Genomic DNA, 57,671 nt, shown 5'->3' on the forward strand with positions numbered 1-57,671 from the left:
CTCCGTCGTATTGGTCGAACGGCTTGACCATGCACCAGAAGCATCCGCCTGCGAAAGTTGCGAGTTGTGTTGTCATAGTAATTGCCCCCTTAGTTTTTCGGTATCAATACTTCCAATATAATCTCATCTTGTGCTAAATTCACTTCTTTTGCCTTCACTTGGACGTCTCCCGAGATCGGCAAGTCTTTTAAATCGATGAAAATTTCTTCTTCTTTCGGTCGAACGACCATCCATTTTGGCAGCTCAACTGAACTCTTCAATAATTTCAATACCGTAGAAGGAGGTACATTCAATTGTCCTAATTCCATGGACGATTGTTTGAGAATTAAGTTTCCATCTTTTCGTACGATGGGATCAAAATGCATGGCAAGCGGTAATGTATGCGAGAACACCGTAAGTTCAGACGTTAACAATACATCGTCGCGCATTTCTAATTCCACTGGCAACTTGCCTTTTACCGCTTTTCTAATATATGTGTTTGCTATTCCTTCAAAATTCACTTTGGTTGTATTGAGTGCCAAAGTATAGCCTTCCCCTTTTGCCTCTTTATCTTCCGGTAGGGGGGGAGAAGCGGTAGCACCACTGATGAGGATAATTACTCCCACGAGCGCCGCTGCCACTATTCCTGCCAGGCTGAAAAACGCTACTTTCCAAATATTCATATTGTACTTCACTCCACTTCCAGGTCAACCGCTGAACAGCTTTTAATTTCTCTTACAAAACGCTTTTCCATCAAATCATATCCTTTACTATTAGGATGGAAGAAGTCTGTGTGATAAACCAGGTTTTCATTCGAATTAAATAAATCTTTTACCGGAACAAAGCAAGCCATGCCGTCTTGTTCCACTTGTTCTTCAATTGAGCGGTTCCAGTCAGCGATAATGTCTTCGAACTCCTGTACCTCGTCCGTTACGACGGAGAACGGATTGTAAAGACCCGCCACGATAATCGGTGCATCGGGGTTATACAGACGCAAAATCTCGAACAACTCTTCAATTCTATTTTCGAATTTACCGAGCGCCTTATAGAAATCAGACATTTTCATCTGCATGAAGTTCCCTTTGACGACTTTCATGATATCATTGCCACCGATCGTAAAGACGATATAATCTGCCTGAATGATCGCTTCTTGTACGTCTTCATCTTGCAATTGCTTTAAAAACTGGTCGCTGCGCCGTCCGCGTTTCGCTAAATTCACGGCGTCCACTTCCATAATGCCTTTCCATTGTTCCATGTCCGACGTCAAACGGCCGAAATATCCGCCTTCTTTACGTTCATCGCCGACTCCTTGTGTCAATGAATCACCTAGCCCTAAGACGTTCACACGTTTCGGGATAAAAGTTTCTGGCACAATAAACGGATCGAACGCAACGGTATCACGTTCCGCAAGCGTCGTCTCTTTTTTGCTGAATGGGGCCTGGCACCCTGCTAAGAACAATGAAAAGACGAGACCTAGCACTAGCATTCTTCTCATAATGTCATATCCTTTGTAGTTAGTATCACTCGGTGTAATACATGAATCCGATCGCGCCTTCTCCTGTATGGGTACTGACGATCGGTGTTGTAAATGTCAGCATCACGTGAATCCCCATCTCTTCTATCTTGCTTTTGAGCGGTTCCGCCATCGCCAGACCGTTTGCATGGGCAATCCCAACACTACGAATTACTTTCCCTGCTGTTTCTTTCTTAAACTCATCAAATAAATACGAGACTACTTGTTTATGGCTGCGCACTTTTGCGACGGGCGAATAGACCCCGTCTTTAAGCGACGCAATAGGTTTGATATTCATAAGGGAACCGAACATTGCTTTCCCTTTGCCGATACGTCCGCCTTTTACCATGTTATCTAGGACATCCAGTACGACGAATAAAGAGGAACTTTTACGTACATGATCAATTGCCTCCACAATCTCCGCTACTGTTTTGCCTTCTTCAGCCAGTCGGCATGCTTCAAGCACTTGGAACGACAATGCGTGCGAAATATACATCGAGTCGATGACGGTAACATCTGCGTCTGAAGCACGAGCTGCCGTTTCTGCGGATTTCACTGTACCGCTCATGCCACCGGTCATATGAATCGAGATGATTTGCGAGCCATCCGCTCCCAGTTCATCATAGAGAGTCTGGAATACACCCACTGCCGGCTGTGAACTTTTTGGTAATTCTTTTGCGTCGCGCATCAAGTTGAGAAATTCTTCCGGTTGGAGTTCTACGCCGTCAATATAAGACTTGTCATTGACGATTAGTGTTAAAGGTACAACATGGATATTGTATTGAGCAATCACTTCATCCGTTAAATCTGCAGTGGAATCCGTGACGATATGAATTTTTTTCATGATTTCTATCTCCTTCGCGTGTGGCTTTTGCGATTTTTATCGCTGTATTTGGTATAGTGTGTTGCAGGAGGTGCAATTATGGAAGAATCATTCGATTACAAGAATCTGCGGGAAGAACGCTGGAACGCAATTACGCATGCCATCGGGTTCTTACTCAGCATACCTGCACTAGTCTTGCTGATCTTAAAAGGTGTGAAACAAGGTACCGGAATCGCTATTACAAGTTACACGATCTTCGGCGTGTCCATGTTGTTACTATTTCTCGCGAGTACACTATTACATAGTATGCCGGTCAAGTTGAAATCTTTTTTCGCGATTCTCGACCATTCCGCCATTTATGTACTGATTGCCGGAACGTATACGCCATTTTTGCTTGTCACCTTAAAAGGGGCACTCGGCTGGACGTTATTTGGCATCATCTGGGGATTGACCTTGTTCGGTATCTTGTTCAAGGTCTTTTACATTCACCGCTTTGCCAAACTATCACTTGCACTCTATCTCATAATGGGCTGGCTCATCGTGTTAGCGATCAAACCATTATATAACGCACTGCCGCCAGAAGGCGTATGGTTGCTTGTGATCGGTGGGTTGCTCTATACAGCGGGTGCGTACTTCTTCATGTCACGCCGTGTACCGTATAATCACGCGATCTGGCACCTATTCGTTATGGCAGGCAGCGCATCTATGTTCTTTAGCGTTCTTCTCTATGTATAGAGAAGAGCGTTATTTTTTATCCCAAATTTGGTACGTGTACGCAGTGCCGTCTTTCGCATAATGTGGCTGAGACTTACTTGTTAACGCGTAGTCTTCTTCGTATTCCGGGAAAAATGTATCACCCGAATAATTTTTCTCGATGACCGTCACATACAACCTGTCAGCATTATCTGCCATCGACATCTTGAAAATCTCCGCGCCACCGATAACCATCACTTCGTCCGCATAGTCTTTCGCGAGTTTTACCGCGCTGTCCATATTATGAACGACCGTTACCCCGTCCGCTTCATAATCTTCATTTCGCGTAATGACGATATTTAATCGACCTTTTAACGGACGACCAATCGATTCAAACGTTTTGCGTCCCATAATCATCGCCTTGCCCATCGTCTTCTCTTTAAAGTATTGTAGCTCTTCCGGAATATACCACGGCATCTCATTGTCCTTGCCGATCACTCGGCCTAGGTCATGTGCCACTAATAATGAAATCATCGTATGTCCTCCTTATACTGCGATTGGTGCTTTAATTCTCGGATGCGGATCATAACCTTCGATCGAAATATCTTCCGTCGTCAAATCAAAGATCGAACGACCGTCGTAATTGACTTTCAATGTCGGTAATTCTTTCGGCTCTCTCGCTAATTGCTCGTGCACTTGATCAATATGGTTCTGATACAAGTGAGCGTCTCCTAATGTATGGACGAATTCGCCTACTTCTAAACCACATTCATGTGCAATTAAATGAATGAGTAATGCATACGACGCGATGTTAAACGGTACACCTAAGAAGACGTCCGCGCTGCGCTGATAGAGCTGGCATGATAACTTGCCGTCCGCCACGTAGAACTGGAACAGTAAGTGGCATGGTGGCAACGCCATATCATCCACTTCAGCTGGGTTCCATGCCGTGACGATGTGGCGGCGAGAGTCCGGATTGTTTTTGATGCTGTCAATCACTTGTGCAAGCTGATCGATGACACCGTTCGCACTATCCCACGCTCTCCATTGCTTACCGTAGACAGGACCTAGATCCCCGTGCTCGTTCGCAAATTCTTCGTCAGCTAAGATTTTCGCTTTAAATGATGCGAGCTCCGCTTTGTACGTAACCGCGAATTCTTCATCCTTCAGTACACGGCGACCAAAATCCGTCATATCCGGTCCTGTATACGCTTCACTTTTCACATACCGCTCAAATGCCCATTCATCCCAAATACCGTTACGTTCTTGAATCAACGTGCGGATATTCGTATCACCTTTTATAAACCATAGTAATTCCGAGACAATTAGACGAAACGCCGTCTTTTTTGTCGTTAATAAAGGAAATCCTTGCGCTAAATCAAAACGCATCTGATACCCGAAGACACTGTATGTCCCCGTACCCGTACGATCTCCCTTTTTTGTTCCTGTATCCAGAATATGTTGACATAGATTTAAATATTGCTTCATGCTTCAAGCTCCCTCTTCTGAAATTACACCTATTATAACATTGTTTGTGTTAGTACAAAGAGAAAGACATTGGAATACTGCACAAAAAAACATCCTACAAAACGGCTGATTGTAAAAGCTGTTTTCGCGGGGTGTTAATTATGTGCTTCGTGCATTTAATTTGTATTTTTCATTACAGCGGCATTTTTAAAGATGTATTACCTGTTCACTAACTTCAACTGCAATAATTCTACAACAAACTATGATTTATAAAATAGATTGGGTGGTGTATATAATTGAATATTAAAGAACGGAGTAAAATCTTTGCTTTTATTTTTGTGCTATTGTTTATTGTGACTTTCGTGGCTTCATTATATGCTTTTTGGGGGTTGGGGAATGAACGTGATTTCATAACCTGGATAGGAATCCTTTCAGGTGTTCTATCCTTAACATTGGCTTGTTACTTCTTTATTACAGAAAAACAAGAAAGCAAAAAACTAGCAGAATCTATTGATGGATTGAAAAGTACAATTGAAGAACTAAAAGTTTATCAAGAGAATCAAATAACCAAACAAGATGAACAAAATTTGAGATTGGAAAGTATTGAAAAGGAGCTGAACGTTTATCAAGAAAAACTCTCCTCAACAAATCTTCTCTCAATTTTTATTAATAGAAAGAAGTGGGAATAACATTGCCGATGTGTGTTTCGATAAACGTATCGGCTACATTTCATCAGTAATTACGTGTTAGGTCGTACACAATAAGAAACACCCGATTTTTATTAAGGTAGCAGGTACCTGCCTGACGATAGAAGCGAAACAAAAAACCGCATGAACCCCAATTCTACTAACTGGGCCTCACACGGTTTTTATTCAATTCAGTTTTCTCTAAACAAAACTTCAACATCTTACGAAAGCCACTTCGGCGGTGTGTTCTTCGACCAGTAAATATCCCCAACTGAATGGTGCGCCACAAATCCATCATCCGCTGTATGGTAATGGAAGTTATAGAAGTAGCCGTCAACCGGTCGCTTTTCCGTCCGAACGTGGAATTTGATCAGATCTTCATTCGCTGTCTTGTCATAGACGTGAAAAATCTTTTCCGCATAATCGCCTGAAGGCTGCTCAGTGATGGCGAGACGGCGATCCGCTGCATTATGTACGGTCGTTTGGATCACGGCTTCGATTCGTGGGAAAATCTCGTGATCGAATTCATTCTGGATTACGGGGCCGATACGCTGTCCGAATTTTTCATACGTTAATAGACGCGCGTGTGCGACCAATTGTTGTTCTCTAGTGTAGCTGTCTAGTGTCAGTAAGTCATCTCGGTTGTCTTGCAGTTCAAGGGAATACTCCATGCCTTCTGCGTGGGTTCCAGATTCATTTGGTTCATTCTTATCCGTAAAGTTTGTCCAAATTTCATGATTGGGTGTAATGACGCCCAGTGTCAACACGGCGACAGATGCGATCATCAGCCGCTGTAACCATTGCTTCATTTCCATCACTCCTTCAACATTCCGTCATACATCTACATAACTCATACGAAAAGCGTCACAAAAGGTTTCATCTTTTACTATTTCATTGTACAATAAAGTCAAACTTCAATCATCAATATTCACAAAATGTTCTCTGATTGCAAGTTAAGCGGATTTCAATTAACGCGCTACATATAAAGGAGGTCGCAACAATGGATGTTAACTTTCTACTAGGTATTGGTATGCTTGTATTGACTTTGTACTTGAGCTCCCTTAATTTCACGCACTAATTCAAAAGCGAAGAACGCCCTTTAGACGCAACAGACTGGCGTTATGTAAAAAACACAAAAAGACTGTATGGCTTAATAAAAAGCTATACAGTCTTTTTTCTATGTTAGTCGTTACGTAAAGAAATGAGAGCGCGCTAAAGCCCATTTCATTTCTCCAACACACCATAATGTACTTTCGTATATGGGCGAATTTGCTGAATAAAGCCGAAGCGTTCAAACATCGGTGACTGGTAGTGATCTTTCAGTACGACTCGTCGTCTACATACGCGCAAAGCTTCTGTAACCCATTGTTCAGTGACAGTATCCGTCACGCCAATTTCCCGTAGCACTTCAAAATTGGAAGACTCTTCAATCGGTGTCGTGAACATCGGGTCGAGGAATACGACGTCGCGTGAGTTCGCTTCGCAAGTTTTCAAGAACTCTACAGCTTCCGCATGAATGACTTGGATCCGTCTCATCGCTTCTTGTAGTAGTGGAAAGTCGATCGGAAAATTGTGCAATCCGACTTGGGTGAGAAACGCGATGATTGGGTCCGCTTCGATCCCTTCAACTGATCCTTGTTCTCCCACAGCACTCGCTGCAATAATCGCATCGGAGCCTAGACCGAGCGTACAGTCGAGGAAAGAGTCTCCTAGCTTTAGATCAGCCGCCACCACGAGTGGATCTGCTTCGCCTTTTAGAATACGTTTCAGGCGATAGGTGGCAGAGTTCGGATGAAAGAAGAACGGTTCGGTACCGTCTTTTTTGTAAAACGAATAGCGGTCCTTCCCCGCCACTAAGACATCCGCTTGATAGATGTCTTGGAGTGTAGGGATAGACCGCTTTTTCCGTTCGACGACAGGTGCCTGTAACGCGTCCGCTGCTTGATGCATCAGTACAGTGGACTGTTCATCTGGGCGTCCTGCTGTCGTAATAATCACGTTCACTGAGCAACAACTTTAGTTAAGACGTCGACGAGATGTTCTTTAATTTGATCTTTTTGGAAGTTTTCGATTTGTTCACGTGGAATAAAGTAAGCCACTTTGCCTTCATTCCAAATTGCGATGGATGGTGAACTTGGTGGGATTTCTGGGAAGTACGAACGGAATGTTTCCGTCGCTTCTTTATCTTGTCCAGCAAACACCGTAAATAGGTGATCCGGTTTTACTTCTTCTATTGCCTCGCGTACTGCTGGACGTGCTAAACCTGCTGCACATCCACATACCGAGTTGATCATGATGATCGCTGAACCTTCCAAGTCTTTAAGCGTATCGTTGACTTCATCAGCCGTTGTTAGTTCTGTAAATCCTGCAGTCGTTAGTTCTTCGCGCATCGGTGTAACGATTCCGCGCATGTACTCATCATAAGCGTTCATTTGAATATCTCCGCCTTTCGTGGGGTTAAGTGTTTTACGTCGTACTGACTTCAATAGTAAAGGATAGAAGGAATTATTTCACGTGATTGAGTTGGCGGATGCTAGATTATTGCATTTGCTAATATTCTCTAGGTGAATAATCGACTATATGAATCATCATTCATTTATGGTAAAGTAATCTTACTATTCTATAAAAATGATAAGGAGTGTGAAATATGGGGGAATTACTAGATAAGATCGCGGTCGTAACAGGTGCAGCACAAGGAATCGGTGAGAAGATAGCCGCACGTTTACTCAATGACGGGGCAACAGTAATCATTTTAGATGTCAATTTCGAAAAATTGGAACGAACAGCTTCGGCGTTGTATGCCTCAGGTGAGAACGTCTACCCTATGAAGTGCAACGTAGCCGATCCAGAAGATGTTTCGAAAACGTTCTCTACGATTTACGAGAAGTTCGGCAAGATCGATATATTGGTCAATAACGCAGGTATAACGAGGGATGCATTTTTCCATAAAATGACGCCCGAGCAGTGGCATTCTGTACTGGACGTTAATCTCAACAGCATGTTTTATACGTGCCAAGCGGTCATTCCGCAAATGCGTAAACAACAGTACGGTAAGATCGTCAATGTCTCCTCTTCTTCCAGCTGGGGCAACATGGGACAAGGAAATTACAGTGCATCAAAAGCAGGTGTACTTGGTTTGACTCGAACGCTAGCTAAAGAAAACGGTGCTAAGCAGATAACGGTCAATGCGGTTGCACCAGGACAGATCAATACCGATATGACGAAAGATTTGCCGGATGATGTAAAGAAAATGGCGACGATGTTAACGCCGGCGGGTCGTATGGGTGACCCTGCGGAAGTTGCTTCAGTGGTTGCATTTTTAGCTTCAGATGATTCGAGTTTTGTTAACGGAGAGTGTATTAGTGTCAGTGGCGGATTTTTGATGGTGTAAGTGAAAATATACCTGCGTGAGAACTTCTCGATTGTCCTCACACAGGTATATTTTTTATGTTAAACGCTTGCTTAGAGGCTTGAATCTAATAGCTTTTTGCAGTCTAGGAATCAATAGAATAGACAGAATCGTAACTCCGATATCCAGTGGTAAATACGCAACCATCCAAGACCAAGCAAGTGCATAACTGAAGCCAGCAGGCGCTTCTACCCAGTATACATACGCAAAATACATATAATTCGTACCGATTATGTAGTTCACTGCTATTGCGAGAAAACCTGCACCCGCATAACTAAACCACGATGGTTTACGCTCGAAAAACTTCCCTACGAAATAAGCTACAAAGATAAAGGAAATAATGTAACCAAACGTCGGGCTAATGAAACTACCGAGTCCCCCTTTAAATTGTGCAAAAATCGGAGCACCTGCCAACCCAATAAATAAATACGCAAACATAGACAAGGCCCCTAATCGGCTACCTAGTAATCCCCCTGCCAATATTGCAAATAGCAACTGAAGCGTGACGGGCACACCTCCAATCGTCAGTAGAGGCGCTATGTTCGCTCCCACCCCCATCAATGCCGCAAATAATGCGCAAAGTACAAGTTCTTTTGCTTTCATTTTCTAATCCTCCTACTTTCTATTGTTGTCTCACAATTTATATGTTAACATAATTTAGTATTTAGTTAACATATATTTTTAAAAGGAGTTTATAACGTGTCGATATTATTCATTACTGGAACAGATACTGATGCCGGAAAAACCGTAGCCACTGTGTTACTCAGTGAATTTTTATCTACGAACGGTCGGAATTTCGTCCCGTTTAAACCTATCCAAACAGGGGCGATTTTACGCAATGACAGCTTTGCGGCGCCGGATAGTATGACCTATGGTATGGCATCGGACAAAGAACAACTCTCCCCCGACTATTTATTCACTACACCTTGCTCGCCTCACTTGGCTGCCAGTTTGGAAGACGTACAAATCGATATTAATAGACTGACACAAACGGTGAAGAAGCATAGTGAAAGGTATGACGGCATCGTAGTAGAAGGAGCTGGGGGGCTATATGTTCCGCTAACCTCAGCAGGGTATTGCATGATTGATTGGCTGGCAGAATTGATGGCACCTGTGGTATTAGTGGCACGAGCGGGTGTTGGGACGATTAACCACACACTCCTTTCAATCGAAGCAATGAAAGCAAGAGGGATTCGAATCGCAGGACTTTTATTCAATGATATGGCGCAAGACTCCCCACATATCATCAAAGACAATGTGGAAATGATCTATAAGCTGAGCGGTATCCCAGTGATTGGGATCATTCCCTATCAGAAAGACATTCAAGAAACGCTGATGGATTCGGAAAAGAAAAAGACATGCTACGAAGAATGGGATTATACAATTTTAGAGGAGGCGTTACAGAGTGGAAGCAAATCAATTACTTAAGAAAAGCAAGCAATATATGTGGCTGCCATTTACACAGATGTCGGATTACGAGAAAGATCCGCTCATCATTGCAAGCGGAGAAGGCGTGACAGTGACGGATATACATGGCAAAACGTATTTGGATGGCTATTCCTCTTTGTGGCTAAATGTACATGGCCACCGAAAAAAGGAATTAGATGAAGCCATCCAAACTCAACTGCAGTCCATTGCGCATTCAACGTTACTCGGGGCTGCAAATATACCTTCAATTTTGCTGGCAGAGAAATTAGTGAAATTAGTTCCCGAAAGATTGACCCGCGTGTTTTACTCGGATAGTGGCGCGACATCTGTTGAGATAGCGGTGAAGATGTCGTATCAGTATTGGCAGAATAAAGGTCTCGAGAAAAAAACACGCTTTGTGACAGTTAGCAACGGATATCACGGTGATACGGTCGGGACGATGAGTGTCGGTTCGATTGAACTGTATCATAAAGTCTATACTTCCCTATTATTTGATGCACTCGTCATTCCATTCCCATCCGTTTACCGCCACCCTTCAGGTGATGAGAATATCGTGCGAGATGAAAGTCTACGGGAACTGCGTTTGTTATTTGAAGAACGCCATGAAGAAATTGCAGGAATGGTGCTTGAGCCGATGATTCAAGGAGCTGGCGGAATGAATACAATGCCAGCAGGTTATTTAAAAGGCGTTGAACAATTGTGCAATGAATTTAACGTTTTACTGATTGTCGATGAAGTAGCTACCGGTTTCGGACGCACTGGGAAAATGTTCGCTGTCGAGCATGAAGGAATCCAGCCCGATCTCATGACTGTAGCAAAAGGACTTACAGGGGGCTATTTGCCAGTCGCCGCAACATTTGCGACGGAAGAAATCTACGATGCGTTTTATGGAGAATATGAAGAAATGAAAACATTCTTCCATGGACATTCATACACAGGGAACCAGCTCGGATGTGCAGTAGCGCTAGCTAACTTGGAAATATTCGAGAAAGAGCAACTGGTAAAGCAGGCAGAGGAAAAGTCTATGTTGCTTAAGGAATTGCTAGTGGACGTCAAGCAACTTCCACATGTAGGAGATGTTAGACAATGTGGCTTGATGTGCGGAATTGAAATCGTGAAAGACAAGCACACAAAAGAGTCTTTCCCATTAGAAAGCCGTGTAGCTTACCGAGCTACACTGGAAATGAGAAAGCTCGGTTTGCTGACAAGGCCGCTCGGGGATGTCATTGTCCTGATGCCGCCTCTTGCTACATCAAATGAACAGTTAGCAGAAATGGTTGCTCTAATGACGGAAGGTATTCAAGCAGTGACAGAAGAATTGGTGGCTATGAGTAGTATTCAGCAATAACTACAAAATTTATAAAGACTGCACTAGAAACCATCATCGTTTCTAGCGCAGTCTTTCTTAAAACAGATATAAGTTAATTATCACTTCACAAACCGCTCCACCATTTCCCTAGTTACATTAAAACGTGGTTCCGTTACATCGCCATCTACTTCCTCTACTCCAATTAATACGGAAATCACCCGTTCTCCATTGAATACCCCACTGCCCGTAAAACACGAACCTGCCGCATCGGTATATCCAGTCTTTAATCCATCGATGCCAGCCATTTGCATACGCATACCAGGCAACAATAAATTCGTATTCCACATCTTCATTCCTTCATCAGACATGAAGTGCGTCATACTGGCGAATTCCAATACTTCAGGATGCGTGGCGATGAGTCGGTCAGCGATCACTGCCATATCATGAGCGGTTGCCAAATTGTTTTTATCGTCACCCCTGCCAAGATAATTGCCATCTAAGCCATGTGGATTATAGAAAACAGTTTTCTTTAGCTTAAACGCACGTGCTTGTTCATTCATGATCGCAACGAAATCCTCTTCTGTCCCTGCCACAATTTCAGCTAACGCAAGCGCTGCATCATTTGCTGAAATGACCGTCATCGCTGTAAATAGTTCACGTACTGTATAACTTTCATTCGCTTTCATGCCGAGCTTCGCAGCGCTAGCGAACTGTGCCATATCCATCACGGTGGGACTTGGTTGGTAGGTAGTTTCCCAGGAAATCGTGCCGTTTTTGATCGTATTCAAAACGATATATTGTGTCATTAATTTTGTCATGCTAGCAATCGGTAATGGTTTGTTACTATTTTTCTCATATAACACCTCACCTGTATGTGCATTCAAGAGAATCATGGCCTTCGACGAGGCACTCCAATTTTCATCAATCAATTGCACATCGTTCCATTGGGTAACAACCGCATAGATCCCCAAACAGATGAGTAACACCAGTAGTAATTTCTTCATGTATACACCCGCCTATACTATTCATTATGAAGGAGAAGTCTGAAGAATGGTAGCAGACGTTTCTTAAGATTGTATGAAGAATAACAAAATAAATTAACTGTAGAAAACATGCTCTACTTTTAGTGAAATGGTTTCATTTAGTTTCCCTAGTAGAAAATCGGCAGACCGCTAGTAGGTTATTTATTACTAGAAACTTCGTCGCTCGCTAACTACTTTAGAACTGAATTTCGAAATCCGAAATATAATCTACTTATATATGTAAGCGTTTGCTATAATCTAACTATTCAGGCTATCACGCTATTAGAATGTGATAATCTAACTTAATTGGAAAGGAGAGCGACTGCTAGGATAAAGTAAAAACATTTCTGAAAGGGTGAAGTGATTGAAGAAACGATTGAATTGGATTCTAGTGCTTCCATTGAGTTTTTTACTTTTATTCAGTACATTACCAGGAATTATACTTGCTAGTGATTGGGATACGGACTATTCAAATTATCGTCAAGTAGCAACTGGACTTGATGGTATGGTAACGACAGCGCATCCATTAGCATCGAAAGTCGGTGCCGATGTATTAGCGAATGGCGGGAATGCGATTGACGCCGCTGTTGCTATCCAATTTGCACTGAACGTGACAGAGCCTATGATGTCTGGTATTGGTGGCGGAGGATTCCTCATGTATTATGATGCCAACACGGATAAAACACAGATCATCAACAGCCGTGAACGCGCACCAGCAGGAGCTACTCCTACCATGTTTTTAGATGATAAAGGCGAACCCATCCCCTTCTCTAAACGAGTGGAAGGTGGAAATTCAGTCGGTGTCCCAGGAACGTTAAAAGGACTAGAGGAAGCACTTTCACGCTTTGGTACTCTTCCAATGTCTGAATTAATTGATCCTGCAATTGACTTGGCTCGAAACGGTTTCCCCATTGACTCGGTATTAGCGGAAGCTATTGAAGAAAATAAGTTGAAACTAGCTTTCAAAGAGTCTGGAAAAATATTCGTACCTGACGGCAAGCCTATGCGCGAAGGTGACCTATTAGTACAAAAAGACTTGGCGAAAACATTTGAATTAATTAAAAACCAAGGTACAGATGTATTCTATAAAGGAGAAATTGCACAAGCTATCGCGGGCGCAGTACAACAATATGGCGGCACTATGACACCTGAAGATTTACGTACATACGCGATTACGATGGACGATCCCATTTGGGGCGATTACAAAGGCTATCAAATTGCTAGCATGCCACCCCCTAGCTCTGGAGGCGTCTTCCTTCTTCAGATGCTTGGTATTCTGGATCACTTCAATCTTTCCCAATATAACGTAAAATCATGGCAGAAATATCACCTACTTGCGGAAACTATGCACCTCGCATATGCTGACCGTGCCATCTATGCTGGAGATCCTGATTTTGTCGATGTTCCACTAAAAGGACTATTGAATCCACAATATATCCAGGAACGCACGAACTTGATCAACTTGGATCACATGATGAAAGATCCAAAAGCTGGCGACCCATGGAAGTATGAAAATAAACCGAATGCAACTGTAGCTACAGTACAGCCTGCCCCAGACAAACTCGGTGAAACGACGCACTACTCTGTAACGGATCAATGGGGCAATGTTGTCTCTAACACGACAACTATTGAACAACTATTTGGTAGCGGAATCATGGTGCCAGGTTACGGAATTGTCCTAAATAACGAACTAACAGACTTTGACGCAGTACCAGGCGGAGCGAACCAAGTAGAACCGAATAAGCGTCCACTCAGTAGCATGACACCAACTATCGTATTTGAAGATGGCAAGCCGGTTCTCTCGGTTGGTTCCCCCGGTGGACCGACAATTATCACATCTGTTTTGCAAACGATTATTCACTCGATTGAATATGGTATGGAGCTAAAAGCCGCTGTAGAAGAGCCTAGAATCTATACGAACAGCACATCAACCTATCGTTATGAAAGCGAGATTCCACAACAAACAATGGATTACTTACGTGTACTCGGTCATCAATTTGGTGACAAGCCGACTACGATCGGGAATGTACAAAGTATTCTAATCGATCAAAAGGAAGGCGTCTATAAAGGCGTTGCTGATTCCAGCCGTAATGGAGCCGCAATTGGTGTAAGTAAATAAATTACCAACTATTATAGAAAAAGCATCTTATTCCCTGCTATATCAGCTAGGGACAAGGTGCTTTTTTTAGTGAAACATCTTTCGTGCGGAAAATATTCCTGTGCATTTCTGTACCAATCTTTGGCTTCCTAACCTAGACGCAGAAATACATTTTAAAATCATAAAAGAAATCAGTTGAATTCCAGTGTTATGGGCATAATAGCTAATAAAAAGCGTTACTGGAAAAGAGGTAAATCGTGAAAACAAGCTGGAATATTTTTAAATTGGATTTGAAGCATATTAGTAAAAACTGGGTAGCTGCCCTATTGATTGGCGGGTTAACTTTTTTACCGTCTTTATATGCATGGCTGAATATCTACGCAACATGGGACCCTTATGCCCATACCGACCAATTACCTGTCGCGATTGTCAATGAAGATGAAGGCGCGATGGTGCGTGACAAACAGATTGATGTCGGTAAAGAACTAATAAATACTTTACAAGATAATAAAGAGATGGATTGGTCATTTACTACAAGTGAGGAAGCAATGGACGGCGTAGAATACGGTGACTATTTTGCGGCGATTTTTATTCCAAAAGACTTCTCTAGCAAACTTGCGACAGTCACTTCAGGAGAGCCTGAAAAAGCGGAAATCCATTATTTCGTCAATGAAAAATTGAATTCTATCGCACCTAAAATTACGGAAAAAGGCGCTTCTGTCATTGTAGACAAAGTAAGCCGCCGTTTTATCTCTACAGTCAATGGTGTGGTACTCGATTTGTTTAATGAACTTGGAATAGAAATCGAGAAAGATTTACCTGATATCAAGAAATTCGAGCAATACATCTTCGACATTCAAAAGCAATTACCAGCGATTCACAAGACACTGGAAGGAATTGTAACTGATGCCAACTCTGCGAAACAAATTATCAACAAAGCCCAACAGTTACTGCCTGAAGCGAAACGAACTACGAATTCAGGACTGAAAACGATTAATGATACGTTGGATCAGCTGACAACAGCGCAGAACCGACTACAAGCAGCTGCACCACGTATTACAGCGGATGTGGAGAAAATCACTGCTATTACGAATGAAACCAATGATTTTCTCAAACAAATTCAGCAACTATCACCTGACTTTACTGAATGGAATCGCACGAAACAAGCAGTTGACGATCGTCTAACTGGCAGTATCGAAAAACTAGAAGGACTTCAGCAAGACCTTCAGAACATAAAGAATGTAGCTGAACAATTGAATGGTGAACAAGCGAATGCAACAGATGCCACTCTCTCCCAGCCAATAGACGCGGCATTACTAAAAGTCGACAATCTTAAAAATCTACTAAATGAAATTCAACAAAATGCACGTACAATGGACTCACTTATGCAAGGTGAAGAAGAGCGGCTACGCAATAGTATAAATGATTTGCAAAAGATTGCCGAGAACACTTCCATGAAAGCCGATTCATTCCTAAAAGAATACACCGACACGATAGAACCTTACATTCGCAAAGAAATTGCCCAGGCATTAAAGACACTAACTAGTGCCAAAGCGTTGCTGACTGAAGTACAGAACGCCATTCCCGAAGTACAACAAACATTAACTAGTGCTGATCAACACTTGACGCAAGGTAAACAGCAAGTCGAGAGCGCGTTAAACCAATACCCATATGTCTACGAGAAAGTGAACCAACTGGCAAATCGTATTGAGGATATTCAAGGTACGACAGATATTAATGAAATCATCGACTTACTGCAAAATAATCCACAAGCGGAGCGGAGCTTCTTTGAGGAACCGATTGTATTAAATGAAACGAAGCTGTTCCCGATCAAAAATTACGGTACCGGCATGACACCTTTTTATACGGTGCTTTCCATTTGGGTCGGTTGTTTACTATTAATTTCCTTACTCTCTACAGACATTAGCAGGGAAGGAACATTTACATCTAGACAAATTTATGTAGGCCGGCTTTTTACATTCGGTTTGATCGGCTGCATACAGACGTTGATCGTGACGACCGGCGATATCCTACTTCTTGGTGTAACCGTCAAAGAGCCGATCGCATTTTTCTTGTTTGGGATATTAATTAGTATTGTATTCATGTCGATCGTCTATACGCTCGTCTCGGTGTTCGGTGATGTTGGCAAAGCAATGGCCATTGTCTTACTCGTGCTGCAGATTGCAGGATCTGGTGGCACGTATCCGATTATGCTGCTACCTTCATTTTTCCAGTGGATCAACCCTTTCCTACCTTTCACATACGCAATTGACTTGATGAGAGAGTCCGTTGGAGGAATCGTCTGGGCCCGAACTATAAAGGATCTGTTGTTTTTAGTAGTAGTTGGATTGGTATTCATTACGTTCGGTATAGTATTCAAAGAAAAAATGAATAAAGCAACCCATCATCTTTTAGCGAAATCACGTGAAACCGATCTATTTCATTAAATTGTTGCATATAATGTGTCTGCTGAGTAAAAAGTGTTTCTTTGACCGCTCTATAGCAGCATTCGGTTATGGTGATTTATATGATATTCAACGGAAATAATATGCAACACAAAAAACCTCCCTACATTGGTAAGGAGGTTTTACGTCGTGTTAACTAATATATAATATTTCAGCGCGTCTGGAGATTCCCACTATAAAAAGTATCCTGTTGAACCCGTTGAATTTCAAAATTAAAACCTCGATGTTTCTAAACAAGTTTATCTTTATTTGTAAAAGCATCACTTTCAATACAAAAAGACGACAATCCATTCAGGTTCGAATGAATCGTCGTCTTTTGATTTTTGAGAAATCAAAGCGTATAGTGACATTGATTTTTCACATGCTAATTTAGCTGGTTAGAACCGATTACTTCGTATAACCGTTCATTTGTGATTGAGCCTGACGCACTAATCGCTTTGTAATTTCTCCGCCGACGGATCCGTTGGCACGCGATGTGGAGTCTGGTCCAAGGTTTACACCGAATTCGTTAGCGATTTCTTCCTTCATTTGGTTGATCGCCTGTTGTACGCCTGGAACTAAAAGTTGGTTTGAGTTGCTGTTGCTGTTGTTGTTTGGCATGTTGTCCACCTCCTTCTGACAATAGAATGAGCAATTTTCGAAATATCATACATCGAGAGTAAAAAAGTTTTTAAAGCAATTACTTCAAAGGTTTAACCATAGTTCTACTACCGACATCAACACATATTGACTTTCTTTTTGAATAAACATACTATAGAAACAACATACATATGGAGGAACTTACATGACAAATGAACTTCAACAAGCAATCCAACTACTTAAAAGTACACAATGGGTTGACTTGACCCACACATTCGGACCCGATTCCCCTCACTTTTCTGCTTTTGACGCAGCAGAATTCGAAACACTCTTCACGCACGATGATGGATTCTTTGCTCAGAGCTTCAAAATGGCGGGTCAATATGGAACACATATCGACGCACCGATTCACTTCGTACGCGATACACGCTATCTCGATGAGCTCGAGCTAAAAGAACTTGTATTACCATTAGTCGTAATGGATTTCTCTAAACAAGCACAAGAAGATCATGACTTCACAGTAACTATAGAAGACATTAAATCATTTGAAGAACAGCATGGCCGAATTGAAGCAGACACATTCGTTGCATTGCGCACGGATTGGAGTAAGCGTTGGCCAGATCATGAAGCTTTCTGCAATAAAGACACCGAAGGGAATAACCGCATCCCTGGTTGGGGATTAGAGGCACTAGAGTTTTTATTCAATGAACGCGGTATACAAGCAGTTGGACACGAAACATTCGATACTGATTCAGCGATGGACTTCCAAAAGCACCAAGCGCTCCGCGGAGAATATTTTGTATTGGAGCAAGATACCTATCAAGTGGAGTTGATGACGAACCTCGACCAATTGCCTGCTAAAGGTGCCGTGATTTTCAACATTATGCCGAAACCCGAAAAAGCTTCTGGTTTTCCCGTCCGCAGTTTTGCGATATTGCCGTAAATACTAAAAGGTGTTGCTGTGCGCATTTCAGCGTTCGCAAGACCTTTTCTATTTCATATATAAAGGTTGCTGAAATCTAAAACTTCGGTAATGTAAAATTTCTATTTTCACGTAATTATTTATCTGATTATTGCGTGCATTAATCACATTAAGGGTATGTACTGAATAGTAAGCAAAAATGAGTGAGGTGAGTTATTTGGCAAACTTCAATGAAGATTCCATAAAACTACAAGCAGAGTTACAACCATCAGATCTAAAAAAAGTGGTAGACTACTCGATATTTTCATTCGAATCAACAGAACAAGTGGAAAAGCTGACAAATATCGTTGGGCAACAACGCGCGCGGTCCGTGATGAATTTTGGTCTACACGTGAATAAACCTGGATATAATCTATATGTTGCAGGGATTGAAGGTGTGGGAAAAACGTCGTTTGTCACTACCGTCGTACATGACTTTTCAGAGAAAGAAACTACCCTCTTTGACTGGTGTTATGTAAACAACTTTGAAGATGAGTACAAACCTAAAGTGCTAAAACTCCCTGTTGGATTCGGTAAGCAACTTCAAAAATCGATGGAAGACCTATTGAAGGATTTAAAAGTAGATATTCCCACTTCTTTTAATGAAGATAATCGATTAAAGAATCGTTCATCGATCATTCGAAAGTATAAAGATCAAATGGACGAAGTATATAAACAGACCAATGAAGTAGCCGCAGAGAACGGATTTATACTAAAACAATCCGATTCCACGATCGCTACGATTCCGATGGGCGAAGACGGAAAACCTATAAGTGAGGAAGCTTATAATGCATTAAATGAGGAACAACTCGCAGCCATTGAAAGTAAATCTGCCAAATTACAAGAAATTATTCTAGAAGCGACGAAAACGATACTACGTTTTGAACAAGATTTGAAGAAATCCTTAGCCGGCTTTGATCATCAAACAGCCATTACGACCATCGATTTTCATATTGATGAATTAAAAAAGAATTATAAAGACTGCCCTGAAGTGATGCACTATATTAAAGCAGTACGAAAAGATCTCGTAAATAACTTTCACACGTTTTTACCTAGTCCATCTAAAAAGGATGAAAAACAGCTAGGCAATCTGTTCAAAGACGAGAATCAAGCGCTAAAAAAATATACGATAAACGTGTTAGTTGATAATAGCGAAACTACAGGCATGCCCGTCATATCTGCAGATAATCCTACCTTTTATAACCTAATGGGTAAAGTGGAATATGAAAACCGCATGGGTGTTATGAGTACTGATTTCACGAAAATAAAACCCGGCTATTTACATGAGGCAAACGGAGGGTATCTTCTCATTCAAGCGAAAGATATTTTTTCGAAGAGCCAAGCATGGGAAGGTTTAAAAAGAGCATTATTAATCCATAAATTACAAATTGAAAATATAGGTGAACATGCGAGCATCATTGCTACCGCCTCCGTTAACCCAGACCCGATTCATCTTGACGTAAAAGTGATTATTATTGGAAATATGGATATTTATCAAGCGCTTTACCATCACGATGAGGATTTCCGTAAACTCTTTAAAATCCGTGTAGACTTTGATGTGGAAATGAAATACAACCAAGATAATATTGCAGGGTTAGTGAGTTTCATTCATACCCATTGTAAAAAACACGGACTTCGGCATTTTGATCCGACAGCTGTGGCAAAAATTATTGAATACAGTTCACGTATCGCAGGCGATCAAAATAAATTATCCACTCGTTTTAATTTACAAGTAGAATTGCTTTATGAAGCGGATGCATGGGCAAGCATCATGGGAGACGACCTCGTTTCGGCCAAACATATAGAAAAAGCCATTCAAGAAAAGAGATATCGTTCAAACTTATATGAAGAAAAAATTCAAGCGAGTATTGACGAAGGCAGCATTTTAATTGATACGACCGGAGAAAAGATTGGACAAGTAAATGGCTTGGCGGTCTATGATTTAGGACAATATCATTTCGGTAAACCATCGCGTATTACAGCCACTACATTTATGGGGAAGAAAGGCTTTGTCAATATTGAAAGAGAAAGCCAAATGAGCGGAAATACACATAATAAAGGAGTTTATATATTAGGAGGTTATTTAGGACAAAAATTCGCGCAAAAGTATCCGTTAGTACTGACTGCGCATATCGCTTTTGAACAATCTTATGGTGGTGTGGATGGTGATAGCGCATCAAGCACAGAATTATATGCGATTCTTTCAAGCTTGGCGGAAATTCCAATCAAGCAAGGATTAGCTGTAACTGGCTCCGTCAATCAAAACGGAGAAATTCAGCCAATTGGTGGCGTTAATGAGAAAATTGAAGGTTTCTATAATGTATGTAAAAGTAGAGGCTTAACGGGCAAACAAGGCGTCCTCATCCCCCACCAAAACGTAAAAAACTTGATGCTGAATGATGAAGTCATTGAATCCGTTCGTGGTGGACAGTTCCATATTTATAAAGTGCGAACGATTGAAGAAGGAATCGAACTATTAACCGGTATACCGGCAGGACATCCGAATGAACATGGTGACTATGATAAAGAAACCGTCTATGGAAAAGCTGCAGCTAAATTACGTCTGTTTATGGAATTTGCCAAAGAACAAGAGAATTGAAATAGGATCTGCATATGAAACGCTCGAGAAGGTTAGGCTTCATGAGCATTTCTAGTGCAGATCCTTTCTTTGATTACAATACTGTATTTCATCAGATTATTCAGTCATCCGTAATAAACCACCGAAATCCTCCTATGTATTTCCAACCAGCTTACATTTCCAAGTCAATTCTGTTACATTTCCTTCAAAGCTATCGAAAGGTTGTACAATGAATATACGATAGTTTTCTCGAGGAGCCTGATTATGAATAAGAAACGTTTAACCTGGGTAGATGTCACCAAAGGTTTTTTAATGATTCTTGTCGTCATTGGACATTATCCTGGACAGTTAGATGTCCCACTCGTTAAGTATATTTACTGGTTTCACATGCCAGCCTTCTTCATTTTAAGCGGATTGTTTTTTAAGCCCGTAGTTGAAAAAGGTTTAATGAAAATCTCGATTCAAAAACGTTTTATGCAATTGATAGTTCCTTATTTATTTTTCCTCGTCAGCATTACGCTGATCCGTTACGGGATAGAGATTGGTTCGGGTAATACAGACTTGTCATGGTATGTAAACGATATGTGGACACTTGTAGTCGGGGGACGTTTTGTACGCGGGGCCTATGGCGTATTCTGGTTTGTCACGACGCTATTCTTTACATATTTGTTTTTCTTATGGATGACAAAATACTTTAACCGCACAAAACAACTCATTATTTTAGCTGTTTTTTATAGTATCGCTCACTTGGAAAGTTTGTTCGCGATGCATGTCATTGGCGGTGCTCCATCTACTGCGGCGCAAACGATTCCGATGATTTGGAACATCGATGTCGCACTGATGGCAGTCGTCTATTTTTCACTTGGCTATTATTTGAAGAGTTTTTGGATGAATATTCCGATGAAATGGTTAATCGCAGGGTTGCTCGTTAGTGGAACGGCGATAGCACTCGATCAGTATAACGTCATTGACTATCACTTGAGTATGAAGTTTTTACGCTATGACCATTTCGTTTTAGACTTGATCATCCCGCTTTCTTTCACAGTTGTGTTAGTTGGCGCATTCCAACTCATAGCAGCTAAATCATCTTTAAATTGGCTGCAAAGGATCGAAAAGCATTCTTTAACTATCATGTACTTGCACATCTTTACAGATATTTTATTAAATGACTACTTTACGTATGGGGTCATTGGGTTCACCGCATTCGGTTTATTTGTTCCCATTGCAGTTTCGATCATTATCCAAAAGTTTCTCCCTCATGGAAAGCTATTCCTTGGCGGATTCACACAGAAGAAGACTACTGCTGATCGAGCTATAACGTAAAAAACACCTGTGCACAAAACTTTCATGAATGGTTACACATTCACGTTTGTTTGTGGCACAGGTGTTTTATTATAAATACAGTTATAAATTACTCGGTCTTTTGTATTTTCAAACCTTCTATAGCACACATTATATTTTTGTAGTAATCGGAGCGGATAGAAAACCCGCTATATTCTTCATGTGTCGTACAGGAAAACCAAGCAAAACCATTCTTCATAAAAGTTAAATCTTCAGGTAAATGAGGAGCTACCCAGTCGTACAATGTATTGGCGTGGCGTTTTAATAACTCGCATGTTTTTTCATTTGACTCCATCATATAGGCGGTTGCGGCCGGACCTTTTGTCATCGTATTCGCCCACTCATTCGTTTTATAAGTTTCCGAAGTGTACGGTTTGAATTGGTCCAGTATGTCTTGATCATACGTAAGTTCTTTCCGTGTCACGAAATAAAATGAATCCGAATGACCGCAAAGCACGTTGATCAGGTTTCTATATACATCATCTGTAGGGTTCTCCGTTATATCCCAGTACTCCATCATTCCACCTCTTTTCTGTTAGTATATCCCATACGCCGATGATCTAAATAAGATGGTGATGTTTATGAATAGGCTAAATGCAGCTGCAAAGAAAAGAAATATCGCTAACCCTTTTCTTTTTTCTTTTAATTGACTGAATCCCAAAAGTACAAGCATTACGGCCAAAAGAATTTGCACATACGGCATAGTAACATTTTCACCGGTCAGTAAACTATAACTCGATACAGAAGCTACTATGACTCCTAATATAACAATTAGTATATTCACTATGTAAAAACCTCCATCTGAGAATCGGATCTAAATAATAGATCACTTTATCATTTCAAGTATTAATTTTCATGATTTTCATTACACTATAATTTACAATCCAAAATAAAAAAGGGATACATGCTGCATAATTTTTCTTGCTATCAGATAATAAAATGATTGCTATCGCAAATATAAAAATACTAGGAATGAGCAGCGTCCAGTATAATTTTCTTTTCGTCATTTTTACATACCACTTCTTTTCTAGAAATTTATTAGACAAGTATAATCCATCTGTCTTATGTTATTTCTTATATCGATTACTCTTGAATAGGTAAAAACTACACCCCACTATGAAATCGTCTAGGCGCGTCTTTTTGAAAATACACTACGGCCATTCCCTATAAGGTTTTGTAGTAAAGATATCCAAACATTATGGTTAGGGTTTGGAGATTTAGATTTACCGATTCTTGCTAACTGCTGTTCATACCAACCAATCTCTAATAAGGAAGCACTCTTATCTAGTAGTTTGATCCCCGTTCGGATTGGTTTTGCATCAACGGTTTCATAACTGCCAGTAAAGATTTTGTTTGCTAAGTCCGGCACTAAGGCAAAAGGTCTTGCAACGCCAACCATATCAATTTCTTCACTCGCAACCGCCTCCTCCATCCCTTTTTGTGTACGAAAGCCGCCTGTAACTACTATAGGTGTAGAGATTAATTTTTGAGCCTTTTTAGCATAGTCCATAAAATATGCTTCACGTTTGATTGTAGTTTCTTTTACATTTGTCCCCATCATAATCGGATTTTCATAATTTCCACCAGAAATTTCAATGAGATCCATCCCTATTTCGGACATTCTTTGAAGAACTTCCATAGACTCATCTTCAGTGAATCCACCCTTTTGAAAATCCGCAGAGTTAAGTTTAATACCGATCGGAAAAGAACTTCCTACTTGCTTACGGATTTCATTATACGTTTCTTCCAAAAATCTCATTCGATTTACTAACGTTCCGCCCCATTCATCTGTACGTTGATTATGGTAAGGAGATAAAAATTGGTTAACGAGATAGCCGTGTGCTGCATGGATTTGAACACCTGTAAAGCCTGCTTTTTTCGCAATTCTCGCCGCTTCTCCAAATCGGTTAATTACATCTACAATCTCTGACGCCACAAGAGCACGTGGTTCCTTGAAGAAACGTTGTAACCCACCTGTAAGAGGCACTGCACTCGGGGCTACAGGTTCTTTTGAAATCAATTTCGGTGATTGCTTTCCTGGATGATTCAGCTGCATCCACAAGTGGGTTCCATTTTCAGTTCCCGCTTTCGCCCACTTCATTAACATCTCCATATCCCGTTCATCTTCTATTGCGACGTTATTTGGCTCCCCTAAAGCATTTCGGTCGATCATAACGTTACCTGTTACAACAAGACCAGCGCCCCCGTCAGCCCACGTTTTATATAAAGTCACCAAGGCCGGACTCGGATTTTGATGAGCCGTCCCCAAAGCTTCACTCATGGCAGACTTAAATATTCTATTCTTAATGATGGTTCCATTTGGAAGGTGTAGAGCATTACTCAACACGGACTTTGATTGATTCATTTATCGTTTGTCTCCTTATTTTTCAAGTATTATAGAAAAGCCATTATGACATCAAGTTATTTTTGGTGAATTAGCTTTATTCAATAATTGCGTAGTTTAGTTTAATACAAAAATAAAGATGTATAGAATTAGAAGTAGTACAAAAATTATGATATTCATGTAGGCTTGAGCTTCATCTTCTTTTTTACGTATATCTCTTATGGATGTAAATAGAGTAAAACCGCCAAGTAACAATATATAATAAATCATATATTCAAATCTTTTTGTAACTAGCATAATGATACCTGCAAGTATGACTGTGATTGGTAATGCTATATTGAGTATTTTCATCACACCACTCCCTCTTTACTGATTTCAATAGCGGTATTTCAATTCTCTGGAAACGGATATGGTCTATTTTACCAATAAATTGAATAGACGGATTTCATTACTTATCTTAACAACCACGGAATATTTAATTGTATTTCAAATTGAACAGTCGGCTTAGGAAAGTCGTCTGGAACTAAATCTAAATCCTTTTCGTTAAAATCTATTTCGACCTCATCACAATTAGGTATCGAAACTCCTTTTTCACTATTTGTCAGTAGCTGTAATTCCGTTCTATCAATAATTTTACCGACAATATGATAAAGTGCGCTATATAGATGTGTACCATCATCATTTTCTATATACTCGGAAATCTCACCTTCTTTACGGGGGTCAATACCCAGTATATTAAATAAATGTTTGACTTCTGATGAGAATGTGTCACAAGCTAAAATATAATTAGCGCAATAATTGCAGTCACAATCTTCTGTGATAAAATGGTGCTTTTCATAAAATTGTCTTGTTTGGTTTACATCTATTTCTAGTACATAACTTCCTACCTTAATCCGATCCATTACTTCACCCTACTCAATATATAGTTTTATAAAAGGTATCTTCCATCTTCATTTTTAGTCAACTTAGCTCCATTTCAAATTCATGAATTGTATTCGGCAACGGAACGATCAACAAGCTTATAATAAAACTTTAATCGTATCTCCCGACAAATCTGCAAATCATATTTGGTTTTAACTCGCTCATGAATTTCTCCCAATAACTAACTTCTACACTTATTCATTGAGCATGCAATCTTCTTTTACAATAACAAAGAATATAGAATTGGTAAAACAGTATAATCATTTCATTCATTTCTAATAATGACTACTTTTGTAAATAAAAAAGCTACCTTTTAGAAAGGCAGCATAAACTTCCACAATCAAACATTGGTTTACTTAAAAGGCGTGATTGTCTAATTGTTGCTTGGATACTTGCACAATCAATTGGGTCGAGTATGCTCGAGTGATGGTTATACTATTATCACCGTATAGAAAATCATCTATTAACTCACTTACTTCATACCAACGATCGTGTTCTTCACCAAGGAAATGATCTCGGGCAATTGTGTACACCTCATTAGCATTATCAATTGCTAAGCCTGGATCATCCACGATTTGTCTCAACAAATATCGTACATAGTGTTTGGCACTATCATCGTAAGAGGGTTCCGTAATGTCTGGCTCATATAAAGCTCTGTTAAAGTACTCTTCTACTTCAAATATATTCAAGGGTTCTGTTAGAGAAACTAGTATATTCAAAGATGGCGTAGACATTCGATTGTGTAACATAGTAAAAGCCCACTCTATATAATCAATAGCTAGTACTGTACCTTCAAGTTTCTTATAATACAAAACTTCCGTTTCCATCACCATACTCCTCATATTGTGCGCATATTCTAAAAAAACACCTGATGCTGGAGTGGAATCTTTAAAGATTTATTATACCTTTGTAGAATTCACATCACCAATCACTTTATAAATCACACTACCAAAAGCTAATTGAATAGGAATTAACGAAAGTATAATAGCTATAAACTGACTAAGTGTCTTGATCCATCCAGTTAAGCCCAACACGTCATTAATCAAGATATTTGCTAGTTGAATAAGACCAAACACAATACCTACTGCGATAATAAATGCAATCAAGATTAAAATAATTTGTGAAACTTTAATCTTTTTTATATTTTTCATTTTACTAATACTACCATCAGAAATGGAAAAGAAAATATAAGTTAACGGCAATATCAATAAAAACCAATCTATATAACCAAATGCGATCCACGAAACACCTATTCCTAAAAGTAATATCCATCCCATGGTGTTAAACAATTTTTTATTCATCTAAACACCAGCCTTCCGTATGTAAGCTATAGCGTTATTTGGATTTTTTATTGAATAGGCGTTAATCCGTAATGATAAAATCTGCCTGCTTCCATAAATAACCCTACTTCTCACTTTTATTTAATGATCTAACTAGAATGACATATAACACGACCGACATCACGATCGCAGCTATATACATGTACCCGATGTCTATGCGTAATAACTTAGTTAGAAAACCGCTTACGAGTACGGACACGCCAGCTCCTACGATCAACCTGAATACTTTGAAAGAAACTAGTTTGTTACTTAATTCATGAAATAAAAATCCAACGACCGCACTAATTACAATAGAAAATATAAATACAGAAAAAAGCGTGAAATACAGAAACATTAAATCGCTTCCCTTCATGTAAGATCTTATGACTTTTTGCATACTTCGTGCTAGAGTAGCGCCCATATAACTGTTTAAGTAGAGATTTTTCTATTTATAAAATCTGTTTCCTGCATTTATATAAATAAGCATAAATGCGACGATGGCTATAAATAAAACTAGACCAAAGTAGAACAACGAGTTGTTATTGTACACATCACTGAGTAACCAAAAAACCATACTAAACGACAATGCGAACATCATCTTACCCATGAATTTGCAGAGTGCAACCACGTCATACTGTTCTTTTTCAACTGGAGACATAGTGTTATAGCCCGCAATCAGGATGGAACCTTTGCCATTCATAAATATAATTCCTAACCCCATAAATCCTCCAATAATTAGTAGCGTTATTATCATATCGATCCCTCGCTTCGATATTCTTTCTTACTTTACATACGAATGAATGTTTTAAAGGTTTCATTCCTTCATGAAATAGTTCGATTAATGAATTATTTTGTATGATGCTATAAAAGTCTAGTTATTTTCCGTGTCCAAACACAGTACCCACATTTAATCAATCTAAAAAACACCCGTATAAGAACATTCATGAATGTTTACACAAACATGTTCGTTTCTCACACAGGTGCTCATTTTTTTATTATAAAGCGACTTCTTTCAGCGCTTCCAAATGCTCGGTATCGAAGTGATAGGTTTCATTGCAGAAATGACAATTCGCTTCGGCGTGTCCATCCGTTTGAATCATGTCTTGAATTTCTTCGCTGCCTAAGCTGATAATTGCATTAGAGATGCGCTCTACAGAGCATTGACACTGAAATTGAACGGGCATACTTTCTAACACGGTAACATGTTCCGAACCTAACACGTGCTCAAGTATTTGTTCAGGTGTACTCCCTTCCTGGATCATGGAAGATAGTGGCGCAATTACTTTCATCCGTTCTTCAATCTTACTCATCACGTCTTCATCTGCGCCCGGCATGAGTTGAATAATAAAACCACCTGCGGCTTTAACGGTATTATCAGGATTTACTAACACACCTACTCCGACAGCGGATGCGGTTTGTTCAGATTTTGAAAGATACGATGTATAGTCTTCTCCAATTTCCCCGGAAATGAGAGGGATTTGTCCTACGAAAGGATACGTCAGCCCTACGTCCTTTGAAACTGTTAGCAATCCATTCGTTCCGACTGCCTTTCCGACTTCGTTCAATTCTACATCCGTTTGGGGATTCGAGACATATCCTCGAACTTCACCTTTTGCGTTCGAATCCACGATAATGGTACCAAGTGGGCCGCCACCATTAATTTTTACTGATATTTTCTCCTCACCCTTTAACATAGAGCCAAGAATTAAACCGGCAGTCATTGAACGTCCCAGGGCATCTGCAGCTGTTGGCCAAGCCGCATGCCGTCGCTGTGCTTCCGCTACTGTTGTAGTTGAGTTCACTGCGTACGCGCGCACTTGATTTTGATACGCCACTGCTTTTACTAAATAATCATTCATTCTATACACCCTTTCTATAGCCCTAAACGTTTAGTTTAGCTTTGTTTCACGTAATTTTTCGGGTGTGACATCATTTCCAAGCGGATCGATGACTGTTAAACCTGAAAATGTACCGATGACTTGTCCGCGGATTTCACGCAAGTAATCTTGACGTAATACTGTCTGCTCAACTACTTCGGCATTTGTTAAGCCTTCTTCACGCTGTTTTTTAGCTAATTCATTAATACGACCTAATTGATTGATCATGTAATTCCCTCATTTTCATTTATTATTTACGTATAAGTAGTTTACTATGTGCACTAAAATGCGGAACGACAAATTCTTGCAGCTCCTGTATCACTTCCGTTACCGGACGGTCTTCGTTACGGATCGCAAGAACGACGTGATTTACTCCGATATCTTGCAATGCATACAAATAATCGATTAAAAACTGATGACCGGATGTGAAGCCGACTTTTATCGGAATGGGTCTAGGTGCTGTATTCGGTTTCTCAGATAAATGAATAGTTAGAGGCTGTATGAACGGCTTAAATTCAGTTGTCGCTTGACGCCAAAGCTTAATCAGCTCTTGTTGGCGATTTGCTTCTTGGGCGTAAAACATCCAACCGTCTGTATTCTCAGCTAACCACTCTATCGTTTGTCCGGAATATCCGGTACCTAAAATCGGGATGTTAGACAATAGTGGCTTAGGAATCACATCGCCTGCTTCTAGTCCAACACGTTCCGACTGGATCGTAGGGAAAGACTCTTTCCATACTGTTTTCATTACGTCGATAGACTCCCTAAACAATTCATCACGTTGGTCTCGATTCACTTTAAATGCTGGGAATTCGATCGGGCGATCACCCGTTGCAACGCCTAGCAATAAGCGCTGATTGGATAAATCATCTAATGAAGCCGCTGACTTTGCTAAGTGAAGTGGATGCCGCAATGTCGTGACGACACTTGCCGTGCCTAGCGCGATTTTACTTGTATGCGCACTTACATAAGCGAGGAGTTGAAATGGATCATGCTTGACGCCAGCATCCCCGAAGTTCGGATCGTAAAGAGGTGAATCTCTTACATATAATGCCGCAAAGCCTGCATCTTCAGCTTGTTTCGCAAGCTTTATTTGCTCAGCTATATCCATCGGCATACGATAATCGGCAACTTGATCCATAGGAAATGTCAGGCCAAGTGTTAACTTATTTTCTTTGAACGTTCTAGCAAATCCTTGATGCGTTTGAAATGTATTCATTATCACTCCACCTAACTAGCCATCCTACTGACACTTACACCATTTTTTCTTTTAGCCATTCTTGCAGTGCTTGTACTTTCGGATTATATTCTGTATTTATTTCTTCATAAAGTGACGCAACCGTTTCGCGTTTTAGAATCGATTTCCACGAATTCTCCGCCTCCGCCATTAAAGCGGTTAATGCGCAGTCACTATCTTCTTCTAAATTAAGCATGTCATGAAAAACACCACTTGGAGTATAGAGTGACTGTTTGCCTTCGATCGCTAAATATATATCGTAGACACGAATCTCTTCAGGCTTTCTAGTTAACTTAAATCCACCTTTCACTCCAGGAACAGAAGTGATTAAATCCGCGCTGACTAATTTCCGTAAGATTTTTTGGGTATACGTAGGCGATGCGTGAAGTTGTTGACTAATAGCTTCCCCTGGTAATACCGCACGATCCGGTAGCATGTTCAGGATAAGAATGGCATATAAAGATTGTTCCACTCCGGTTTTCATCTGCATTACATCATCACCTTTTCTCACTCTTTTTTAATTGACAATTCCAACTTTACCATCATGGATAATCATTATCCTCTTTATAATAACACAGGATTTTAACTAAGTATAGTTTTCAACTTCGCTCCTTATAAAGAGTGTTTACAATCTATAGTATCAATTAAAAAGCTAGCAAGCAGATGGTAAAATACCGTCTGCTTGCTAGCTATGTCTTTTAGTACTATGAGCGTACTGATTTAACTTGCGATACTGTCAATCCATCACCAATCGGCAACAATATGGACGTCAACCGAGGATGCTGTGCTGTGTATTCATTGAACTTCCTCATATTCTGCGAGTATTGCTTGCCTAGGATGGACGAGTCCGCTACCGAACCGCCCGCCAATACATTATCAGCTACAATTACCGCATTCGGCTCAGCTAGCTCTAAACAACCGTCTAAATAGTTTCGGTAACTCTCCTTATCCGCGTCAATGAAAAAGAAATCGAACGTTTTCCCTTCCGCTTTTAACGCTTCTAAGCTATCTACAGCAGGTCCAGTTTTATACGTCACTTGTTCACCAAATCCTGCCTTCGTTAAATTAGATTTCGCTAACGTCGCAAATGACTCCTCTAATTCTAGCGAAGTCAAATGTCCTTCATCGCCAAATCCTCTCGCAAGACAAATACCGCTATATCCGCCAAGTGCACCTATTTCAAGAACATTTTTTGCGCCCGTCATCGAAACGAGCATCGTTAATGCTTTGCCTGACGCTGGAGAAACCGAGATCGAACGCATACCATTTTCTTGTATGGAGAATAACACACGATCGAGAATTTGATCAGTTGCAACAAAAGTTTGGTCAATATATTGGTTAATGTTTTTCATTAAATAACTTCCCCTCCAACTAGTAAATTAAATCCTCCATTATTCATTTAACACACTTTCCGCAAGCACTTTGGATTTATCGCCATACACTTTTGTAATATGCATATCTCCCCATGCACATAGCGAGCTTAAAATAGCTTCTAAACTTTGGCCGTATTCACTCAATTCATACTCTACTTTAGGCGGCACTTGATTATAGACAATTCTATTAATCACACCGTCCGCCTCTAATTCACGTAATTGTTGAGTTAACATCTTTTGTGTAATATTCGGCATCAATCGTTTTAATTCACTCGTCCGCTTTCTACCATGTGTCAAATGACAAAGTATTACACACTTCCACTTACCACCTATTACTTCCAATGTTGCTTCCACACTAATATTATATATTTTGCTCATTTCTATCGCCTCCACTATTGATAGGTACTAAAAGGTGCCTACATTACTTTAAAGTGCGTACTTCTCTTTTAGATTTCTATACTTCATACTAACATTTGCAGGTACACTTCACTACATCAAACGTATTGATGCCATGAATATTGCACGCAACTTATTAGTAGGAGGAACGTGAGAAGATGTCAATTGATAAAAAACGCAGTACATTTGCATTGCTTGCATTAGCTATCAGTGCATTTGCGATAGGTACTACCGAATTTGTGAGTGTCGGATTATTACCACTCATCGCTCAAGATTTAGATATTTCTGTTTCACTAGCCGGATTAACTATTTCCTTATATGCTGTAGGGGTGATGATCGGGGCTCCAATCCTCACTAGTTTAACTTCTAGGTTACCTAGAAAGTCCGTCTTAATCTGGATCATGGTCATATTTATTGTCGGAAACAGTATAGCCGCGGCCGCAACAAGTCTAAGCGTATTACTGTTTGCACGAATCATATCCGCATTTTCACACGGTGTGTTCATGTCTATTGGTGCTACAATCGCAGCGGATTTAGTGCCAGAAAATCGTAGAGCAAGTGCTATCTCCATCATGTTTACGGGATTAACAGTTGCTACAATTACAGGCGTTCCTTTTGGTACATTCATCGGTCAACAGGTAGGATGGCGTGCTGCTTTTGTTTTAATTGTGATTATAGGTGTGATTGGGCTTATTTCAAACAGCCTCCTAGTTCCGTCAAATTTACGACAGAGCGCACCAACTACATTGAAAGATCAAGCGAAACTCCTGACGAATAGTCGTTTACTAATAGTGTTCGCTATTACTGCCCTAGGTTATGGCGGAACGTTCGTCGTGTTCACCTACTTATCTCCTTTACTGCTTGAAGTGACCGGATTTAAGCAAAGCACGATTGTAATCATCTTGCTAGTCTATGGGATCGCAATTGCGATAGGAAATATGATTGGTGGAAAACTGTCCAATAAAAATCCGATAAATGCTCTGTTCTATATGTTTATCGCACAAGCCATCATTTTATTCGTATTAACATTCACTGCACCATTTAAAGTGGCGGGGTTAATAACTATTATACTGATGGGTATATTTGCTTTTATGAATGTTCCAGGACTTCAAATATATGTCGTCATCTTAGCGGAGCGATTCGTGCCGAGTGCAGTCGACGTAGCCTCCGCTATAAATATTGCTGCCTTTAATGCGGGGATAGCCATTGGTGCGTATCTCGGTGGAGTCGTTACGGATTCGATTGGTATTATTCATACACCTTGGATTGGAGCAAGTATGGTGATGTTCGCAGCCGTCTTAACGGGCATTAGCCGTTTGCTGGAGCGCAGAGACAATGTAACGGTACATTCAATGGAGGAGGTGATGTAATAAAAGCATGACGCACGATTATCCAACACTATGAAGGAGGAAGAAATTATATGAAAAACTTACAATCTACAACTACACTATCTAACGGGGTAGAAATGCCTTGGCTTGGTCTTGGTGTGTTTAAAGTGGAAGAAGGTACAGAGCTCGTAAACGTAGTGAAAACGGCAATTGAGCACGGCTATCGTAGTATCGATACAGCCGCGATTTACGGTAATGAAAGCAGCGTAGGTAAAGGTATAAAAGAAGCACAAGTGGATCGGAAAGAATTATTCATCACGTCTAAGGTATGGAATAGCGAACTAGGATATGAAAAAACACTTGTAGCTTTTGACGAGAGTATTACTAAACTCGGTCTTGACTACTTGGATCTATACCTTATTCACTGGCCTGTAGAAGGACAATTCAAAGAAGCGTGGCGCGCATTGGAAACCTTGTACGAAGAAGGAAAAGCTAAAGCGATTGGCGTAAGTAATTTTCAGCCGCATCATTTAGAAGAATTAATGAAAGATGCAAAAATCAAGCCAATGATCAATCAAGTCGAGTACCATCCTCGTTTATCCCAAAAAGAAGTACAGGCATTTTGCCAAAAGCACGACATCCAGATGGAAGCGTGGTCACCACTAATGCAAGGTGAGCTACTAGAGAATGCTGAATTACAAGAAATCGCAGACCGCTACAACAAATCCGTAGCCCAAGTAATTTTGCGTTGGGATTTACAAAATGGTGTAGTCTCAATTCCAAAATCAACGAAAGCCCATCGCATTGCTGAAAATGCGGATGTGTTTAACTTCGAACTCACTTCAGAGGATATGGAACAAATCAATAAATTAAATCAAGATCAGCGAATCGGACCAGATCCTGACAACTTCGATTTCTCATAATCAAAAATGAATACTGTCCGAATTGCGGTTCGTACAGTATTCATAAATTATCCGAGCATTAGGGAGCATCATAACTTCCATTGGAAATCCGATTCTGCAACTAAACGACAAAACCTCCCTACGTAAGGTAAGGAGGTTTTTTTATCGTGTAAAGTCTAGAAATAAGTAATCAAGCATGATGGTTTGTCAAAAGTATTTTAATTCTTCATTCGACTACCAAGAACAGAATCAAATAGTTGCCTTGCATACGTATGGGAAAAGTGAAATACTCCATCCTTTTTCACACTTTCATCTACCATTCGGCCATCCTTCATAACATAAATTCGATCACATGCATACATGACTGCTTGTAAGTCATGCGCAATGAATAAAATCGACATATCCATTTCTCGATTCAGCTCAAGAAGCAGGTCAATGATTTCTCTTTGAATCAATCGATCCAAATTGGATACGATTTCATCACAAATGAGCAGTTCAGGTTCAACTAACAGTGAGCGAAGCAAGTTGACGCGTTGCTGCTCACCGCCACTCAATTCTGAAGGATATCTACGTAAATACGTTTCCGATAATTTTACTCTTTCAAGCATTCGTCGAATATGCGCTTCACGATCTCCTTTCATCGCGCGGAGAGGTTCTAGTAATATTTCGCGCACCGTCCATGAAGGATTAAGCGCTGCTGATGCGTTTTGAAAAATTAATTGGCTCGATTGATAAAATGACTTTCGGTTTTTTCGTGTAACTAGTTGACCGTTGAATGCAATTGAGCCATCGTCTGCAGATTCAAGTTGCATCACGACACGAGAGAGCGTACTCTTTCCACAACCACTCTCTCCTACTAACCCCACAACTTCTCCTTTACTTACAGTCATGTCAACCCCATTTAACGCCTTTTTCGTCTGACTTCCACTGAAATAACTTTTCGAAACATTTGATACTTCTAACATCTGCCGTCCACTCCTAAAATCTACTCTCCAATAATCGCTTCGTATAGGCATGATGAGGATTCAAGAAAACTGTTTCCACTGTCCCCGTTTCTACTATGGTTCCTTGCTGCATAACCGCCATTTCATGAGCGGCTTCAGCAACGATGTCGAGGTCATGAGTAATGAGGAGAATCGTCGTACCTCGTTCTTCATTCAGACGAATTAGCAACTGAATGAATTCTTTTTGAAGCACCATATCGAGTGCCGATGTGGGCTCGTCCGCAATGAGTAAAGCAGGTTCCAGGTAAAATGCGCACGCAATCATACATCTTTGCAACATTCCACCGGATAATTGAAAAGGATATTGCTCGACAACTTCCCAAGCTAGGCCCAACTGGTCTAAAATTACATGCATTTTCTCATTGAATACATCTAACGTATCCCCGACACGTTCTCCCGAAAATGTATACAGTTGACGCCCCAGCTTCACGGAAGGATTAAAACTGTTCGAGGCGTCTTGGAATATAGTGAAAATATCTTGTCTTCTTAGGCTTGCCATCTCCTGAACAGACGCATCCAATATGTTTCGACCTTCGTACATGACATATCCGCTTACTTTTGCGTCTATAGGCAACAAGCCAAGCAGGGCGGATACTGTCATGCTCTTTCCGCTACCACTTTCACCAATCAGCGACGTGATTTTACCGCGCCTTATTGTGAAATCGACGTGCTTCGTAATATGCTGATTTTGTATTTTAATAGATAGATCTCTTACTTCAATCATTGACACGCCTCCTCTCTGGATTCTTCCACGCCTCTCCAATAAAATTGATAGCGAGAATGGTCAAGAAAATCAGAATGCCTGGAAATAATGCAATCCACCAAGCACCAATTAAAATATCATTTTGCGCGTAGTACAACATATTCCCCCAAGAAGGTATCGCTGGAGGTATTCCGATGCCGAGAAAACTAAGTGATACTTCCATAAATATCGCGCCAGCAAAATTAAATAGCGTTACGACAAAAATAGCGGGAATGCTGTTTTGCAGCAAATGACCCCAAAGTATTTTCCGAACAGGCGTACCGAACATATTGGCCATTTTAACAAATTCTTCTTCTTTGAGCCGAATGAATTCGGAACGCACAATCCTTGCGGTGACAAGCCACCCCGTCAATCCAATGAGTAGTGCCATGCCCCACATCCCGCCTTGAATGATTGCTTGAAACACCAAAATAATAATTAGGGAAGGAATGGTAATGAGTGCTTCCAACAACCGCATCATAACGGTATCGATCACTCCGCCGAAATAGCCACTAATCCCGCCATAGACAACTCCAATGACGAGTGACAAAATAACCGAACTACTTGCTACAGCTAGCGTTACTTTCCCACCTTCTAGTAAACGTGATAGAACATCTCTGCCTAAATGATCCGTTCCTAACCAATGCTCACTATTCGGTGCACTATATACTTCTTCCATATTCATTTCATTTGGACTAAATGGGGCAAGTAGGCTTGAAAACACCGTTAAAAAGACAATCAATCCAAGAAGGCAACACCAAAACCAAAGTGTTTTCCGTGACTTCATTTAGCGAACGCCCCCTTTGCGCAACTTTGGATCGATAGCGTACATAATGAGATCGACAATAAATAGTGTCACGACGACTAAAACACCCGTCACCATAATGCTGCCCATTAATAAAGGGAAATCCTTTGTTGCGACTGCCTTGACCGTCAATTGCCCTATTCCAGCCCAAGCAAATAATGATTCCACAATAATTGATCCACCAAAGAACGAAGGAATGGTTATAGCGATGTAATTCAAATAAGGAATGGACGCGTTGCGCACTATCCCCTTTCGAATAGACCTCTCCGTAACTCCATTTGCGCGTGCAACTTTCACATAGTATTGACAGTTTTCTATCTTAATACTTTCTTGTAGAAAACGAGCGTAAATTCCCACATGGGTCACAATGAGCACGCTAGCGGGCATAATAAGGTGACGGACTTTATCTACAACACCGCCATTCCCATCTACATCGCTAGATCCAGAAGAAGGAAGAACCCCTAGAGTTACAGCAAAGAAGTAGATGAACAAAATACCAAGCCAAAAGGCAGGTATGGAGGACGTCGCGATACTAAATGTGGAAAGTCCTTTATCCCAAATAGAACCTGCCCTCATACCCGCCACTGTGCCTAACCAGATGGAACCTATGACAATGAAAAACATCGTTACGCTAAATAACAGCAACGTATTCGGTAGCCTTTCCATGATGATCTCAGAAACAGGTCTGCCTTCTTTAGAGGACGTTCCTAAATTCCCTTTGACTGTCTCACCTAGCCATGCAACGTATTGCTCGGCAACTGGACGGTCTAATGCGTATGCACGGGTAATGCGTTCTTTTTCGGCTGCCGTTAACGTCTGCGCATTGCCTCCATAGAAAGCAGTAGCAGGATCTCCAGGCGCTGCTTGCATAATGAAAAAAGAGAGGAAGCTAACGATGAAGAGGACCACAATCCCCATCACCATTCGCTTCCCAACCCATTTACTGATCATTCCACTTCCACTCCTCGACGTTCCAGAGGAAACCAGATCCATGATGACCTAGCGTTCGTTCTTTCACACCACTCACATTTTTGTTTATCCCATACACTGCATTTTCGTAGGCAATAAAGTCAAATGCCGGATCATTCGCAAGTTCTTCTTGAAACTGCATATAAATTGCTTTACGTTCTTCCGGATCCGTTGTTGTACGTCCTTTCGCAAGCAGTTCATCCACTTTTTCATTTGAATAACTACCATAGTTATAACCGGAGCTCTTTATGCTCGATTCATCCGAATGGAATAATAGGTGTGTATGATGATCTGCATCATACGGACTGCCCCATCCAACCATAAACGCATCTGCGTCTTCTATCGTAATCGCGCTCCAGTCAAGCGCTGCTACTTTTACATCCGCACCAATATCTTTAAATCCTTCGGCAACATAATTTGCCATGTTCACTCGAACAGTATCACTTGCAGGCGCAGTAATCGTAAATGATAGTTTTTCTCCGTTTTTAGAACGAATACCATCCTCATTTTCTTTCCAACCCGCTTCATCTAAAAGCGCATTCGCTTTCTCTAAGTTATATGTGTACTTTTCAATTTGGTCATTATTGAACTCATGATTTTGCAATGGTGAATAGGCAACAGAACCATGTCCTTTTAATATGCCTTTTACTATTTGCTCTCGATCGGTTGCGTAACTAAATGCACGACGCACATTGACATCTTTCCAAAGGTCCAAATTCATATTGAATAAAATGCCACGATAATCCGCTGATTCTATATCGTATATAGTTAAGTTCTCTTCCCTTTCTAAGTTTTCAACTTGTACAGGATCCAACAATGCAACATCCACCTCGCCCGACTTCAACTGAAGTGCACGGACATTACTATCTGGAATAAACTTAAATATTACTTTTTCAATCGAAGGCTTTGTTCCAAAAAATTCACTATATGCTTGTAAGGTCAATGAATTGCCACGATCCCATTTATCAAACATATATGGCCCTGCACCAATCGGATGGCTGTTAAAGTCAGCTGTTCTCATATCGACTCCTTCAAATGCATGTTTCGGAAGAATCGGTACCGTTAACTTGTCTAGTAACGGTGTGAATGGCTGTTTTAATGTAATTTCGACGGTATAGTCATCCAGCGTTTTAGTAGATGCTACTTCTTCAAAATCAGATTTCAAAAATGACGCGTTTTGATCATCCATAATACTCTCAATCGTGAACACTACATCATCTGCTGTAAGTTCTTCCCCGTCGTGAAATGTAATGCCTTCTTTTAGCTTAAACGTATACGTAAGTTTGTCCTCTGACACATCATAAGAATCTGCGATATCCGTAACTACCTTATTACTTTCATCAAATCGCATGATTCCACGAAACAACAGTGCATCTAGATTCGTTTCTTCGAGGATCGGGTTAAGCCCTTCGAACTCTTCTTCAGAAGCATAAATGAGGCGATTCTCATTAGACGGAGTTGATTCTTTTACATCCTCTTTTTTAGTACATCCTGCCACAATTACTACAAGTACCATGAAAAGTACAAGTAACTTCTTATTAAATATAATCATTGATTTCTCCTTTATAGCGTAATATTTTCTGCATTTCACAATTATTTCATGTTCGTCTACATTTGTCCTGTATAACGGTTTAAATTTCCATTATAGACGAATTACAAATTGGGTAGAACTTTTCTAGCGCCTAATATCAACCAAGTGCTCAATACAAATGGCATCGTCAATGCGGGCAGTCCTAACGGCAATAACCAAATACTAACACTCGCCATGAGCGGGACTGTAATACAGGCCGCCACCACACCTGTAATAGGTGCATAGCGATTTTCCTTCGTGTTATACACGACCGTTACGGCTAGAATGGTTAAAATAGCATTGTACCCATATAAACCTAACATGATCAGCGTATGCTCTCCGGCTAAAGCAAGAGCTGTAACACATGCCACCACATTACCAATCACCGCATATATGCCCATTTTCCTGCTAGCCCAAAATACTGCAATGAATAATAAAAGACCAGGTAAAGTATCTGTGAGAAAGAAGATTTGACCGATCCCATTGAAAGTTGCTTGGAGTAGATTGATTTTACCTTCTATATGCAATTCCCAATTAGCTAAACTCTGAGGAGAAAGTGAATCACTTAACTTGATACTATCAAGCTTATAGGATGCTAGCAATGTAAACCAAGTGAATAAAATAAATGGTAATGTCAGGATTGGAATGCCGAGGCGGCCTAAGAAATACATAAGTGTAGCTGTAAATATCGCAGTGACCGCTGCTCCTACCAATGCCACGATCCAGGCAGTAGGTCCGGTCAAAAATGTTTGTAGCACTAATCCGGTAAGCACAGAGTTATAACTCATCAAACCTTTACTGACCAATGTTTGATCCGCGCCGCCTATTTTTGCAACTAGCGTACCAATCATAGCGGATAAAAGGGCAATGATGCCTAATGAAAGTGACGATACTGTAATAGCTAATAAAATCAGAAGGCCAGTTATCGTATTTTCGATATAAATGATTTGAGATATTCCTTTAATGGATTCTTTAAGAAAAGTCGTGAAACTTCCTTCTTTTATCATCTGCATCTTTTGATTAGCTCTTTTTTCCGCTCCCATATTCCTCACCTACTTCGTTTACTGTAGTAATCTGCTGATTCAAATGTTATTGCATTGTTATGAAGTGAATTAATTACCCGATTATCAAGTTTATAGCCAATGGTCAAGTTCTTATACATTCAATGCACTTTTTTGCGCGTTCAACTGAGCGAGTGTATAAACTATACTTCCTAAAACATATGATTTTATGAAATAGAACGTCTCCGGCTATTGCTCATCATAATCGTATTATGCTTTAAATTTCTTGGACAAGATTCATTTGTCTGTTCATGCCCATAACGTAAGAGTGTGTAAGGGAATAAGGATTTAAAAAGATGATGGTACAAAACACGTGATAGTAGATGGAATGACCCGAGTATTGATTTTTAATCTATGCTTCTTCTGTCCTTCACAGATTTCAAGGGAAAGCGGGGTGTCTATAAATGGAATACTTACAGAATCTTTGCCAGCAATATGCCCAGATCGTTAACGGAAAGCCTAAAATAGAAAAAGGTATCTGCACTGTAGAAATAGGTAGAAACTTTCACTTGACTATACAAGGCCGTGAAAGTAAAAGTGCGCTTCCAGCCGGAATGACATTTGAATCACTGGATGCTCAAGGAAATGCACTCAATCTTGCAGAAGTAGTAGTACTTCAAGAAGAATTGCCCGGATTTATTTATGCTCTCACTAGAAACGGGTTAATCGTAAGCGCGATTCATAATCATTGGGTTTTCACTAACCCAACTATTCTCTATGTTCATGTCCAATCTGTTGAGCCACCACTTTCTTTCGCCAGAAAATTCGCAGAAGCGTTTAGTGTCTTGAAGCATTAACATAAGAACTTTTATATGATGTTACTCTTCTTCGATTTCCTAGAATACGAAATCTGCTAATATTTACAAAGTTACTGTAGATAAGACTGCTGACCGTCTATAATCAACCAAATGAAGAATCGTATTCTTGAAATCAGACACACTGAAAACTTTCGGCACCTATATAGTTCTCTGACTAAAAAACCTACTCTAGACATCACAGTATTTTGTATTTGAATAAAATGGTCATCCCGGTATTCATAATAAAATGAACAAAAACCGGAACTAAAATATTGTTTGTCTTAAAATATATCCAACCCAAAACTAGACTTGGGATACAGATCGTTACTAACATCATAGGCTTTTTAAAGTACTGGATATGGATGATCAAAAACAATAAAGTTGTTAATACAATCGCAATCCCTTGGACATTTGTACTTATGTAAAGTAGGTTTTGAATAATACCTCTAAATAACGTCTCTTCAAACAATGCAGCTATAAACATGAAAGTAATAATACTTGTCAATGAATGGTCTTGATAGGTTTTATTGGTATCATCAATATAATGTGAAGGAATAGCAAAGGCTAAGACGACCCCGAATATTAATAAAGCAACAGAAGAAACCAGCGCAATCATTATAGATTCTATAGGTTTGTCAAAGGAAAGTACGTTTTGAATTGCGAGTACATCGAAAATCACAAATGCAAAGATAACAGCAAAACAAATGAATGTAAACAAAGAAAACATAGAAATTGCATCTTTCATTTTGAACGCAGGCTTTTTATTTTCTAAACTGTTCTTCACATGATCCATATATGACGTCCTCTCTAGATGACTTTAATAAAACTAGAATAGTGTAAATACCCATCACTACTTTTTCAGCAAAACAAAATAGCTCTATTACTGGACGAAAACGGTTTAATTATTAAAACAGTCTTCATAGTTCATATAGTTTATTTATCATAAAGCAATAATTTTACTACTCTACTGACAACTCGTTCAAAAACGGTAATAATTCTTTTTCAAAGTCGACCGATTCATCATTGGCCAGTTGACGTAAATATTGTGCTGTTTTCGACTTTTGTTCAGCTGATAATTGTGCATATAAATCAGGATCAACAAATTCCTTCACAATACGTGCTACCGTGTACATTTCAGAATCTGTTGTCATACGCATATAGTTATATTGCACTTCCGCATATCCATACAGTGTATATAATGGTGATACATACTCTTTTTCGTACCCTTCATTTTCAAAAAAGAGCGCACTATCCCTTAGCATATCTTGAATGCCGTTTTCCATTCCTGCTTCATAAACAGATTTTTTATTATAAAATACACATGTCGTAATTACAAATAGGGTTGTCAATATGAACAATATAATTAGACTTGCTTTTACTTTCATAGAATCCCCCCAACTTCTCCAAATCAAGTAAAGTACACCCCGTTGTTCTCCACGTTAAGCGCGCCAATTACTGAACGGGTTTCCGGTAACAGTGAAGTTTGTAATCATTTAATTACTGTGTAATGCAATTCAACAAACTGATTGAAAGGTCTAGTGCCTTTTAGGGATAGATCGAGTGCATAATCGGCTGGTTTAAATAAAGGAATTCCCTCTCCGATGATTGTTGGTGCAACGGTTATGATCAGTTCATCGACTAACTTTTCCTTTAAAAATGTATGTAGTATATCTCCACCACCAACTATCCAGATATCTTTTCCTTCTTCTTTTTTTAAATTATTTGTAAATCCCACAATATCTCCTTTTATAAATGTAACGTCATTTGTATCCGTTACGGACGATCTTGAAAAAACATAACTATTTTTAGTTGAATAAGGATATTGACCTTTTTCTTGTTCCATAATCCAATCATATGTCCTCTTTCCCATTAAGATTGTATCTATCGTTTCGAAAAACTCCGAATAGCCATTATCTCCTTCCCCCTCCACTTGAAATAACCAATCAAGTGAGTCATCTTTTGTTGCGATATAACCATCTAAACTCTGAGCAATAAATAATACTAACTTTCTTTGTTTTTTCATACTAATCCTCCTACTAAATTTATCTGATTTTCTCCGCCAGCTCTAAAATAATCCCCTCTGGACCACGAACGTAGCATAGCTTATAACTTTCTTCATATTGCTGTATTTCACTAAACTTTCCTATACCTTTTGGTAGCCGTACGCTTGTTTATACTATTATGTTTAAAACTAGACCCAAGACAAGCACGTATATCCACATAACAGAAAGGATTGACAGTACGTATAACTGCTTGTGAAATTCCTTCTATTATATATTTCACCTTTATTAATACACGTCTTAGGTGATTTTCTTTCCGTCTTCTCTTATACTACTAATATATCAACGGAAAGGAATTACTTCATGATTACACAATTTTTCTCCTACTACAAGCCACATCGGCGCTTGTTTTTGATCGATTTTTTTAGCGCCATTTTCGTAGCACTTCTTGAACTAGCATTCCCTCTCGCTGTTCAGTGGTTTATCGACGGACTCCTGCCGTCAGGAGATTGGAACCGAATTATCACCGTGAGTTTCTTACTATTGCTCGTCTATTTAGTGAGTACGTTCCTTCATTATATTGTGAGTTATTTAGGACATAAACTCGGAATTAATATCGAAACCGATATGCGTCGTGAATTGTTCGAACATGTGCAGAAGCAATCATTCCGATTTTTTGACAATACAAAAACCGGCCATATTATGACGCGCATCACGACCGATTTATTCGATATCGGTGAATTGGCTCACCATGGACCAGAAGATGCTTTCATAGCGATCATGACTATTCTAGGTGCATTCGGAATCATGTATACGATCAATCCTGAACTCGCTTTAATCGCCATCGTGATGGTACCGCTGCTCGCAGTAGTCGTCTCCTTCTCGAATAAGAAGATGAATGCAGCATGGCATAAGATGTATCAAAATATTGCGGATGTCAACGGGCGGGTTGAAGATTCTGTTTCGGGTTCACGCGTAGTGAAATCATTTACGAATGAAAACTTTGAATTACGTCGTTTTCAGGAAGACAATGATCAGTTCCGCTTAGCTAAACTAAAAGCGTATAAAGTTATGGCGTGGGCTACGTCTTCAATGTATATGCTCACTCGCCTCGTCACACTCGTCATTTTAATAGTCGGTGCCTGGTTCACAGTAAATGATAAATTAACATATGGTGAACTAGTCAGTTTTATTTTATTTAGCAATATTTTAATTAAACCTATTGATAAAATTAGTGCTTTGCTGGAATTGTATCCAAAAGGTATGGCGGGTTTCAGTCGTTTCCGCGCATTAATTAACCAAGAGCCAGAGATAAAAGATGTGAAGAACGCAAAAGTCGTTGATCAGTTACGCGGAGATATAACACTTCATGACGTGACATTTGGTTACGACGCTGAGCGACCCGTCTTACGCAATATCGACTTAACGATTCACGCTGGACAAACTGTTGCGTTCGTCGGTCCGTCAGGTGCTGGAAAGACGACTATTTGTTCACTCATTCCTCGTTTTTATGAAGTCAATGAAGGGTCTATTTCAATTGACGGATTAGATATTCGAGAAATGACGCAGAAATCATTACGCAGTCAAATTGGAATCGTTCAGCAAGACGTGTTCTTATTTACAGGAACGATTCGAGATAATATTGCGTACGGTAAACTGGATGCAACAGACGATGAAGTATTTAAAGCGGCAGAAAAAGCCCATCTTACCGATTTGATCAATAGCATGCCGAATGGTTATGACACACAAATTGGGGAACGTGGATTAAAACTATCAGGTGGTCAAAAGCAACGCCTGGCCATCGCTCGGATGTTCTTGAAAAATCCACCGATTCTTATTCTAGATGAAGCGACTTCCGCACTTGATACAGAAACAGAGCGCATTATTCAACAATCACTAGAGGAATTATCCGTTAATCGCACCACACTCATTATCGCGCATCGCCTCACCACGATTCGCAATGCCGACCAAGTCATCGTGATGACGGAAGACGGTATTGAAGAGCAAGGAACGTATGAAAATTTAGTACGTCAAAAAGGTACATTCGCTCAATTGCATCAAGCTAACCAAGTATAAGTAAATAGGAAAATACCTGTGACGCAAACATACAAGTTTGCGTCACAGGTATTTTATTTACATTTAATTAACGTTTCCAAACGTCAGCATATTCTTCTTTTCGTTCAAATTCTAGCTTAGCGAATGGACACAAAGGTAGAATCTTCCTATCTTCAGCACGTGCTTTAGTCACCACTTCTTTTACCAATGATTGAGCAATACCTTTTCCTCTTAATGAAGGATCAACGAATGTATGATCAATAATAAAGATTGCGGGATTAGGCGTAGTAAAAGTAATCTCAGCAATTAATTGACCTTCGTCATTTTCTAAATAAAAGCGATTTTCCCCTTTTAAAAACGTAACTTTCTCCGAGTCCTCTTTTTTAATATAACCCAATGCTCCCGATGGACATGCATCAATGACCTTCATCACTTGATTGGCTTCTCCGTTATCGGGCAAAATCCACGGTCTGCGTTTCGGATTAAACACTTCCGCGTTTCCACGAGCGCAAACTCCTGCATGTTCACATTTTTTTATTGAATAAAAAATGTCTAGATCTGACCCTACATATTTCTTATAACCGTCATTTAAATAATTCTCTTCGACTTTGTTCATCAAAACCAACCTCCCTGAGTTATGAATACTTTATGGTAATGTAAAACAACTAACATTAACTTACTATAAAGATAGTACATTCAATATAATTTTACAATCGTTTTTAGTGCATATTTCGACAATATTCTGTTAATTATCTATAAATGGATAACGCTCATGAATAGACTTGATAATTAGAAATCTTTATAAAAATACCTGTGCCGTAATCAAACGTGAATGTCTAAAACACTCATGAATGATTAAAGCACAGGTACTTATACATATGGAGATAAAGCGAATTCGTTACCAACGACTATCTTAGAAATCACTCCAAACGCATAGTCGTAATGCACGTATTGTCCCCTTCGAATGTAGTAATTTCAGATACAGTTTCTCTCGCATCTTGTTTAATCGTTACCGTGAATGTGTCATCACGTGGAAGCCACAAGTCGATAAATCCATTAGCTTCAGTTGTTTTGACGTCATCGAGAATTACATTTCCTTCAGAATCTTCTATATGCACATCGAATTCTTCCTCAACGAGTTCACCTTGACAGCCTGTTAGACTATGGACATCACAAGGGTGTGTAGTGTTAACGAATGGAGCAATCGAGACAAAAAATTCATCTTCAGGAAGATCATACTTCGTCACGTTTTTATCATCATCTGTCACAATTAGTTCAGACGATGTAATTGAAGCGGACGCAGCTACAGCATTTCTCACCGTATAGTCTTTTACTAATTTTTTAATATCTACTGTCTCTTGTGGTTTTGGTGATGGTTGTACTTCATTATTCGCATTTTCATTGCTGCAACCAACTGACAAAGCGGTGATTAGTAGCAATATGGCCATTAATTTCCCTTTCATCTTCTCACAACCTATTCCAATTATTTTTGTGTCTGTTTAGAAGAACTTATGTAACAAATGTTTGACCTTTTATAAAACGTGTATATGATCTTTACTTACATACAATGAAAAGAGCTGCGCGAGGCAACTCCATCATTGAAACATTACTTTTCTGATAGCTCGTCTTCAACAACCCATTTGTGATTTAGTACTTCTTCTCCATCAGTTGTTGACGCATAATCGATCATATAGACAGTCGTCTGTTCTACAGATTCAATTTCTGCTGTCGCGCCTTCCATGCCTTCCATATGATCAGCGAGTACAGTTACTTCAGTTCCTTTGTCTAGAGGAGCTGGAGCCGGATCTTCTAGTTCTTCATGAACTACCCATTTATGATCCAACACTTTCTCGCCGCCATCTGTCGGTGTATAGTTGATAGAATAGGCAACTGTATCAAATGCGCCAACGATAGTTGCAGTAGCCCCCTTCATACCTGCCATATGGTCCGTTTCAATAATAGCTTCAGATCCTACCGGGTATGTCGGGTTTTCCGCTTCCATTAAACCTTCGGGAATACTGCCGTCGCTCGAATGGTCCATCCCTTCCATATCATTGTGTGAAGTTTCTTCACTCTTAACAGGCTCTTCCTCTGTTGGCGTCGCCGCTCCACATCCAGCAAGCACTAGAGCAAACGCTGCACTTATTGAAAGTACTTGTTTTTTCATATGTCTTCACTCCTTCATTAAGTTAATATTAGTATAGCAATTTCTGTTCTTAGTTTAAGCTAAATCCCTAAACTCCTAACAAACTCCTTAATTGCCATAAGGCTTACGTACAAAGCTTTGCTCGTTTTTTATAAGATGGCCAGTCACACTTAATGGATGCTTTCTGCATACATTTTCGATACGTTTATCTTATACTGCTCGATAGAGGGAAAAGGAGCGCATGCTATGAATAAAATCTCAACGAAGTTAGCAGCTTCATTCATTATTTCATTTCTTATTTTGGATACATTGTTAATGGTCTATTTACATCAGACGATCACACATGCCCGGGTGGATGAAGAACTAGATCGACTCTTAAAAACGGGTAGCAATCATCGAAATGTGTTGGAGGATAATTATACTGAAACGACTTTGCATCATATTATTCTTATGGAAAGCGGTGGTGAACGAGACGTCGCGATTCTCGATGATAGAGGAAATATCGTACAGCATTCACTGGATACTGAAGGTATTCTCGGTCCATATGTATCCCAAGTAAATGAAAAGCTACTGACTGAAGATACTATATTACCCGTTGATTGGGAGAAGTCTCCTTATCTTGTCAGTGTGCATCCGTATGAAGCAAAAGGTGTTTCAGGGAATCTTGTCATGCTGCAAAGTACGGTTCCTATACGACAACTTGTCAATCAACTCAATGTACATTTTCTACTTGCAGGTGGTGGAAGCATTGTCGTTCTGTTCGTTGTCTACTTATTACTATCTAAATGGTTAACACGCCCACTCATTCGAATGAAAGAAGCAACGGAACAGATGAGCGAAGGTTTGTACGATGTGGACTTGCCGAAGCTTTCGAATGATGAGCTGGGAGAACTCGCAGCTTCCATCCGGAAATTATCGAATGACTTGAGTCGTGTCAAACGCGAACGAAAAGAGTTTCTAGCGTCCGTGTCTCACGAAATGGGAACCCCCCTTACGTACTTGATCGGTTATGCCAAAGTGGCTCAACGCACAGAACTGAGTGATACAGAGCGGTTCAACTACTTATCGATTATTGAAGAAGAAGCCGAGCGCTTAAAAACACTCGTGAAAAACTTGATGGATTTAGCGCAAATGGATGAAATGACGTTCACTGTGACGAAAACCGAATTCTCTGCTGAAGAGTTCATCCGAGATATTGTACAGCTCGTCCAACCATCTTTTGATTTGAAAGGAATTACGCTTCTGATTGAACAAGCTGGCGATTTTCCTATCGTGGCAGATCGAATGCGTCTTGAACAAATTATTCTTAATCTGTTAGACAACGCGCTACATTATTCTGAAACTGGCAGTACCGTAATCGTTCGTGCGTTTCAAGATAAAAAGCATAGCATTTTACAAGTGGAAGATAGCGGATGCGGCATTGCAGTTGAAAATCAGCAACAAATATTTGAAAAGCTCTACCGTGTCGAGAAATCGCGTTCCCGTTCATTTGGCGGTGCTGGTCTTGGTTTGGCGACGGTGAAGGAATTAACAGAAGCGCACGGTGGCACGATCGAGGTAGAAAGCGAATTAGAAAAAGGTAGTATCTTTACGGTACGATTATAATGAAAGTAGATGATGCATATGAAAACAATTTTGCTAGTTGATGATGAACAACGCATGCTCGATCTGCTCGAACTATTCCTCGCACCACACGGATATCGTTGCTTGCAAGCGACTGACGGCCAAAAAGCACTTGAGCTATTCAGCGTGGAGGACGTACATCTTGTATTGCTCGATGTCATGATGCCTGGCATGGATGGCTGGGAAGTTTGCCGCAGAATTAGAGATGTTTCAGCTGTACCTGTAATTTTATTGACGGCTCGATCTGATAAATCTGATGTTGTAAAAGGACTTGACCAAGGGGCGGATGATTATATTACAAAACCATTTGACGAGCGCGAACTTACCGCGAGAGTGCGCGTGGCATTACGGCGTACAGAGGACGACAATCAACCGAAGTCTATTCATGAAGGTCCATTCACTCTTAACTTGGAGTCCTATTCCATCCTATACGACACGCAGGAAGTTCGTCTTACATTAAAGGAATTCTATATTATTGAAGCGATGATGACTCGGCCAAATCGGACGTTCACACGGGAAGACTTGCTTCAAGTAGCTTGGGAATATGATACGTATACGGAAGTTCGAACAGTCGATTCGCATATTCGAAATCTACGAGATAAGTTGAGGAAATCGAATTTCCCCATTGACGAGATTTTGATGACAGTTTGGGGTATCGGCTATAAGTGGAGATAATTACAGATCATGCTATACACATAAAAAAGGCTACTTTCCATGAATGAATGGAAAGTAGCCTTCTCTTATTGATCGGCATGCCGACGATTGACTCTTTTGCCCTGTTGTACATAGGAGTATGTAACTCTCGTTATAGCAAACTTGGTGATTTTTTCTTAATTACGTAAAATAACATACACTAGATATACAACGTACGCTACAGCTAACATGAGACCTTCACGCTTACCAATTTTGAAGCCCGTTCTAGCGAATAGCAATAATACTAAGGTCAATACAAGCATTATGATGACGTCAATAAATACTTTATCGTTCACCGCGATGGGCGTAATGACAGAGGAGGCCCCGAGAACAAACAGGATGTTGAAAATATTGCTCCCGACGATGTTCCCTAAAGCAATTTCGCTCTCCTTTTTCAATGCCGCTGAAATCGATGTAACTAATTCAGGCAGAGAAGTACCGATTGCGATAATCGTAAGACCTACCAATGTTTCACTCATGCCAAGAGAATAAGCGATTTTCGTGGCGTTACTTACGACTAAATCTCCTCCGAAAATAATTGCTGCCAGCCCGACTAAAGTAATTAGTATATTCTTGCCCCACTTCACATTCTCAGTGGCTTGTGTAAGCGTAGAATTTTGACGGCTTCTAAGACCAAGTTCGATCACATAGTACATAAAGATTGAAAGGAATAGCAAGAAAATTATTCCATCACCACGGGTAATCATATTGCTACTGAAGCCTTGTAGTGCCATATCACTCATCAACACCAACATCACTATACCCGCCAGCAAAGTAAACGGAATCTCTTTCCGTATCGTTTCACTTTGTACCTTCAGCGGAAACAGAAATGCTGCCATCCCGACAACGATCGTAATATTGAATATATTACTCCCCACTACGTTCCCTACTGCGACGTCCGCGTTTCCGCCCATCGCTGCAATTATACTGACCGTCGCTTCTGGTGAGCTAGTTCCAAGTGCTACAATAGTCAGCCCAATCAATATAGGTGGAATTTGTAAAAGTCTTGCGATATTTGAAGAACCATCCACGAAATAGTCGGCCCCTTTTATTAATAATACAAATCCAATAATGAGTAAAACATAGGACATATATTGGTTACCTCCTCCATAGGAATGATATTTCTAATTAGCTGTATGCAAGCGTGTCTAGACTACAATAAAATAATTGCTTCAATTACTGCATACTTGAGGCACATAATGACATGCACCATGATGAAAAACAGAATATGTATTTGACTTTACTTCCCCATAGCATTCATCCTTCTCAATCCCAGATATGTTATACGATGTAAGCTCTACTACTTTGCTCCTTCCCTCTTTTGTTTTTTCATTTTTGATTATCTCACGTCATCACTACTTATGCATCTTACAAGTCATACAAAGACATTCACTTCTCGTCATTACATGCTCTCTTGAGTGGTGTTGAAATCTTTTATAAAAATAGCTTGTCCATAGATCTATCTTTACAGACAAGCCAGCGATATACTTTTCTACAAACTTACTATAGGACTGAATGTACAATATTTTGGAGATTTTCTTCTGATTACGCATTTCTGTTTCCTCACCGATCACATAAGTTACATGTAAATAACGGAACCTATGGAAATTAAAAGTATAATTACTCTTTGAAAACCGATTAAGGTATGGTAGACTGTTCCTGTTCGAACAATTAAATACTATAACTAGGGGTGTCCAACGTTATTGGACTGAGATGGAATGATAGTACACGCATTCCGGACTCTTTGGACCTGATCTGGCTCGTACCAGCGTAGGGAAGTTTTCATTTTATCAGCGACGCGTATTTTTGCGTTTTGAAGACCAGGTCCTATCTACGGAACTGGTCTTTTTTGTTGCCGATTCCCATCACTTAAATCGAGTCATGTCGCCCCTTAAAAGGAGACGATGACAAAATGCAAGAGAAGAAAGAAGAAATCCATATCCATGAATGTTTTCCAGCCAGTAGAAAGATTTACGTACGAGGAAGTCGTCCAGACATACTCGTACCAATGCGTGAAATTGAGCTATCACCAACTGTAACTGATCAAGGTGAAATAGCGAATGAACCTTTCCGTGTGTATGATACAAGCGGTAAATATACGGAAGCTGGTTATCAAGTGGATATCAAAAAAGGACTTCCAATTATCAAGAAGAACTGGATAATTGAACGAAATGACGTGGAAGAGTATGAAGGCAGGCAAGTGAAGCCGCGGGATAATGGATATCGTTCACTAGAAAATATGCAAAAAGATGCAGAATTTCCATTGTTGAAACGTAAGCCATTACGTGCAAAAAGCGGCATGAATGTTACACAAATGCATTATGCGCGCAAAGGAATCATAACACCTGAAATGGAGTTCATTGCAATCCGTGAAAATGTAACGCCTGAACTTGTACGGGATGAAGTAGCGAAAGGACGGGCAATTATTCCGTCTAATATTAACCACCCAGAAGCGGAACCGATGATTATCGGAAGTAAATTCCATGTGAAAATCAATGCGAATATCGGTAATTCTGCTGTCTCCTCATCGATTGCTAAAGAAGTGGAAAAAATGACATGGGCTACACGTTGGGGTGCAGACAATATCATGGATTTGTCAACAGGAAAGAACATTCACACAACACGTGAATGGATCATCCGCAACTCCCCTGTCCCAGTAGGAACGGTACCACTTTATCAAGCGTTGGAAAAAGTGAACGGCAAAGTGGAGGATCTCTCATGGGAAGTATTCCGCGACACATTGATCGAACAAGCAGAGCAGGGTGTCAGCTACTTTACAATCCATGCGGGTGTTCTACTCCGTTATATTCCCATGACGATTCATCGTGTGACTGGAATTGTCTCACGGGGTGGTTCTATTATGGCACAGTGGTGTATGTTGCATCATAAAGAAAGTTTTCTCTACACACACTTTGAAGATATATGTGAAATTATGAAACAGTACGATATCGCGTTTTCATTAGGAGATGGATTACGTCCCGGCTCAATTGCTGATGCCAATGACGAGGCACAATTCGCTGAACTTGAAACACTTGGCGAACTGACGAAAATTGCGTGGACACATGATGTGCAAGTCATGGTAGAAGGTCCTGGACATGTGCCAATGCATTTGATTAAGGAAAACGTTGATAAGCAAATGGAGATTTGCCAAGAAGCACCTTTCTATACGCTCGGTCCTTTGACGACAGATATTGCGCCTGCTTATGACCACATCACATCTGCTATTGGTGCAGCTATGATCGGTTGGTTCGGAACGGCAATGTTATGCTATGTAACTCCTAAAGAACATCTTGGTTTACCGAATAAAGATGATGTGCGTGAAGGCGTCATTACGTATAAAATCGCAGCCCATGCAGCTGATTTAGCTAAAGGTCATCCGAATGCACACAAACGTGACGACGCATTATCAAAAGCCCGTTTCGAATTCCGTTGGCGAGATCAATTTAATTTAAGTTTGGATCCTGAACGCGCGATGGAATATCATGATGAAACATTGCCGGCTGAAGGAGCCAAGATCGCCCACTTCTGTTCGATGTGCGGACCTAAGTTTTGCAGTATGCGAATTTCACACGACATTAGAAAATACGCTGATGAAAACAGTTTAGAAGAGAAGCTAGCAATGGAAAGTGGCATGAAGGAGAAAGCTGAAGAATTTAAAAAATCCGGTGCTGAAATCTATTATTGATAAGGAGTGAATGGAGTTATGACAACTGAACAGTTAATTCATCAGATCTCTGTAAAACGCCGAAATCTTCATCAGTTAGAAGAACAGTTGGCTCTCCTGCAAGCACAGTGCATACACGAATATACTGAAAACGTAACCTATAGGAAGTGTATGAAATGCTTGAAGATCGAGAGTGTCCATTATTAATACATGTTCTGCCATTCATGAACAGGATTTGTGCTCTTTTAGCTTCCTGAAAAAATCATCGGTATTGTGACTCAATATCGTTTTCCATTCACGCGCCCGATTACACAAATACTTTTAGCCGTTGTCCTTTAAAAGTTGAATTTGAAGTTGGTACAATAAAAAATGACCCACCTCGTCCCTTTACAATGCGGACGTTGGTGAGTCATTTTCATCATAATAACAGGATCTGAAATCGCAGACATTTTCAATGTACCCCTTTACTAAGTAAGTTACACTCAAAAGCCCTCCATTGCTGGAGGGCTTTTGAGTATTAATCTCAGTATTTAATCTATAGATTATTTTAAACACCCAGCTGCCGCACTCCCTGCTAGCCATACCCCGCCAACAACAGTACCTAAAGCCCATCCTGCTGGACCACTAACACCTGCAACTGTCATAAGCCCAGTAAAGGCTCCAGTATGTGCAAAGCCAGCAAGAGTTGCAGCGCCACAGCCACTTATTTTAGCCATCGACACAACATTCGAGTTTGCTTCTTCGATTATTTCTTTTTTGTACTTCTCACCTTCTGGACGCGCTAAAACTTCATTAAGTTTTTCTAAGGTTTGTACTAACTCATTAAAATATTCTTTACCGATTCGAGATTCCAATTCTACTTCTCTTTCGATGGTCACTGTGCCATCTTTTTCATTCAATACAAGATATTCCGAAGTAATCTTAGCTACCTCATCCACATGTAAACTAGCAGCCTGAGTATTTTGTGGTGTCCATACAATACTAACCATCATCACTAAACAAGTAATAATGGTAAATATACTGAACTTATTTTTCTCAAATAACATTCCAGTCATTCCCCCTACTTCTAAGCAATAATCATAATAAATGTAAAACTAATTACAAATCTCATTATTCCTTACGTGATAATAAAGAGATAAAAAAGTTTATTACAAATCCCGCTACTAACAATAGAATTAATAATGGCCAGGTAATTTCGTTTTGCACACTACTTATTAGGATAAAAACAAGAACAACACTAATTAACGTAATTAGCAAGTGGCTCATTTTCATTGAGATCACCTCCGCCATTGCTATATATAAATAAATCTTGTTTGGATATTACACTAACATATGGATTCAAATCACAATAAAGTAAATAAATAATTACATGTATTCATTAAACTGAATGTAACTTAATATTAAAAAAGATACGTTTAATCAAACTCTTCGTATTCATTCGGGTGCTGTCCTTCTACTCTTCCCGCTTCACCTTTATCTAAAGAGTCAATTTGTCTCATATCTTCTTCGGACAATTCAAAATTGAATACATCAAGATTCGCTTTTTGATGGGCATAGTTAGATGATTTCACGACCGTTAAAATATCATTCTGTAGGTTCCAACGAATAATAATTTGCGCTGGTTGCTTATTGTGTTTTTTAGCTATCGAGACAATCGTTTCATTTTCTAACACGTCGTTTAATTCGCGCCCTAAAGGACTCCAAGCTTCTGTTACGATACCGCAGCTTTTATTGTATTCTACTAGTTCGTTATTGTTAAAATACGGATGGCGTTCAATCTGATTGGTCGCCGGCGTTACACCTGTTTCCTCAATGATACGCTCTAGATGTTCCGGTAAGAAATTAGAAACACCAATCGTCTTAATCAGTCCGAATTTCTGTGCATCGACTAAAGCTTTCCACGCTTCTACGTATTGATCTTGTTTTGGAAGCGGCCAATGAATCAAGTATTTATCAAAGTAATCGATTCCGATACGATACAGTGACTCTTGAATCATCAGAATTGCTCTTTCGTACTCATGTGAAGCTCCAGGTAGTTTGGAACTGATCAGCAGTTCTTCTCTAGGCACAGTTGACCGCCGAACCGCTTCTCCTACCATTCCTTCATTATTATAATTCGTTGACGTGTCAATGAGTCTGTATCCCGCTTCGATCGCGTTTAACGTACTCACTACACCTTGCGCGCCTTTAACCTTTACTGTGCCGAAACCAATTGAAGGAAGGCTGGTTCCGTCATTCAATCGCATCGATTGTACGATTATCTGTTCCATTTTTATCTGACTCCTTTTTAAAGTAAATTCTTCTATTTAAAAAACACGAATTGATCGGACGTGTCTTCTACTCGTCTCAGTCATGTGATTTCCCTTACTGAATGTGAACTAAACATTCTCTGCAGTTTTCAATAAAAAAGCACCTATGTCTGTACTACACATGAATAGCTGAACATCCACGTGTAGTACTGGCACAAGTGCACTTCTTATTTTTCCTTGAACGATCGATACAGCAAATAGCAAAATAAAACAAAGCCAGAGAATGCGACAATGAACTGAACGGCAAATCGATCTACTTGCGCTACTTGTTGCAACACTTGAAGCGGATTGAAAACAACATCCCAACTATTGAAGCGCAAGAACCTTCCAATATAAACGCCGATTCCTGTCAGCAAACCTACACTTACAATACTCGCGTAGCCAATCTTCTTGGAATACTTCTTTCTAACCATCTGTTCGAAAATATAAACAGACTCCAGACCCACTACGATGGAATAAAAGAAGCCCATAGCAATCACTAACAACTTGGTCCATATGAAGATGTCCTGGCTGTATACTATACCGCCACCTGGCGCATAGGGGCCTGCATTTGACACCCATCTGAACTTTTCATTCGCTATATGAATAAAATCCGTTACAACATAGACAGAGTTAGGGAAGAAAAACAACCAAAGCAGTATCCAGAAAACAGTCCAACTGATCTTCTTCTGCCCTATCGTCGTGACTGCTTGATTAATGAAGAAAACTGGTAATATGGCCAATAACACATTCCAAGACAACGCCGCATAGAGGAAATCCAAACTCTTAAAGAGCATGACCAGACAGACGCCCCAATAAGCCAACATGAATAATACTAGTATTTTATGTTTCTCAATAAATGTTTTCATTGAACCTCCTGTTAGTAATAATGGGTATATGTTTACTCTCAATCTCAAATTAACTACTAGTGTAAACGAATCCAATTGAGTTAAGTTGCAACTGCATAAAAGATTCTATAGAGTTCTCTAGATATAGAGAAGGTATTTCAAAAATGAACGCATCATGATGCTTTATAAGAAAGGAGCTTGAATTACGTGGAACCTAACAAATACTTAATGACCAAAATGGGTAAAGAAGCTCTAGTAAAAGAGTTAGACGAGTTACAAACAAAGAAGCGCGAAGATGCATTACAGCGCGTTAAAAATGCACGCAAGTTTTGTGATTTTAGAGAGGACTCTGAATACGAAGCTGCCGTAGAGTCACAAGCACAAATTGAAGAACGTATTGTATTTATCTGAGACAGACTTCGACATGCCGAAGTCACTTCCGTACCAGATGATGAAACAGATACTGTCGTTTTCGGTGCACCTGTGACATTTATTGAACTACCGGATGGTGAAAAAGAAACCTATACGATTGTGGGTGTCGAAGAAGCTGATTTACTGGAAGGGACTATTTCGAATGAATCACCACTTGCCAACAGCTTATTAGGACATTCTATAGGTGACCAAGTATCTGTTCAAACACCGAGCGGAGAAATGACCCTTCTGATCGTAGCGGTACGATGAATACAATTAATCGTTTGATTATATACCGTTAGGGGTATATAGTTACACTAGACACATTATATAAAACCTAGTAACTGGAGGACGTAAATTGAAACGCATTAAAACTATAGAAGAATGGCGAACTGTTAGAGAAAGTTCTGAAAAACAATCCGTTCTTCTCTTTAAAATGAGTTTGACATGTTTCAGCAGCCTATCCGCAAAAAAAGAATTACATAAACTTGTTACAGATTTACCACTCTATGTCATTGTCGTACAAACGGATCAAGCCATTTCAAAAGCGATTGAAAGTGACTTAAATGTTAGACATGAATCGCCACAATTGTTAATTGTAAAAGATCAAAAAGCAACATGGCAAGCGACACATTATCACATTAAAGAATCTGTAGTCCGTGATGCAATTGAAATGTATAGCTGATTTTAAACACATCTGCGCAAGAGATTTTCCGCAACGTATATACAATCACGTTAGTTTCAGACACGGGTATTTTTATAGACTTTCGCACAAACAAACAAACAAACAAACAAACAAACAAACAAACTAGTGCTTTGTTTGTTTGTGCGAAATATAAAGCTTATATTGGTATCCTTGTAGTCTCAACGCTGTACTTTTCATCCTCTAACTCCCTTGTTTAGAACCAGTATCTGTAACTCAAAGCCACGTACACACTTTAAAAATG

Annotated in this window: 60 protein-coding genes, 2 pseudogenes and 1 riboswitch (1 of these 63 only partly in view); of the genes and pseudogenes, 20 read left to right on the forward strand and 42 right to left on the reverse strand. The window is 40.0% G+C overall.

Annotated features, from left to right (window positions below; genetic code table 11):
- The 4 genes in view from msrA to CSV68_RS07210 are tightly spaced (at most 25 nt apart) and all read right to left on the reverse strand, a layout consistent with a single transcriptional unit that may run on beyond the window.
- On the reverse strand, nt 1-82 hold the 5' end (the start) of the coding sequence (gene msrA / locus CSV68_RS07195; protein WP_199168399.1) for a peptide-methionine (S)-S-oxide reductase MsrA. Its footprint begins 455 nt before the window's first position; 82 of the gene's 537 nt are visible here — the first part of the coding sequence; it begins with the start codon at nt 80-82; its stop codon lies off the left edge, out of view.
- A gap of 7 nt (nt 83-89) precedes the next feature.
- Nucleotides 90-662, reverse strand: coding sequence for a YpmS family protein (locus CSV68_RS07200; RefSeq protein WP_099633419.1), 573 nt, complete (start codon nt 660-662; stop codon nt 90-92).
- 8 nt (nt 663-670) lie between these two features.
- Entirely contained in the window at nt 671-1,474 is an 804-nt protein-coding gene (locus tag CSV68_RS07205) for a GDSL-type esterase/lipase family protein (protein WP_099633418.1), read from the reverse strand.
- Between the two features lie 25 nt (nt 1,475-1,499).
- A complete protein-coding gene (locus tag CSV68_RS07210; RefSeq protein ID WP_099633417.1) occupies nt 1,500-2,336 on the reverse strand; it encodes a DegV family protein in 837 nt (278 codons plus the stop codon).
- A 78-nt stretch (nt 2,337-2,414) separates the two neighbouring features.
- Between CSV68_RS07210 and trhA the strand changes: the two genes are divergently transcribed.
- Nucleotides 2,415-3,050, forward strand: coding sequence for a PAQR family membrane homeostasis protein TrhA (trhA, locus tag CSV68_RS07215; protein WP_099633416.1), 636 nt, complete (start codon nt 2,415-2,417; stop codon nt 3,048-3,050).
- A gap of 9 nt (nt 3,051-3,059) precedes the next feature.
- Here the strand turns inward: trhA and CSV68_RS07220 are convergent, their stop codons facing one another.
- Together CSV68_RS07220 and CSV68_RS07225 are read right to left on the reverse strand one after the other, a co-directional pair.
- Entirely contained in the window at nt 3,060-3,542 is a 483-nt protein-coding gene (locus CSV68_RS07220) for a dihydrofolate reductase (RefSeq protein ID WP_099661781.1), read from the reverse strand.
- Nucleotides 3,543-3,554: 12 nt separating this feature from the next.
- Nucleotides 3,555-4,496 carry a thymidylate synthase gene (locus CSV68_RS07225; RefSeq protein WP_099661782.1) on the reverse strand — a complete coding sequence of 314 codons (942 nt, stop codon included), beginning with the start codon at nt 4,494-4,496 and terminating at the stop codon, nt 3,555-3,557.
- 275 nt (nt 4,497-4,771) lie between these two features.
- On the opposite strand from CSV68_RS07225, the gene CSV68_RS07230 reads away from it, so the two are divergent.
- The gene (locus CSV68_RS07230) at nt 4,772-5,164 is read left to right on the forward strand and encodes a hypothetical protein (protein ID WP_099661783.1); all 393 of its coding nucleotides are present in this window, start codon (nt 4,772-4,774) and stop codon (nt 5,162-5,164) included.
- Between the two features lie 218 nt (nt 5,165-5,382).
- Here CSV68_RS07230 and CSV68_RS07235 read toward each other — a convergent pair whose 3' ends face one another.
- From CSV68_RS07235 to CSV68_RS07245, 3 genes are all read right to left on the reverse strand, one after another.
- Complete coding sequence (locus CSV68_RS07235; RefSeq protein ID WP_099633412.1) at nt 5,383-5,970, reverse strand: YpjP family protein; 588 nt, start codon at nt 5,968-5,970, stop codon at nt 5,383-5,385.
- A gap of 415 nt (nt 5,971-6,385) precedes the next feature.
- Nucleotides 6,386-7,165 (reverse strand): class I SAM-dependent methyltransferase, encoded by a 780-nt coding sequence (locus CSV68_RS07240; RefSeq protein WP_233190390.1) that lies wholly within the window; start codon nt 7,163-7,165, stop codon nt 6,386-6,388.
- Nucleotides 7,162-7,593 (reverse strand): BrxA/BrxB family bacilliredoxin, encoded by a 432-nt coding sequence (locus CSV68_RS07245; RefSeq protein ID WP_099633411.1) that lies wholly within the window; start codon nt 7,591-7,593, stop codon nt 7,162-7,164. Before CSV68_RS07245 ends, CSV68_RS07240 begins: the two co-directional genes overlap by 4 nt.
- A gap of 215 nt (nt 7,594-7,808) precedes the next feature.
- Between CSV68_RS07245 and fabG the strand changes: the two genes are divergently transcribed.
- On the forward strand, nt 7,809-8,552 hold the full coding sequence (gene fabG, locus CSV68_RS07250) for a 3-oxoacyl-ACP reductase FabG (protein ID WP_099633410.1): 744 nt from the start codon (nt 7,809-7,811) through the stop codon (nt 8,550-8,552).
- 54 nt (nt 8,553-8,606) lie between these two features.
- Here fabG and CSV68_RS07255 read toward each other — a convergent pair whose 3' ends face one another.
- Nucleotides 8,607-9,173, reverse strand: coding sequence for a biotin transporter BioY (locus CSV68_RS07255; RefSeq protein WP_099633409.1), 567 nt, complete (start codon nt 9,171-9,173; stop codon nt 8,607-8,609).
- Between the two features lie 96 nt (nt 9,174-9,269).
- Here CSV68_RS07255 and bioD point away from each other — a divergent pair, with 96 nt between their 5' ends.
- Both bioD and bioA read left to right on the forward strand, forming a co-directional pair.
- Nucleotides 9,270-9,998 (forward strand): dethiobiotin synthase, encoded by a 729-nt coding sequence (bioD, locus tag CSV68_RS07260; RefSeq protein ID WP_158233502.1) that lies wholly within the window; start codon nt 9,270-9,272, stop codon nt 9,996-9,998.
- A 16-nt stretch (nt 9,999-10,014) separates the two neighbouring features.
- Nucleotides 10,015-11,346, forward strand: a complete 1,332-nt coding sequence (gene bioA, locus CSV68_RS07265) for an adenosylmethionine--8-amino-7-oxononanoate transaminase (protein WP_233192885.1) — start codon at nt 10,015-10,017, stop codon at nt 11,344-11,346.
- Between the two features lie 80 nt (nt 11,347-11,426).
- Here the strand turns inward: bioA and CSV68_RS07270 are convergent, their stop codons facing one another.
- Nucleotides 11,427-12,311, reverse strand: coding sequence for a D-alanyl-D-alanine carboxypeptidase family protein (locus CSV68_RS07270; RefSeq protein ID WP_099633406.1), 885 nt, complete (start codon nt 12,309-12,311; stop codon nt 11,427-11,429).
- Between the two features lie 382 nt (nt 12,312-12,693).
- Here CSV68_RS07270 and ggt point away from each other — a divergent pair, with 382 nt between their 5' ends.
- Entirely contained in the window at nt 12,694-14,448 is a 1,755-nt protein-coding gene (ggt, locus tag CSV68_RS07275) for a gamma-glutamyltransferase (protein ID WP_199175014.1), read from the forward strand.
- 236 nt (nt 14,449-14,684) lie between these two features.
- Nucleotides 14,685-16,874 carry a YhgE/Pip domain-containing protein gene (locus tag CSV68_RS07280; protein ID WP_099633405.1) on the forward strand — a complete coding sequence of 730 codons (2,190 nt, stop codon included), beginning with the start codon at nt 14,685-14,687 and terminating at the stop codon, nt 16,872-16,874.
- A 405-nt stretch (nt 16,875-17,279) separates the two neighbouring features.
- Here the strand turns inward: CSV68_RS07280 and CSV68_RS07285 are convergent, their stop codons facing one another.
- Nucleotides 17,280-17,492, reverse strand: coding sequence for an alpha/beta-type small acid-soluble spore protein (locus CSV68_RS07285; protein WP_099633404.1), 213 nt, complete (start codon nt 17,490-17,492; stop codon nt 17,280-17,282).
- A gap of 184 nt (nt 17,493-17,676) precedes the next feature.
- Here CSV68_RS07285 and CSV68_RS07290 point away from each other — a divergent pair, with 184 nt between their 5' ends.
- From CSV68_RS07290 to CSV68_RS07300, 3 genes are all read left to right on the forward strand, one after another.
- Nucleotides 17,677-18,414 carry a cyclase family protein gene (locus CSV68_RS07290; RefSeq protein ID WP_099661786.1) on the forward strand — a complete coding sequence of 246 codons (738 nt, stop codon included), beginning with the start codon at nt 17,677-17,679 and terminating at the stop codon, nt 18,412-18,414.
- Nucleotides 18,415-18,610: 196 nt separating this feature from the next.
- The gene (locus tag CSV68_RS07295) at nt 18,611-21,031 is read left to right on the forward strand and encodes a Lon protease family protein (protein ID WP_158233503.1); all 2,421 of its coding nucleotides are present in this window, start codon (nt 18,611-18,613) and stop codon (nt 21,029-21,031) included.
- Nucleotides 21,032-21,274: 243 nt separating this feature from the next.
- Nucleotides 21,275-22,333, forward strand: coding sequence for an acyltransferase family protein (locus CSV68_RS07300; protein ID WP_099661788.1), 1,059 nt, complete (start codon nt 21,275-21,277; stop codon nt 22,331-22,333).
- An 88-nt stretch (nt 22,334-22,421) separates the two neighbouring features.
- Here CSV68_RS07300 and CSV68_RS07305 read toward each other — a convergent pair whose 3' ends face one another.
- From CSV68_RS07305 to CSV68_RS07375, 13 genes are all read right to left on the reverse strand, one after another.
- Nucleotides 22,422-22,868, reverse strand: coding sequence for a hypothetical protein (locus CSV68_RS07305; protein WP_099661789.1), 447 nt, complete (start codon nt 22,866-22,868; stop codon nt 22,422-22,424).
- An 18-nt stretch (nt 22,869-22,886) separates the two neighbouring features.
- On the reverse strand, nt 22,887-23,054 hold the full coding sequence (locus CSV68_RS17610) for a DUF3953 domain-containing protein (RefSeq protein WP_368665176.1): 168 nt from the start codon (nt 23,052-23,054) through the stop codon (nt 22,887-22,889).
- Between the two features lie 423 nt (nt 23,055-23,477).
- Entirely contained in the window at nt 23,478-24,716 is a 1,239-nt protein-coding gene (locus CSV68_RS07315) for an NADH:flavin oxidoreductase/NADH oxidase family protein (RefSeq protein WP_099661791.1), read from the reverse strand.
- A gap of 431 nt (nt 24,717-25,147) precedes the next feature.
- Nucleotides 25,148-25,597: a hypothetical protein gene (locus tag CSV68_RS07325; protein ID WP_099661793.1), complete on the reverse strand. Its 450-nt coding sequence runs from the start codon at nt 25,595-25,597 to the stop codon at nt 25,148-25,150.
- A 375-nt stretch (nt 25,598-25,972) separates the two neighbouring features.
- A complete protein-coding gene (locus CSV68_RS07330) occupies nt 25,973-26,443 on the reverse strand; it encodes a hypothetical protein (protein WP_099661794.1) in 471 nt (156 codons plus the stop codon).
- Between the two features lie 72 nt (nt 26,444-26,515).
- Nucleotides 26,516-26,917: a disulfide bond formation protein DsbD gene (locus CSV68_RS07335; protein ID WP_099661795.1), complete on the reverse strand. Its 402-nt coding sequence runs from the start codon at nt 26,915-26,917 to the stop codon at nt 26,516-26,518.
- Nucleotides 26,918-27,380: 463 nt separating this feature from the next.
- Nucleotides 27,381-27,689, reverse strand: a complete 309-nt coding sequence (locus CSV68_RS07345; protein ID WP_099661797.1) for a DUF3784 domain-containing protein — start codon at nt 27,687-27,689, stop codon at nt 27,381-27,383.
- Nucleotides 27,690-27,930: 241 nt separating this feature from the next.
- The gene (hslO, locus tag CSV68_RS07350; RefSeq protein ID WP_099661798.1) at nt 27,931-28,794 is read right to left on the reverse strand and encodes an Hsp33 family molecular chaperone HslO; all 864 of its coding nucleotides are present in this window, start codon (nt 28,792-28,794) and stop codon (nt 27,931-27,933) included.
- Between the two features lie 30 nt (nt 28,795-28,824).
- Nucleotides 28,825-29,040, reverse strand: a complete 216-nt coding sequence (locus CSV68_RS07355) for a DUF896 domain-containing protein (protein WP_085130816.1) — start codon at nt 29,038-29,040, stop codon at nt 28,825-28,827.
- A 22-nt stretch (nt 29,041-29,062) separates the two neighbouring features.
- A complete protein-coding gene (locus tag CSV68_RS07360) occupies nt 29,063-30,031 on the reverse strand; it encodes an LLM class oxidoreductase (protein WP_099661799.1) in 969 nt (322 codons plus the stop codon).
- Between the two features lie 34 nt (nt 30,032-30,065).
- A complete protein-coding gene (locus CSV68_RS07365) occupies nt 30,066-30,539 on the reverse strand; it encodes an RrF2 family transcriptional regulator (RefSeq protein ID WP_099661800.1) in 474 nt (157 codons plus the stop codon).
- Between the two features lie 214 nt (nt 30,540-30,753).
- Nucleotides 30,754-31,401 (reverse strand): O-methyltransferase, encoded by a 648-nt coding sequence (locus CSV68_RS07370; protein WP_099661801.1) that lies wholly within the window; start codon nt 31,399-31,401, stop codon nt 30,754-30,756.
- Between the two features lie 39 nt (nt 31,402-31,440).
- Nucleotides 31,441-31,800: a winged helix-turn-helix transcriptional regulator gene (locus CSV68_RS07375; RefSeq protein WP_483315670.1), complete on the reverse strand. Its 360-nt coding sequence runs from the start codon at nt 31,798-31,800 to the stop codon at nt 31,441-31,443.
- Nucleotides 31,801-31,976: 176 nt separating this feature from the next.
- Between CSV68_RS07375 and CSV68_RS07380 the strand changes: the two genes are divergently transcribed.
- On the forward strand, nt 31,977-33,188 hold the full coding sequence (locus tag CSV68_RS07380) for an MFS transporter (RefSeq protein WP_099661802.1): 1,212 nt from the start codon (nt 31,977-31,979) through the stop codon (nt 33,186-33,188).
- 50 nt (nt 33,189-33,238) lie between these two features.
- On the forward strand, nt 33,239-34,069 hold the full coding sequence (locus CSV68_RS07385) for an aldo/keto reductase (RefSeq protein ID WP_099661803.1): 831 nt from the start codon (nt 33,239-33,241) through the stop codon (nt 34,067-34,069).
- 197 nt (nt 34,070-34,266) lie between these two features.
- Here the strand turns inward: CSV68_RS07385 and CSV68_RS07390 are convergent, their stop codons facing one another.
- The 6 genes from CSV68_RS07390 to CSV68_RS07415 all read right to left on the reverse strand — a co-directional run bounded on the left by CSV68_RS07390 (nt 34,267) and on the right by CSV68_RS07415 (nt 40,181).
- Nucleotides 34,267-35,013: an ABC transporter ATP-binding protein gene (locus CSV68_RS07390; RefSeq protein WP_099661804.1), complete on the reverse strand. Its 747-nt coding sequence runs from the start codon at nt 35,011-35,013 to the stop codon at nt 34,267-34,269.
- Nucleotides 35,014-35,026: 13 nt separating this feature from the next.
- A complete protein-coding gene (locus tag CSV68_RS07395) occupies nt 35,027-35,776 on the reverse strand; it encodes an ATP-binding cassette domain-containing protein (protein WP_099661805.1) in 750 nt (249 codons plus the stop codon).
- Entirely contained in the window at nt 35,769-36,581 is an 813-nt protein-coding gene (locus CSV68_RS07400; protein WP_099661806.1) for an ABC transporter permease, read from the reverse strand. Before CSV68_RS07400 ends, CSV68_RS07395 begins: the two co-directional genes overlap by 8 nt.
- The gene (locus tag CSV68_RS07405) at nt 36,582-37,550 is read right to left on the reverse strand and encodes an ABC transporter permease (protein ID WP_099661807.1); all 969 of its coding nucleotides are present in this window, start codon (nt 37,548-37,550) and stop codon (nt 36,582-36,584) included.
- Nucleotides 37,540-39,120, reverse strand: a complete 1,581-nt coding sequence (locus tag CSV68_RS07410) for an ABC transporter substrate-binding protein (protein ID WP_233192882.1) — start codon at nt 39,118-39,120, stop codon at nt 37,540-37,542. Before CSV68_RS07410 ends, CSV68_RS07405 begins: the two co-directional genes overlap by 11 nt.
- Nucleotides 39,121-39,221: 101 nt before the next feature.
- A complete protein-coding gene (locus CSV68_RS07415) occupies nt 39,222-40,181 on the reverse strand; it encodes an urea transporter (protein WP_099633382.1) in 960 nt (319 codons plus the stop codon).
- A gap of 422 nt (nt 40,182-40,603) precedes the next feature.
- Between CSV68_RS07415 and CSV68_RS07420 the strand changes: the two genes are divergently transcribed.
- Nucleotides 40,604-40,996 (forward strand): DUF1259 domain-containing protein, encoded by a 393-nt coding sequence (locus tag CSV68_RS07420; protein WP_099633381.1) that lies wholly within the window; start codon nt 40,604-40,606, stop codon nt 40,994-40,996.
- Between the two features lie 196 nt (nt 40,997-41,192).
- Here the strand turns inward: CSV68_RS07420 and CSV68_RS07425 are convergent, their stop codons facing one another.
- The 4 genes and pseudogenes from CSV68_RS07425 to CSV68_RS17400 form a co-directional block, all read right to left on the reverse strand.
- The gene (locus tag CSV68_RS07425; RefSeq protein ID WP_099661808.1) at nt 41,193-41,789 is read right to left on the reverse strand and encodes a CPBP family intramembrane glutamic endopeptidase; all 597 of its coding nucleotides are present in this window, start codon (nt 41,787-41,789) and stop codon (nt 41,193-41,195) included.
- 166 nt (nt 41,790-41,955) lie between these two features.
- Entirely contained in the window at nt 41,956-42,381 is a 426-nt protein-coding gene (locus CSV68_RS07430; protein WP_099661809.1) for a hypothetical protein, read from the reverse strand.
- A gap of 104 nt (nt 42,382-42,485) precedes the next feature.
- Nucleotides 42,486-43,019 carry a dihydrofolate reductase family protein gene (locus CSV68_RS07435; protein ID WP_099661810.1) on the reverse strand — a complete coding sequence of 178 codons (534 nt, stop codon included), beginning with the start codon at nt 43,017-43,019 and terminating at the stop codon, nt 42,486-42,488.
- A gap of 19 nt (nt 43,020-43,038) precedes the next feature.
- Nucleotides 43,039-43,149, reverse strand: a pseudogene (locus CSV68_RS17400) (VOC family protein); the annotation flags it as partial.
- A 210-nt stretch (nt 43,150-43,359) separates the two neighbouring features.
- On the opposite strand from CSV68_RS17400, the gene CSV68_RS07445 reads away from it, so the two are divergent.
- The gene (locus CSV68_RS07445) at nt 43,360-45,072 is read left to right on the forward strand and encodes an ABC transporter ATP-binding protein (protein ID WP_099661811.1); all 1,713 of its coding nucleotides are present in this window, start codon (nt 43,360-43,362) and stop codon (nt 45,070-45,072) included.
- 67 nt (nt 45,073-45,139) lie between these two features.
- Here CSV68_RS07445 and CSV68_RS17520 read toward each other — a convergent pair whose 3' ends face one another.
- The 3 genes from CSV68_RS17520 to CSV68_RS07460 all read right to left on the reverse strand — a co-directional run bounded on the left by CSV68_RS17520 (nt 45,140) and on the right by CSV68_RS07460 (nt 47,218).
- Complete coding sequence (locus CSV68_RS17520; protein ID WP_099661812.1) at nt 45,140-45,667, reverse strand: GNAT family N-acetyltransferase; 528 nt, start codon at nt 45,665-45,667, stop codon at nt 45,140-45,142.
- 304 nt (nt 45,668-45,971) lie between these two features.
- Nucleotides 45,972-46,514: a CueP family metal-binding protein gene (locus CSV68_RS07455; RefSeq protein WP_099633375.1), complete on the reverse strand. Its 543-nt coding sequence runs from the start codon at nt 46,512-46,514 to the stop codon at nt 45,972-45,974.
- A 143-nt stretch (nt 46,515-46,657) separates the two neighbouring features.
- Nucleotides 46,658-47,218 (reverse strand): YdhK family protein, encoded by a 561-nt coding sequence (locus CSV68_RS07460; protein ID WP_099633374.1) that lies wholly within the window; start codon nt 47,216-47,218, stop codon nt 46,658-46,660.
- A gap of 225 nt (nt 47,219-47,443) precedes the next feature.
- On the opposite strand from CSV68_RS07460, the gene CSV68_RS07465 reads away from it, so the two are divergent.
- Nucleotides 47,444-48,802, forward strand: a complete 1,359-nt coding sequence (locus tag CSV68_RS07465; RefSeq protein WP_099661813.1) for a sensor histidine kinase — start codon at nt 47,444-47,446, stop codon at nt 48,800-48,802.
- Nucleotides 48,803-48,820: 18 nt separating this feature from the next.
- Nucleotides 48,821-49,495: a response regulator transcription factor gene (locus CSV68_RS07470; RefSeq protein ID WP_099661852.1), complete on the forward strand. Its 675-nt coding sequence runs from the start codon at nt 48,821-48,823 to the stop codon at nt 49,493-49,495.
- Between the two features lie 155 nt (nt 49,496-49,650).
- On the opposite strand, the gene CSV68_RS07475 is transcribed toward CSV68_RS07470, so the two are convergent.
- A complete protein-coding gene (locus tag CSV68_RS07475; RefSeq protein WP_099633372.1) occupies nt 49,651-50,604 on the reverse strand; it encodes a calcium/sodium antiporter in 954 nt (317 codons plus the stop codon).
- Nucleotides 50,605-51,189: 585 nt separating this feature from the next.
- A riboswitch (TPP riboswitch) is annotated at nt 51,190-51,307 on the forward strand.
- 118 nt (nt 51,308-51,425) lie between these two features.
- On the opposite strand from CSV68_RS07475, the gene thiC reads away from it, so the two are divergent.
- Nucleotides 51,426-53,198 carry a phosphomethylpyrimidine synthase ThiC gene (thiC, locus tag CSV68_RS07480; RefSeq protein WP_099661814.1) on the forward strand — a complete coding sequence of 591 codons (1,773 nt, stop codon included), beginning with the start codon at nt 51,426-51,428 and terminating at the stop codon, nt 53,196-53,198.
- Nucleotides 53,199-53,719: 521 nt separating this feature from the next.
- Here thiC and CSV68_RS07485 read toward each other — a convergent pair.
- The 3 genes from CSV68_RS07485 to CSV68_RS07495 form a co-directional block, all read right to left on the reverse strand.
- The gene (locus CSV68_RS07485; RefSeq protein WP_099633370.1) at nt 53,720-54,223 is read right to left on the reverse strand and encodes a hypothetical protein; all 504 of its coding nucleotides are present in this window, start codon (nt 54,221-54,223) and stop codon (nt 53,720-53,722) included.
- A gap of 369 nt (nt 54,224-54,592) precedes the next feature.
- The gene (locus CSV68_RS07490; RefSeq protein WP_199168379.1) at nt 54,593-55,447 is read right to left on the reverse strand and encodes an aldo/keto reductase; all 855 of its coding nucleotides are present in this window, start codon (nt 55,445-55,447) and stop codon (nt 54,593-54,595) included.
- A gap of 206 nt (nt 55,448-55,653) precedes the next feature.
- Nucleotides 55,654-56,334, reverse strand: a complete 681-nt coding sequence (locus CSV68_RS07495; protein ID WP_099661815.1) for a DUF1361 domain-containing protein — start codon at nt 56,332-56,334, stop codon at nt 55,654-55,656.
- A gap of 186 nt (nt 56,335-56,520) precedes the next feature.
- Here CSV68_RS07495 and CSV68_RS17615 point away from each other — a divergent pair, with 186 nt between their 5' ends.
- The 3 genes and pseudogenes from CSV68_RS17615 to ytxJ all read left to right on the forward strand — a co-directional run bounded on the left by CSV68_RS17615 (nt 56,521) and on the right by ytxJ (nt 57,409).
- Complete coding sequence (locus CSV68_RS17615) at nt 56,521-56,724, forward strand: GreA/GreB family elongation factor (protein ID WP_368665174.1); 204 nt, start codon at nt 56,521-56,523, stop codon at nt 56,722-56,724.
- A gap of 57 nt (nt 56,725-56,781) precedes the next feature.
- A pseudogene (locus tag CSV68_RS17620) lies at nt 56,782-56,994 on the forward strand (GreA/GreB family elongation factor); the annotation flags it as partial.
- Between the two features lie 88 nt (nt 56,995-57,082).
- Complete coding sequence (gene ytxJ, locus CSV68_RS07505; RefSeq protein ID WP_099661816.1) at nt 57,083-57,409, forward strand: bacillithiol system redox-active protein YtxJ; 327 nt, start codon at nt 57,083-57,085, stop codon at nt 57,407-57,409.
- The last annotated feature ends 262 nt before the right edge of the window (nt 57,410-57,671 follow it).

The sequence above is a fragment of the Sporosarcina sp. P29 genome (assembly GCF_002743265.1).
Taxonomy (GTDB): Bacteria; Bacillota; Bacilli; order Bacillales_A; family Planococcaceae; genus Sporosarcina.

What these genes read in the sequence shown, in the direction of transcription:
- CSV68_RS07460 (WP_099633374.1), bottom strand. Translation starts at nt 47,218, where the DNA reads ATGAAAAAACAAGTACTTTCAATAAGTGCAGCGTTTGCTCTAGTGCTT.
- CSV68_RS07225 (WP_099661782.1), bottom strand. Translation starts at nt 4,496, where the DNA reads ATGAAGCAATATTTAAATCTATGTCAACATATTCTGGATACAGGAACA.
- CSV68_RS07330 (WP_099661794.1), bottom strand. Translation starts at nt 26,443, where the DNA reads ATGGAAACGGAAGTTTTGTATTATAAGAAACTTGAAGGTACAGTACTA.
- CSV68_RS07370 (WP_099661801.1), bottom strand. Translation starts at nt 31,401, where the DNA reads ATGAAAAACATTAACCAATATATTGACCAAACTTTTGTTGCAACTGAT.
- CSV68_RS07380 (WP_099661802.1), top strand. Translation starts at nt 31,977, where the DNA reads ATGTCAATTGATAAAAAACGCAGTACATTTGCATTGCTTGCATTAGCT.
- CSV68_RS07435 (WP_099661810.1), bottom strand. Translation starts at nt 43,019, where the DNA reads ATGAAAAAACAAAGAAAGTTAGTATTATTTATTGCTCAGAGTTTAGAT.
- CSV68_RS07475 (WP_099633372.1), bottom strand. Translation starts at nt 50,604, where the DNA reads ATGTCCTATGTTTTACTCATTATTGGATTTGTATTATTAATAAAAGGG.
- CSV68_RS17610 (WP_368665176.1), bottom strand. Translation starts at nt 23,054, where the DNA reads ATGCCGTATGTGCAAATTCTTTTGGCCGTAATGCTTGTACTTTTGGGA.
- CSV68_RS07485 (WP_099633370.1), bottom strand. Translation starts at nt 54,223, where the DNA reads ATGTTATTTGAGAAAAATAAGTTCAGTATATTTACCATTATTACTTGT.
- CSV68_RS07405 (WP_099661807.1), bottom strand. Translation starts at nt 37,550, where the DNA reads ATGATCAGTAAATGGGTTGGGAAGCGAATGGTGATGGGGATTGTGGTC.
- thiC (WP_099661814.1), top strand. Translation starts at nt 51,426, where the DNA reads ATGCAAGAGAAGAAAGAAGAAATCCATATCCATGAATGTTTTCCAGCC.
- CSV68_RS07300 (WP_099661788.1), top strand. Translation starts at nt 21,275, where the DNA reads ATGAATAAGAAACGTTTAACCTGGGTAGATGTCACCAAAGGTTTTTTA.
- CSV68_RS07375 (WP_483315670.1), bottom strand. Translation starts at nt 31,800, where the DNA reads ATGAGCAAAATATATAATATTAGTGTGGAAGCAACATTGGAAGTAATA.
- CSV68_RS07345 (WP_099661797.1), bottom strand. Translation starts at nt 27,689, where the DNA reads ATGATAATAACGCTACTAATTATTGGAGGATTTATGGGGTTAGGAATT.
- CSV68_RS07355 (WP_085130816.1), bottom strand. Translation starts at nt 29,040, where the DNA reads ATGATCAATCAATTAGGTCGTATTAATGAATTAGCTAAAAAACAGCGT.
- CSV68_RS07390 (WP_099661804.1), bottom strand. Translation starts at nt 35,013, where the DNA reads ATGTTAGAAGTATCAAATGTTTCGAAAAGTTATTTCAGTGGAAGTCAG.
- CSV68_RS07200 (WP_099633419.1), bottom strand. Translation starts at nt 662, where the DNA reads ATGAATATTTGGAAAGTAGCGTTTTTCAGCCTGGCAGGAATAGTGGCA.
- CSV68_RS07495 (WP_099661815.1), bottom strand. Translation starts at nt 56,334, where the DNA reads ATGAAAACATTTATTGAGAAACATAAAATACTAGTATTATTCATGTTG.
- CSV68_RS07490 (WP_199168379.1), bottom strand. Translation starts at nt 55,447, where the DNA reads ATGGAACAGATAATCGTACAATCGATGCGATTGAATGACGGAACCAGC.
- CSV68_RS07410 (WP_233192882.1), bottom strand. Translation starts at nt 39,120, where the DNA reads ATGATTATATTTAATAAGAAGTTACTTGTACTTTTCATGGTACTTGTA.
- CSV68_RS07425 (WP_099661808.1), bottom strand. Translation starts at nt 41,789, where the DNA reads ATGGATCATGTGAAGAACAGTTTAGAAAATAAAAAGCCTGCGTTCAAA.
- CSV68_RS07220 (WP_099661781.1), bottom strand. Translation starts at nt 3,542, where the DNA reads ATGATTTCATTATTAGTGGCACATGACCTAGGCCGAGTGATCGGCAAG.
- hslO (WP_099661798.1), bottom strand. Translation starts at nt 28,794, where the DNA reads ATGAATGATTATTTAGTAAAAGCAGTGGCGTATCAAAATCAAGTGCGC.
- CSV68_RS07335 (WP_099661795.1), bottom strand. Translation starts at nt 26,917, where the DNA reads ATGAATAAAAAATTGTTTAACACCATGGGATGGATATTACTTTTAGGA.
- CSV68_RS07400 (WP_099661806.1), bottom strand. Translation starts at nt 36,581, where the DNA reads ATGAAGTCACGGAAAACACTTTGGTTTTGGTGTTGCCTTCTTGGATTG.
- CSV68_RS07245 (WP_099633411.1), bottom strand. Translation starts at nt 7,593, where the DNA reads ATGAACGCTTATGATGAGTACATGCGCGGAATCGTTACACCGATGCGC.
- CSV68_RS17520 (WP_099661812.1), bottom strand. Translation starts at nt 45,667, where the DNA reads ATGAACAAAGTCGAAGAGAATTATTTAAATGACGGTTATAAGAAATAT.
- CSV68_RS07325 (WP_099661793.1), bottom strand. Translation starts at nt 25,597, where the DNA reads ATGGATCGGATTAAGGTAGGAAGTTATGTACTAGAAATAGATGTAAAC.
- CSV68_RS07255 (WP_099633409.1), bottom strand. Translation starts at nt 9,173, where the DNA reads ATGAAAGCAAAAGAACTTGTACTTTGCGCATTATTTGCGGCATTGATG.
- fabG (WP_099633410.1), top strand. Translation starts at nt 7,809, where the DNA reads ATGGGGGAATTACTAGATAAGATCGCGGTCGTAACAGGTGCAGCACAA.
- CSV68_RS07365 (WP_099661800.1), bottom strand. Translation starts at nt 30,539, where the DNA reads ATGCAGATGAAAACCGGAGTGGAACAATCTTTATATGCCATTCTTATC.
- CSV68_RS07415 (WP_099633382.1), bottom strand. Translation starts at nt 40,181, where the DNA reads ATGGGAGCGGAAAAAAGAGCTAATCAAAAGATGCAGATGATAAAAGAA.
- CSV68_RS07235 (WP_099633412.1), bottom strand. Translation starts at nt 5,970, where the DNA reads ATGAAGCAATGGTTACAGCGGCTGATGATCGCATCTGTCGCCGTGTTG.
- CSV68_RS07430 (WP_099661809.1), bottom strand. Translation starts at nt 42,381, where the DNA reads ATGAAAGTAAAAGCAAGTCTAATTATATTGTTCATATTGACAACCCTA.
- CSV68_RS07305 (WP_099661789.1), bottom strand. Translation starts at nt 22,868, where the DNA reads ATGGAGTACTGGGATATAACGGAGAACCCTACAGATGATGTATATAGA.
- trhA (WP_099633416.1), top strand. Translation starts at nt 2,415, where the DNA reads ATGGAAGAATCATTCGATTACAAGAATCTGCGGGAAGAACGCTGGAAC.
- CSV68_RS07270 (WP_099633406.1), bottom strand. Translation starts at nt 12,311, where the DNA reads ATGAAGAAATTACTACTGGTGTTACTCATCTGTTTGGGGATCTATGCG.
- CSV68_RS07360 (WP_099661799.1), bottom strand. Translation starts at nt 30,031, where the DNA reads ATGAATACATTTCAAACGCATCAAGGATTTGCTAGAACGTTCAAAGAA.
- CSV68_RS07395 (WP_099661805.1), bottom strand. Translation starts at nt 35,776, where the DNA reads ATGATTGAAGTAAGAGATCTATCTATTAAAATACAAAATCAGCATATT.
- CSV68_RS07285 (WP_099633404.1), bottom strand. Translation starts at nt 17,492, where the DNA reads ATGCCAAACAACAACAGCAACAGCAACTCAAACCAACTTTTAGTTCCA.
- CSV68_RS07315 (WP_099661791.1), bottom strand. Translation starts at nt 24,716, where the DNA reads ATGAATCAATCAAAGTCCGTGTTGAGTAATGCTCTACACCTTCCAAAT.
- CSV68_RS07420 (WP_099633381.1), top strand. Translation starts at nt 40,604, where the DNA reads ATGGAATACTTACAGAATCTTTGCCAGCAATATGCCCAGATCGTTAAC.
- CSV68_RS07385 (WP_099661803.1), top strand. Translation starts at nt 33,239, where the DNA reads ATGAAAAACTTACAATCTACAACTACACTATCTAACGGGGTAGAAATG.
- CSV68_RS07210 (WP_099633417.1), bottom strand. Translation starts at nt 2,336, where the DNA reads ATGAAAAAAATTCATATCGTCACGGATTCCACTGCAGATTTAACGGAT.
- CSV68_RS07445 (WP_099661811.1), top strand. Translation starts at nt 43,360, where the DNA reads ATGATTACACAATTTTTCTCCTACTACAAGCCACATCGGCGCTTGTTT.
- CSV68_RS07470 (WP_099661852.1), top strand. Translation starts at nt 48,821, where the DNA reads ATGAAAACAATTTTGCTAGTTGATGATGAACAACGCATGCTCGATCTG.
- CSV68_RS07455 (WP_099633375.1), bottom strand. Translation starts at nt 46,514, where the DNA reads ATGAAAGGGAAATTAATGGCCATATTGCTACTAATCACCGCTTTGTCA.
- CSV68_RS07290 (WP_099661786.1), top strand. Translation starts at nt 17,677, where the DNA reads ATGACAAATGAACTTCAACAAGCAATCCAACTACTTAAAAGTACACAA.
- bioA (WP_233192885.1), top strand. Translation starts at nt 10,015, where the DNA reads ATGTGGCTGCCATTTACACAGATGTCGGATTACGAGAAAGATCCGCTC.
- CSV68_RS07205 (WP_099633418.1), bottom strand. Translation starts at nt 1,474, where the DNA reads ATGAGAAGAATGCTAGTGCTAGGTCTCGTCTTTTCATTGTTCTTAGCA.
- CSV68_RS07465 (WP_099661813.1), top strand. Translation starts at nt 47,444, where the DNA reads ATGAATAAAATCTCAACGAAGTTAGCAGCTTCATTCATTATTTCATTT.